Below are 57,671 nucleotides of genomic sequence, written 5' to 3'. Positions count from 1 at the left end.
CGTCCGGGACGAAGATCCGCCGGTCGAAGTCCGGGTCGGACGGTTTCGGGTTGTTCGTCCCGTCGACCTGGCCCATCAGGTTGCGGGTGGTCATCGGCCGGCCGGTGGCCCCCGGCGAGCGGTTGAAGCCGTTCATCTGCCAGCGCACCCGGGCCGCGCCGCCCGCCGCCTTCTGGATCGCGCGCAGCGCGTGGAAGGCGACCAGGGAGTCGTCGGAGCCGATCTGCACCCACAGGTCGCCGTTCGAACGCCGGGCGTCCAACCGGTCCGCCGAGAAGGCGGGCAGCGGGTCCAGTTCGACCGGCCGCCGGGCCACCAGCCCCGTACGGTCGAAGAAGGTGCGGCCGAACCCGAAGGTGACGGTCAACGACGACGGTCCCGCGTCCAGGGCGACCCCGGTGTCGGCCCCCGGGGCCGGGCGGCCCGCCATCAGCTCCGCCGCCAGCGCCGACCAGCGGCGCATCAGGGCCGCGGCTTCCCGCCGGCCCGCTCCCGGGGCCAGGTCGAAGGCGATCAGATGGCCGCGCGCCTGGAGAGGGGTGGTGATGCCCGCCTGGTGCCGGCCGTGGAAGGCGACGGTGGTCGAGCCGACCGCCGTCAGCGCCGTGGGGGCGTCACCGGAGGCGGCGGCATGGGCCACGGCCCCGCCCGCCGCGCCCAGCGCGAGCCCCGCCGCTCCCGCGGTGGACATCAGACGGCGGCGGGAGACACCGCCCCCGCCGGGAGGCCGGGGAGCCGCGTCCGCGGGCCGGGAAGCGGCGCCCGGGGGCGGGGTGCTTTCGTCCACCGGGTGCGGAGGCTGGGGAGAGGGGTCCACGGTAGGTCAGCCGATCTTCACGTTCTTGTCGATGGTGGTCTGGTCGATGTCCGATGTCCGTACGGTCACCTTGATCTGCCAGTCGCCGGGCATCGGGATCTGCACCCGGCTCGCGCTCCAGTGTCCCGCCGCCACCCGGTCGGGGGTGATCGGCAGGGGGCCGATCTCCTGGGCCCGGAGCGTGAAGGAGACCTTCACCTCGGGGGCGTCCAGCGGTTTGCCGTCCGTTCCGTCGACCCGGACGTGCATCTCATTGGCCCCGGGAGCGGCCGGGTCCAGGCTGAGCCGGATCGTCCCCTTCCCGTTCGAGCCGCCCGTGTCGAAGGGGACGCTGATCTCCGTGGGCCCCGTCGGCGCGGCATCGGCTGTCGCCGAGGAGGCGGGGGCCCGGCCCGCCTCTTCCTCCGTACGACCCGGTTCGGTCGCGGTCAGCACGGTGGTGACGGCCAGCACGACGACGGCGACTCCCGCCTCGGCCAGTACGGAACGGCGCAGTCCGGAGCGTACGGGGTCGGCGTCCCGTACCTTTTTCGCCCGGGCGGTGGCCACGGCGGCCCGCTGCCGGGCGAGCTGCGTGGCCCGTACGGAGTCCTCCCGGGGCTCGGTCGCGACCGCACCGGACCCCACGGGATCGGCGGGTTCTGCGGGGGCCGCGGGTCGGGACGGTCCGGGCGGAGGGCTGTCGGCCGGGACCGGCGCCCCGGCTCCGGAACGTTCCGCCTCCTCGTTCCGCGCGGCCTCCGCGCCCTCCGTGTCTTCCGCGCCCTCCGTGCCCGCTGTGTTCTCGGCGGCGCCCGAAGTCTCCTCGGCGAGAGCCGCGAGGCCGTCTCCGTCCGCGCCGTCCGCACTCCCCGTGTGCCCGGAGCTCTCGGTGGTCGGTGCCACCGCCAGCCGGGCCGTCCACCCGCGGGAGATCCGGGCGACGCCGATCATCACGGCGACCAGCGCGACCTTGGCCAGGAGCAGCTGTCCGTACGCCGTCCCGGTCAGCGCCGGCCATGAGCCGACCTGCCGCCAGGACTGGTAGAGCCCGGTCGCCGCGAGGGCGACGACACAGGCGAAGGCCATCCCCGAGAACCGCCGTACCGCCGCCGGTTCGATGGAAGGGGCCCGGTAGAGGGCCGTGAGCAGCGCGGTGAGCCCGCCGAGCCAGCCCGCCACGGCCAGCAGATGCAGCACGTCGAGGGGCATCGCGAGCCCTGTCTGGATCCCGGTCGACGCGTGCTCCGACAGCGCCCAGGTAGCGGCGATTCCGGCCGAGACGACGGCGCCGCCGACCGCCAGCCCGAAGGTGAGGTCCTTCTGCCGGTCCTCCCCCGCCTCTTCCGCCTCTTCCGCCCGGTCCGTTCCGCGGAGGCGGTCCCGTTGCGCGTACGCCCCGAACAGCACCGCGATGAACAGCGCCGCCGCGCCCAGCAGCAGCAGCCGGGAGACGAGGGCGGCCCCCGTCCTGGTCTCCAGGACCGCCTGGAGACCGCCGAGGTCGAAGGCGTCCGCGAGCTTCCCGGACCCGGTGTACGGGGTGCGGAGCAGCAGCGTCGCGAGGGTGGACGCGGCCAGCGTGACCCAGCCGTACGCGACGAGCCGCTGCACGGGCCGGACCGAGCCCCCGCGGCGCCAGCACACCAGGATGAACGCGGCGCCGCCGGTCATCAGGACGAAGCCCGTGTACGCCCCGTATCGCGCGACGTCGTAGAGGAAGCCGACGAGCCCGCCGCCCGCGTCCTGGTCCGGCAGGGCGACCTCGGTCCGGGAAGGCGCGCCGATGGAGAAGGTGAAGGCGCCGGAGACGGGGTGGCTGTCGGCCGATACGGCCTGCCAGGCCACGGTGTAGGTGCCGTTCGGCAGTCCGGGCAGCAGATCGACGGCGTAGGAGACCCGGCCGTCGGCGGAGAGATCACGGACGGCGGACCTGTCCGCCCGCTTGCCGCTGGGTTCGAGGACCCGGATGGAGTCCTTCCCCATGGCGATCTGCTCGGAGAAGGTGAGCGTCACCTCCTTGGGAGCGGTGGGGACCACCGCCCCGTCCTTCGGATTGCTCCCGGTCAGGGCGGCATGGGCGGCCGCCGGGCCCGCGCCGGCGAGCAGGGAACCGAGGACCGTGCCCAGGAGGACGGCCGCAGCCAGCAGCAGCCGTACGAGGGGATGGGCCGGCCGGACCGGGTACCGGCCGAGGCGCGGGGCGGTGGCTGTCATGGCGTGGTCGATGCCCTCCTGCTCAGTGGTGCTTCGACGGGCTGTCCGCCGGCCGGCCGTCCGGCTGTTTCGCCGGGTTGTACGTGGGCTCCTTGACCGGCAGCTCGACCTTGATCGGGCCGGAGCGCTCGAAGTGCAGTTCGACCAGGACCTTCTCGCCCTCCTTCGGCCGCTCCTTGAGCCGGGCGAACATGATGTGGCTGCCCCCGCGCTCAAGCGCGAGCGAGCCGTCGGCGGGAATGTCGAACGCCGTGACCTTCCGCATCGTCCGCCCCTTCGACTCATGGATCGAGACGTCGTCGGAGATGGCGCTGGTGACGGACGTGAGCTTGTCGTCCGCGCCGCCGTCGTTGTGCACGGTCAGAAACCCGGCGGCCATGTCGCTGACGGGTTGTGGCATGAATTCGCCACTCACTTTCAGCTCGGGGTCGCTCGGCTTACCGTTGGAGGAGCAGCCCGTCAGCACAAGCCCTGTGCTGACGGCCATGACACCGATGAGCCCTGCTGTTCTCCGGCCCGGAGCCCTGCTCCGGTCCGCCCACGTCCTTCCTGCCGGGGTACCGCCCGGTCCAGGAGGCATCCGACGGCTCTGCACCGTGTCACGGCCCCGGGCTGCCCCGGGGGCAGGAGCCGCCACCCGGGCCCGCGGTATCCGGCGGCTCACGGCTTCTCGCCGCGGACGAGCCTGGGAAGGTCCTTGGCGTAGTCGTCCGCGGAGGTGCTCTCGCCGTAGAGCACATAGCCCTGGTCGGTCGTGGGCGAGAAAGCCATGACCTGGGCACCGTGCATGGAGACGACCGTGTCGTCCTTCTCCTTCTTCGCGGGGTCGATGCCGATCCCCACCTGACGCGCGGCCGCCTGGATCTTCTTGAAGTCGCCGCTGAGACCGACGAAGGACGGGTCGCCCGCGCTGGGCAGCCACTTGGCCAGTTCGGCCGGGGTGTCCCGCTCGGGGTCGGTGGTGATGAAGACGACCTGGAGCTTGTCCTGGTCGGCCTTGGGGAGCTTCTTCTCGGCGATGGCGATATTGCTCATCGTCAGCGGACAGACGTCCGGGCAGTTGGTGTAGCCGAAGAAGATCAGTGTCGGCTTGCCCTTGGTCTGCGCCCGCAGGTCGTAGGGCTTGCCCTTGGTGTCCGTGAGGACCAGGTCCGGTTTGGCGAACGGCTGCTCCAGCACCGTTCCGGGCTTGTCGTTCGCCTGGGAGGAGACATCGGCGATGGAGTCCTTCGCCGAACCGGATTCGCCGGAGCAGGCGGACAGGGAGAGCGCGGCGGCCACGGCGAGCGCGGCTGCCACTGCGGTCTTCTTTCGCATGGAGAGAACAATCCTGGAGGTGGTGTGTTGTGCGAGGCGGTGGGTCAGGAGGTGCGGCGGCGGCCGGCCAGGACACCGAAGGCGACTCCCGCGGTACCGACAAGGATGCCGACGATCCCGAGGACGCGTGCGGTGGTGTCCGAGGAGCTGTCCGCCGACGCGTTCTCCGTCTTGTCCTGCTTGTTCTTGTCGCTGCCGTCGTGTTCGCCGTTCTTGGCGTCCGCGTTCGTGGCCTTCGCGCCGTGACCATCCTCCCCGGCGGCCGTCAGCTTCAGCACGGGGGCCGGCGACTCGGGCTCGGGGGAGCCCTCCCGCGCCTCCTCGATCCAGCGCACGACCTCCTTGTTGTCGTACGTCTGGAGAGCCTTGAAGACCATCTGATCGGTTTTCTCGGGGAGCCGGCCGAGAGCGAGCGGGAACTGCTGGAACTGTCCCGGTCCGATCTTCGAGCCGTCGGCGGTCCAGGTCACCTGGGTGACCGCCTCGGTGATCTGCTTGCCGTGCACCTGGAGCGGCTCGGCCAGCTTGGCCTTGGTGACGGCGACCTTCCAGCCGGGCACCGGCTGCGGCATCACGGACGCCAGCGGGTGCTCGGTCGGCAGACTGACCTCCAGCTTCACGGTCGAGGCGTTGTCGCGCTCGTTCGGGACCTTGAAATTGACGGTGGCGTAGCCGCCCTTGGCGGCCTCGCCCTGCGGCTGGACGCTGACATGCGCGAAGGCGGGCCCGGCGAGCAGCAGGGAGGAGACGGCGACACCGGTCACCACGGTGGCGGCACGCGCGGTACGGGACGAAAGGCTCATGGTGAAGACACTCCACAGGAGAGGAGAGACGGTGGCGTGCCACGGCGTACGGGGGTACGCGGGCACCGCGGCCGCACTCCCGTCGAGTGGGCCGCGTCAGGCTGCGAGCGCGAGGCGGGCGGGCGGCCCGCGCCTGATCACCGTGTGCTGGAGTGCCTCGCCCGCCGCCGGCGGGGAGGAGGCGTCCGAGGCCCACCGGGCGGGTGTGCCCGGCGGCGGACCCGGGAGGAGACCGGCGCCCAGGGCCCGTACGAGAGCGAGCGCGGCGCGCAGCGAGCGCAGCCGGGCGGCCTCGGCCACCACTTCCTGCATCTCGTGCGCGGAGTCGGTGGAGAGCCGGATCAGCCGCAGCAGGGCGAGATCGCCGCGGCGCAGCAGCCAGCCGGTCGCGAGTGCGGCCAGCAGATGGGCCAGCAGCATGGGGAGGGAGGGCAGCAGATCCGGCTGGGCCGCCGTCGCCGCGGTGGTGTGCGCGCCATGGCCGGGCGGGGTGATCCCGGCGGTGGTGACGACCCGGTGCGCGTCGGCGGCGCTGAGCGGTGCCGCGCCCGTGCCGCACATCAGCTTCGCGGCCATCCTGATGAGGACGTCGTCGGCCGCCGGCGCGAGCCGCAGCTGATGCTGGCCGAGCCCGAAGAGGGTGTGCAGCCCGAGCTGACCCACCGCCAGGGCGACCGCGATCACCGGCAGGGAGCGCGTGCGGCCCGAGAAGGGCACGGCCAGCGCGAACATTCCGGTGAAACCGACCGCGAGCGTCCACCACGGGACACCGGCACAGGCGACCACGGCATGTCCCGTCGCGGACAGCGCGACACAGACCGCGGTGAACACCGCGGCCCTCAGCAGCCGGGGACCCGCTGCGGTGCGCACACCGGGCGGGGGCGACGGGGACGACATGGCCGGGTCATCATCCCACCCGGCCCCCCGCCCCCGTACGGCAGGTCCGGAAGGTCCCCTTTGGGTCATGATCGCGCGCGGGATCGAGGCACTCGGTGACAGAGGGAGTGAGGCACCCGGTGACCGGGCAGGAGCCAATGAGGGGGTGCCGTCACCTCGGCATACACCGTCCGCCCGGTGGCGCGCTTCCGCCGAATGAGCGCAATCACACCAACTCTGTGCTTACGGACTATGCCTTGGGGCAATACGTAACGGTATGTCGAGCCGCAGCCAGGAGGCTGGAGCATGAGCATCTGGTGGTCACTCCACTTGCGGCGCGAGGCTGCGAGCGTTCCGCTCGCCCGGCGGCTGCTCATCGGCACGATGGAGACGGCGGGGGTGGATCCCGACATCTCCTTCGATCTGTCGGTCGCGCTCAGCGAGGCATGTGCGAACGCGGTGGAGCACGGCGGCAGCGAGCGGCCGGGCGACCCCCGGGGGGCGTATCGCGTCACCGCGTATCTGGACGGCGAGAAGTGCCGTATCGAAGTGGCCGATTCCGGTCCCGGTTTTCCGGCCCGGCAGGGGGTGGGGTGCGCCCATGCCGGCACCGGTGGTGCGGGAGGGCCGATGGTGGCGCCCGCGCCGGTGAGCGCCGAGGGCGGTCGAGGGCTCTGCCTGATCGAGGAGCTGGCCGACCATGTCCACTTCGGCAACCGGCCGGGGCGTGGAGCCGTGGTCAGCTTCGACAAGGTCCTGAAATGGCGGGAGGACGCGCTCCTCAGGGTCTCCTAGACCCCGTTCGGCACGTCCTCCGCCAGGGACCGGCGATCGCGGCCGGCCCGGACCGGGTGTGACGCCGCGCCACGAGCCCTCTCGGGCAGGAGCCGCATCGGGCCGCGCTCCGGTGCACGGCCCCGGGGACGGCCCCTGAGCAGCGCCAACGGCACGGGAACCGGCCCCCGCGTGACAGCGGATCGAGGAGGAGGCCCGCGCCGAGCCGCCTCCCGCCGCCCGGCTGACGGTCGGCGCCGGGCCGCCTCTCGCCCGGGTGACGGTCGGCGGTGGCCGGGGGCTCAGCTCTTGAGCGACGCCATCCAGGCCTCGACCTCGTCGGCCTGCCGGGGCAGGGCGGCCGACAGATTCCGGTTGCCGTCCTCGGTGACGAGGATGTCGTCCTCGATCCGTACGCCGATACCGCGGTACTCCTCCGGCACGGTCAGATCGTCCGCCTGGAAGTAGAGACCGGGCTCGACGGTCAGGCACATACCGGGCTCCAGCGTGCCGTCGACGTACGCCTCGGTACGCGCGGCGGCGCAGTCGTGGACGTCCAGACCGAGCATGTGACCGGTGCCGTGCAGCGTCCAGCGGCGCTGGAGGCCCAGCTCCAGCACCCGCTCCACCGGACCCTCGACCAGACCCCACTCCACGAGCCGCTCGGCCAGCACCCGCTGGGCCTCGTCGTGGAAGTCGCGGTACTTCGCACCCGGCTTCACGGCCGCGATACCGGCCTCCTGCGCGTCGTACACCGCGTCGTAGATCTTGCGCTGAAGCGCGTCGAACCGGCCGCTGATCGGCAGGGTGCGGGTGACATCGGCCGTATAGAGGGCGGTGGTCTCCACCCCGGCGTCCAGGAGCAGCAGCTCGCCGGAGCGGACCGGGCCGTCGTTGCGCACCCAGTGCAGGGTGGTGGCGTGCGGACCGGCGGCGCAGATCGAGCCGTAGCCGACGTCGTTGCCCTCGACACGGGCCCGCAGAAAGAACGTTCCCTCAATGTAGCGCTCGCTGGTCGCCTCGGCCTTGTCGAGGACCTTGACGACATCCTCGAAGCCACGCGCCGTCGCGTCGCAGGCGAGCTGGAGCTGGTCGATCTCGAAGGCGTCCTTCACCGCGCGGGCCTCGGAGAGATAGACGCGCAGCTCCTCGTCCCGCTCGGCGGTGACCTTGTCGGTCAGCGCGGACTCGATCACGGAGTCGTGACCGCGTACGGCACGGACGGGACCGGTCTGCTCGCGCAGCCGGTCCGCCAGCTCCCGTACGTCCTTCGCGGGGATGCCCAGCAGCTGCTCGGCCTCCGCGAGGGAGTGGCGGCGGCCGACCCAGAGCTCGCCCTGGCCGGAGAGCCAGAACTCGCCGTTCTCACGGTTGGAGCGCGGAAGGAGGTAGACCGTGGCGCTGTGGCCGTCGGCGGTGGGCTCCAGGACCAGGACGCCGTCCTCGGTCTGGTCACCCGTGAGATAGACGTACTCCGTGGAGGCGCGGAACGGATACTCCGTGTCGTTGGAACGGGTCTTCAGGCTGCCGGCGGGAATCACCAGCCGCTCGCCCGGGAAGCGCGCGGAAAGGGCGGCACGGCGGGCCGCGGTGTGCGACGCCTGGGCCACGGGCTTCAGATCACGCAGCTCGGTGTCCGCCCAGCCGCCGGCCATGTTCTGGGCAAGCTCATCGGAAACTTCCAGGTAGAGGCCGTTTTTCCGCTGCTTGACCGGCTGCTCTTCTTCTTCCGGGGCACTCGGGGTGAGCTCCTCGGCCACGTCTGCCTCCTCGATACGTCATCGGACCGGACTCCATCGTATGTGCGATGTGAAGGCAGCTTTTCGAGGTGTGAGAAGCGAGACAAAACGGACCTTAAGGGGAACGCGGTCTCAGGACGGACGGTGGCCCCGACGGCCGGGCCCCGGACGGACGCCGCCCCGGGGACCGGCGGGCAAGCAGGCCCGTACGGGGCGGGCAGGCCCAGGGCCGGGCGCGGTCGCCGCGAACCGGCTCAGTCGAAGCGGGCCGCCAGGAGGACGACATCGTCCTCGTACCACTCTCCCCTGCCGTCTCCGCCGCGGCCGCGGGGCCCGTCGGCCCCGCCGGGCAGGACCGTGTTCAGCACATGGTCGGCGATCGCCCCGGGATCCTCCCGGGCGGCCCTCGGCACACTCGCCGCGGCCGCGTGCAGCCGCGCGAACGCCCGGTCCATGGCGTCCCCGGTACGCCGCAGCAGCCCGTCGGTATAGAGGAGCACCGTTTCTCCCGGCTCGGGGCACAGCTCCACGCTCGGCGCCTCCCAGCAGGCGAGCATGCCCAGCGGAGCCGAGAGCGAGGTCTCGACGAACTCCGTGCGCCGTTCACCGATCACGAGCGGCGGGGTGTGCCCGGCCCCGGCGAGCACGATCTTCCCGGCCGCGGGCTCGGCGTACGCGAAGAGCGCGGTGGCGGTACGGGCCGGTTCGGTCAGCCGCAGCAGCAGTTCGAGGTCGGAGAGTACGGCGACGGGGTCCTCGCCCTCCATCACGGCGTACGCCCGCAGGGATGCCCGCAGCCGCCCCATGGCGGCCAGCGCGCTCGGCCCGGAACCGCTGACCGAGCCGACGGCCAGCCCCAGCGCGCCGTCCGGCAGCGGCAGCGCGTCGTACCAGTCCCCGCCGCCGCGCGGACCGGTACGGTGCCGGGCGGCGAGCCGGACTCCGGCGACGCGGGGCAGCCGGCTCGGCAGCAGCTCCTCGGCGACGGTCGTCACGGTCCGCCGGGCCGCCTCCAGCTCCAGCAGCCGGGCCAGATGCTCGGTGGCGTACCGCGTGTAGAGGCTCACGAGATGGCGCCTGCGGTCCGCGGGGGCGGCGGGCTCGTCGTAGAACCACACGGCCGCGCCCAGGGTGCCCGCGGCCTCGGAGGCGAGCGGCTGGGTGTAACTGGCGGCGCAGCCGAGGGCGGCGGCGACTTCGCGGTGGCGGGGGCCGAGCGACTCGTCGCCCAGCAGATCGGGCTGGGCGACGGGCTGCGGCGGACCAGCGGGCCCCTCGGGCCGGCGGCCGGGTCGGCGTTCCTCCAGGATCCGTCCGTACGCGGTCATCGCGCGCGGAACGGTCTCGATCTGGCCCAGTTCGGCGTGGGTGAGCCCGAGTCCCTTGGTGAGGCCGGGAGAGCGGCCGGCCCCGAAGGCGCCGGCGTACTCCGACCAGCCGGTCTCACCTCTCCCGCTGGTCTCACGGCTCCCACCGGTCCCGCCGGACCGATGGGCCTCTCCATACGACTCATCGGACTCACAGGAGTCATAGGACCCATCGGATCCATCGGATCCATCGGACCCATCCGGTCGACGAGATCTCTGAACTCCCCGATATTCCCGGGATTCCTGAGATTGATCGGATTCAAGGCATCCGTGCGACCCCTGAGGCGGATCCGAGGGATCCGACGCCTCCGATCCTTCCGGCGGATCCGACCGCTTCGCCGGAGACCGATGCGATCCGGGGGACCCGTCCTCGTGGGGTTCGCCGTGTCCCCGGGGCTCATCGCTGTGATGGGCCCGGGTCACGCCGGGCGCGGGGCGGCGGGCGCCGTCGGGCAGTGGTTCGAGGACGATCATCCCCCGGCGCGCGCCCACCAGAGCGGCGCCGGCGCACAGCAGTTCATGCAGAGCAGTGTCGAGCGAACCCGTGGCGGCCAGGCGTTCGGTCAGCTCGTGGAGGGTGGTCAGATCGGAGACCCACCCGGCGAGCCGGTCCTGGATCACCGCGCCCGGCGGCGGGTCGACCGGGACGCCGACGAGGGCGTCCGCGGGGATTTCCGAGGGTGTCGGGAGGGAGGTGAGGGCGGTCAGAGCCGCCGCAGTGTGCGTGGGGTTGGGAACCGATGAGTTGATTCCGGCCACTTTCGGCAGGTGTGGGGCGCTCATGGCAGCGAACTTTCCGGCTGGTGCGTTCCGCTCAATAGCATCGCAAACCCCCATGTCATTCTGCGCCGCTATCAATGCATCCACATCTACACGCACATGTGAGGGGATGTCCAGCATTGCACCAGTGGGATTGATGGTGTCTACGTGCCCTTGGGATGTCTTTGGGCTGTTCTTGAACCGGTTTCCGAGCCCTCCACGAACCGTCCGCGAACCACCCCTTCCTCCGCATCCTGAACTTGGCCGGAAAATGCATGTGGCAGCCGTCAATTGAGGTCGACTGAGGGCGTTCGGCAGTGATCCCTCAGTGGATCTCTCCGGGGCAGAGGGCCTCGGAGGGACACCGGAGGGAGCGTCATACCAAACGTGGTGGGTACGTAAACGGTGATGGCCGGGGGCAGTTGGGATCCCCGGAACCCGGCGAGGGACTCGGGCGTCTTAACAGACGTGGGCCGCGCCGGAAGACACGGCAGATCCCGAGGAAGACCCAAGGCAGATCCCCGAGTGGCGGAAATGCCGGACTGACCCCACACGCGGGAGCGGTCCGGTTATAACGGGAGGCAAGCGCCAGGCGCGCATCCCTCGCCACGCGCTTGATGGAGCACAGTCCACGTTCGGCCCCCGGGCGGCGATCCTGCCGCAGGCGAAGCGGGGGACGCCCATGCCACCGGGCATGGGGCGGTGATGTGCCGATCCGTACGTACTGGTACACGTGATACCACGTAGTACGTACACGCACGCAGTACGCACACCAGACGTATTCGTACGCACAGTGAAAAGTTGCACACATGGTGTGATGTGGACCTCGGCGTTCAACGGAAAGGAACGAGCGCTCATGCGCGAGATCCTCGGAAGGCGACGCAGGCTCCGGTTTTGGCGTAAGAAGGGGCCGGTACAGCCTGCACGGCTTGAAGCGGCGCTCACCTGCGCCGCCGCGTGGCGATGGCCCGTACTCCCCGGTGTGGGACTGTCCGGGGCCGGCGGCGGTCGGGGGCGGCGCTGCGCCTGCCCCGACCCGGAGTGCGTCGTACCCGGCGCACACCCCTTCGACCCCGGTCTCCTCGCGGCGACCACGGACGAGCGGATGGTGCGCTGGTGGTGGACCAACCGGCCCGCCGCCCCGATCGTCCTGGCCACCGGCGGGCACGCGCCGTGCGCGGTGAGCCTTCCGGCGCTGGCCGGGGCCCGTGCGCTGGACGCGCTCGACCGGATGGGCGTCCGGCTGGGACCCGTGATCGCGACGCCGACCCGCTGGTCGCTGCTGGTCGCTCCGTACAGCCTGGAAGAACTGGGCGAACTGCTCTTCGTCAAGGACTGCGTACCGAGCTCGCTCCGCTTCCACGGCGAGGGCGGTTATTTGGTGCTGCCTCCGTCGGAGACGGGCACGGGCCAGGTCCGCTGGGAGCGGGCGCCGCTGCCCGGGGCCGCCGCGCCCTGGCTGCCGGATGTGGAGACGGTCGTGGACGCGCTGGTCGAGGCGAGCACGAGCGCGCCGGACGGCGGAAGCCGGCTCGCCTACTGAATTCCCTGTCGGGGCTCGCCCTCCCGGTCGTCACTCGTACGGGTTGGAGCGGGCCCGAGTTGTACGGGAATTGGGCGAGCGGGCCGCTGTGCGCGGGTTTTCCGCGGATACCTTCGGTCTGCCTTGCCAAGACAGAGTGTCCGGAGCATCCGGAATTCCCGCGCAATGGGTAGGTGGCCCATGAATCTCCGCAAGATCGGGATCGTTTCGGTCGTGACGGTCGCCGTCCTGCTGCCGCCCGCCGCGATGGCGGGCCCGGCCGAGAGGCTGCTGTGGCCGCAGCGTTCGGCGCAGGTCTCCGAGGGCGACGGGGACAGTGGGAACGACAGGCCCTCAGGGCGGGGAACGGACGCCGAGGAGACCGGTGGGTTCCCCGGTGCCGGAGGGAGCGGCTCCGGAGAACCGGAGGGCGGGACGGCGCCCTGGGGGCCGGACCCGGCTCACGGAGATCCGTCCGACGCGGCGGCCGACCGGAAGTCAAGGGCACGGCAGACGGCCGAAACATCACCTGATCACGGCGCTTCTGCCGGGTCCACGGCCACCACCCGCTGCGGGCCGGAGCTCGCCTCCCCCGACGGGGTCGAGGCCCAGACCTGTGTACTGACCCATGGCCATGACACCTGGGCGCGTGCGTATTACCGCAACGCCACGGGCGCGGAATTGCGTTCCGTACTCGCTCTCATGGGCCCCGGCCGGCGCACCGTACAGATCAATTGCGTGGTCGAGGCAGGCGATGAGCCGGGTGTCTGCGAGACGCCCAGGCAGCGCGTCCGTGCTGGTGGGACGTACTGGGCGGTGGCGGAGTTCGCCGCCGCGGCCGGGGCGGCGAACGGGCGGTTGCTGCTGAGGTCCGGCAGTAACTCCGCTGATTCCACGGGCGGTTGAGAAGGCGCCGGGACAGTGCCGAAGGGCACCCGGCGTCCGGACACACAAGGGCCCGGTCGCTGGCGACGGGGGATGCACCAGCGACCGGGCTCTTAGAACGGTAACAAGAGATCTGCGGTTCGCAAATTCGATCTCGGGTATTCGGACAGCGACTCAAGCACACTTGGCGCGAGTTGTGACCGGAGTCACCCGGCTTTTGCTCCGTGCCGACCGGCACCGGCCACCCCTCTCAACTTCCCCTGAACCAGGGGAAGTCGGGAGTCGGGCGCGGGAATCCGGGCGTTGCGCCGGGGTCCTCACCCGGGAGCCCGCGGCTCCGGGGTACACCTCCCGGGCCCGTCGGAGTGTCGGCCGGGGCATCCGGCGGCCTACGGTTCCGGGTCCGCGCGCCGTACGGCTCAGGGGCCCGGGGACCTACGGCTCCGGACTCCGGCCGCCTACCGCCACCGCCCGCGCGGGCGTACCCGACCCGGTCCACGGCGGTGTACACGGCCCCGGACGCCGGGGCGGGACGCCTCGGAAGCGGAGGCGGACGGACGGCCACCGGATCGCGGTGGCGTACGGATCGCGGCGTGGGCCGGGGGGTGTGCCGGCCCCGGTTGCGCACCGGGGCCGGAGCGTCGGGTTCCGTGCCTGCGGTGCCCGTGCCTGCGGTACGGGCGCGGTGCTCGTGCCTGTCGTGCCGCGCGGGGCCTGAGCGGTGATTCCGTTTCCTCGGGGCGTGCGGGTCCGGAGCGTCGGGTTCCGCGCCCCCGCAGGCTTACGGCTCCGGGGGCGCGGTGGCACGCGTTCGCGGCCCGGCGGCGCGGCGGCGGGCCGCGCCGGCTCGGGCTCGCGGCCGTCAGCTCAAGGTGACCTGACGGTTGGTGAGGCCGCCGCGGGCCCTGCGCTCCTCGCCGGTGAGCGGGGTGTCGACCGCGAGCGCCTCCGCCAGCCGCTCGGCGAACCCGGCCGCGGGCTTCTCGCACTCCTCGGCGCCCATCCCGCTCGGCAGATCCCAGACCGGGACCACCAGCCCGTGCGCGCGGAACGACCCGACGAGCCGGGTCCCCTCGCTGAGCGAGCCCGCTCCCGCCGCGTGCAGCCGGGCGAGCGCGTCCAGCAGCTTCTCCTCGGGGTGCGGCATGACCCAGCGCAGGTGGTTCTTCTCCGGGGTCTCGCACCAGTACGCGGCGTCGGTGCCGGAGAGCTTGACGGTCGGGATCGCCGCGGCGTTCGCCCGCTCCAGGGAAGCGGCCACCTCGGGGGTCGAGTTCTCCGCCGACTCGGGGATCCAGAACTCGAATCCGGCGTGCACCTCCGGCTCGAAGGGCGCGGCGGGGTCCAGCAGGTCCTGGAGACGCGGCCCCTCGCTTGACGAGGAACGCCCGGCGCCGACCGGATTGCCCGGCTCCGCCGCCAGCGCGCGGGTCAGCGTGTCCGCCAGATCGCGGCTGAGGTCGCCCGACGAAGTGTCGTTCTGGAGACCGAGCAGCACCGAGCCGTCGTCGCGGCGGAGCGCGGGCCAGGCCATCGGCAGGACGGTCGCGAGCGTCACGGACGGTACGCCCTCGGGCAGCCCGTCCCTGAGCGTGAGCCGTACGGTCGCGGCGGGGACCAGTTCGCGCAGGGCGACCCAGTCGCATTCGCCGGCCAGACCCTCGAACGGCCGCTGGACCAGCTCGGTGACGGCGTGTGTGGCGGTGCGGCCGTGGCACGCCTTGTAGCGGCGGCCCGATCCACAGGGGCAGGGCTCGCGGGCGCCCACCACGGGTACGGGCTCATCGGCACCCGCGGTGCGGCCCCGGCCCGTGGGCTGCGGCCTGGATGCCTTGGTCTGGGGGCGCTTCTTGGCCATGGTGCGGCTTCTCCCGATAGCGGCGTTGCGTACGTAGGTGGCGGCACCCGGGTGCCCCGGGGCCGGCTGCGGCTGTGCTGCCCGCCGGCGAGTGCGTGCCGCGGACTCCGTACCGCCGGCTCCGCCGACTGCGTACCGCACTGCCGACTGCTGTGTACTGCGGAATGTCTCTGCTGTGATGGTTGGGATGGGTGTGGTGGGCGGGATGTGCTTGGGCGCGAGCCTAGTCGCCCCCGGTGTCCACGGGGGCGCAGGATCGGCATCGGCGCCGTACCCGGCTGTACATGGCCGTACGCGGCCGTACCGGTCGGCTGCGCGGCGGCATGCGGAAAGGGCGTACGACCCCGGGCGCCGCCCGAACGGTCGTACACCTGCGCCGTCTATCTGCCGCTGCCGTGGACGGCCCGCGCCCAGGTCCAGAACGGGGTCGGGCCGTGCCGGCCGGTGCCCGTGGTTCCGGCCGGTGCGTCTGTTCCGGTGCCTGATGAGTGTCTCTGCCGGTGTCCGCCGCTCAGTCCTCGTACGACTCCGCGAAGTCGAAGCCGCCGCCGGGGCCGGTGACGCGCGTAGCGAAATCGTCTCGCCGATGACCCTCCGTGACGACCACCCATACGGTGATCTCGCCCGCCACACCATCACGGACGCCCCAGTCCTGCGCCAGGGCCGTGATGATGTTGAGCCCCCGCCCGCCGCGTGCGGTGACCGACGGCGTGGACGGCACGGGCCGCGTGGGACCGCCCCCGTCCGTCACTTCGACGGTCAGCCGGCCGGACGGATCCACCCGCCAGGCGGCACGGACGTCTCCGTCGCCCACCTCGGCGTGTCCCAGCGGCCTGCCGTGGCGGCAGGCATTGCTGAGCAGCTCGGACAGAATCAGAATCGCGTCGTCGACGACCGGTTCGGGCACGCCGCTGCGGTGCAGCTGCTCTCGCATCCGGTGTCTTGCCTCGCCCACGCCCGCAGGGCCATGGGGTACGGCCATGCTCGAAGACGTGGGCACCTCCTGTGCCACCACCAACGCCACCCCCGAGACCTCCTTTGCCCCACGCCACGGTGTGAATGCCCCGGGGGAACGGGCCGGAAACCGGGCCGGAACAGGTCGATGACGCACTCCTGACTCTTGAGTACGTACCGAATGCGCCGGTGCACTCCCTGTAGTGGGTGCTCCGGGCACGGGCAGGGCACTTCGGGGTATCCAACTGTTCGATATGTAGGCAAATAAGGATTAAATAAGGCTGTACCGGGCCGTATGTGAACGTGATGTGCGCAGAGCGGTGTGGCGCGTGTTACAGCCGCCCGAGCTGGGTGAGGACCTGTGCGGGGCGGTTGGTGATGATCGCTTCCACCCCGAGCCGGACGCACAGCTCCACGTCCTCCGGCTCGTCGACCGTCCACACGTGGACGGCGTGCCCCGCCCGGTGCAGACGCTCGATGTACCCGGGGTGGTTGCGCACGATCCGGATGCCGGGACCGGCGATCCGTGACCCGGCCGGCAGCCGTCCGTCGCGCAGCCGCGGGCTGACGAACTGCATCAGATACACCGTCGGGATCTTCGGCGCCGCCGCGGCGACCCGGTGCAGCGAACGGGCCGAGAAGCTCATGATGCGTACGGGCGACTCCTCCGCCGACGCGGGCGCGGCCAGCCCGAAGCGGCCGAGGAGCTGGAGCAGCCGCTCCTCCACCTGGCCCGCCCAGCGGGTGGGATGCTTGGTCTCGACGGCCAGCTCGATACGGCGTCCGGAGTCCGCGACCAGTTCGAGCAGCCGCTCCAGGGTCAGCACGGAGGTCAGGGACGGGTCGCCCCAGTCGGGGCTCTCGGCGGAGTCCTCGCGGCCCTTCCACGTACCGAAGTCGAGCGCCGCCAGGTCCGCCAGCTCCAGGGCGGAGACGGCGCCCCGGCCGTTGGACGTGCGATTGACGCGCCGGTCGTGCACGCAGACGAGATGCCCGTCGGCAGTGAGGCGAACATCACATTCGAGGGCGTCCGCGCCGTCGTCGATCGCCTTCATATAGGCGGCGAGTGTGTGCTCGGGCGCGTCCTCCGACGCGCCTCGATGGGCTACGACCTGGGTGTTGGGCTGCCGTGCTGGGGTCACCGCGTCATGGTGTCACCGAGATGGCGGGGGCGGGCGCAGGGGGCGGGACGCGGTGTTCATCCGGAATGTGGTCCACCGCGGAGAGCCACGCCCGTTTTGCACCATGTAAAGGAATTCCCGGAATACGCACAGGTCCTGCTTACAGTGGCCTGACGGGCGGTGGGAAATGCTGACCGAGGACAGTCGAAGCGTGGATTCCTGACCGATGCGAACGATGTGGAACCCAGAGGAGAGAGAGCTGTGAGCACTGAGAACGAGGGCCACGAGGGCACTGCGCAGCCGGCAGCCCCACCGGTACCTCCTGTGCCGGCAGTCACTCCCGAGGGACCGCCGGCGCCGCCGCCCGTTGCGGACGGCGTGCGGGGCCCGGCCGGTGAGGCCGGTGCCACCGCGTCCGGCGGCGCGGCCCCCAGCCCGGGGAGCGCTCCCGGATACGCCGGGCCGCCCCCCGGTCCCGCGGCCGCACACGGAGGCGCCCCCGCGGGTGCCCATCCGTCCGAGCCGGCCACCGCGCCGCTGCCGGGCCCCGTCCCGGCGGCCCCCGCGGGGGCCGCCGGCTGGCCGACCGCGCCGGGCGCCGGCCACGCCCATGGCGCTGCCCATGGCGGCGACGGCACGGCGTGGGGCACTCCGGTCCAGGTCGGTGCCCAGCCTCCGCGCAAGCGGGCCGGCGGGCTGCTCGCGGCGGTCCTGGTGGCGGCGCTCGTGGCGGGCGGGGTCGGCGGCGGCCTCGGCTACTGGGCCGCCGAGCGCAACGACAGCAACATCGGCTCGACCACCGTCCCCGCGGCGGAGATCCCCAAGGACCTCCAGCGCGATCCGGGCACGGTCGCCTCGGTCGCGGCGAAGGCGCTGCCGAGCGTGGTCACCATCGAGGCGAAGTCGAGCGGCGCGGGCGGCGACATCGGCGGCAGCGGCGAGGCCGAGGGCGGCACCGGGACCGGATTCGTCTACGACCAGCAGGGCCACATCCTCACCAACAATCACGTGGTGGCCTCCGCGGCCGAGGGCGGCACGCTCTCCGTGACGTTCTCCAACGGCAAGAAGTACGACGCCGAGGTCGTCGGGCGCGCCCAGGGCTACGACGTCGCCGTGCTGAAGCTGAAGAACGCGCCCGAGGGGCTGAGCCCGCTGGCACTCGGCGACTCCGACAAGGTCGCCGTCGGCGACTCGACCATCGCGATCGGGGCCCCCTTCGGCCTCTCCAACACGGTCACCACGGGCATCATCAGCGCCAAGAACCGCCCGGTCGCCTCCGGTGACGGCTCCAGCAACAAGAACTCGTACATGAGCGCCCTCCAGACGGACGCCTCCATCAACCCGGGCAACTCCGGCGGCCCCCTCCTCGACTCCCGCGGCGCCGTCATCGGCATCAACTCCGCGATCCAGTCCTCCGGCGGCTTCGGCCAGTCCCAGGCCGGCTCCATCGGCCTCGGCTTCGCCATCCCCATCAACCAGGCCAAGAACGTCGCCGAGCAGCTGATCAAGACCGGTAAGCCCGTCTATCCGGTCATCGGCGCCACCGTCGACATGTCGGGCAAGGACGACGGCGCCAAGATCGCCACCGAGGGCGCCGGGGGCACCCCCGCGGTGACCCCGAACGGTCCCGCCGCGAAGGCGGGCCTCAAAGCGGGCGACGTCATCACCCAGTTCAACGACAAGCCGATCGACAGCGGCCCCACCCTGATCGGCGAGATCTGGAACCACAAGCCGGGCGACCAGGTGACCCTGACGTACGACCGCGCCGGCAAGGAGAACAAGGCCACCGTCACCCTCGGCCAGCGCACCGGCGACAGCTGACCGCACCCACCTCCTGGCCCACCCCACCCCGCCCGCCCCTGCCCGCCCCGCAAAACGCTGCTGCGATCCCCTCCACCGGGCCGGTACTCTGTAGGCCGCTCCGTGCCAGGTGAGGCGGGGCGCGGGTGGGTTGCCCGAGCGGCCTAAGGGAACGGTCTTGAAAACCGTCGTGGCGCGAGCCACCGTGGGTTCAAATCCCACACCCACCGCAGGTGAACGGCCCCTGACCAGGCACATCGGTCGGGGGCCGCTTGTGTGTCCCGATGCGGCTCTCGTTCTCCGTTCGGCTCCGTGCGGCGGTGGCCGGGGCGTGGGCCCTGGTGGTCGCGGTGCTCGGTGAGTGCCTCCCAGTTCCACGGGCCGGTGCGTGACAGCGCACAGGCGTGTGGCTCGGCCTGATGCGGCGCCCGCTCTTCCGTTCTTTCGCCGGGTCAGCGGCGGCGGCCCGAGGTGAGTCTGGCGGCCGAGGTGATCGTGGCGCGGGCCTCGCGCTCGGTCAGGCCGGCATGGACGGCAGCTTCGGTGAGGGCGTCCACCAGGGATTCGCCGATGCCGTTCTCGTACGCGCGGCAGGCGGCCCAGAAGAGGCGGGTGTTCCGCTGGCCCTCGTGGGCGGCGAGGACGAAGTGGACCAGACCCTGGCCATGGGGCGGGCGGGGCCGGGCGTGCGCGGGGCGGTGGGGGCGCGCGGGCGGTGTGACAAGGCGCAGGAGTGCGCGGGGGCAGCGAGCGGGGGACAGATGCGCCGTACCGGGGGCGAGGCGGTAGGCGCCGTGGGCCGCGACCGAACCGGGCCCGACGAGGTAGCCGCCGAATCCGCGCACGTCGATGCCGGGAGCGAGCCGACCCGCGGAATTCGGTACGACGACATCCGGGGGACCGGTCAGCCACAGATGGCGGCCGCCGCTCGGGGTGAGGACCGTGACCGTCTCCGGGATCGTGAACAGATGCCGCAGTGCCAGGTCCCGCAGCGCGGAGAGGGAATCGGCCACGGAGCCCGCCGTGCCCGTGACGCCCGAGGGCCCGCTGGTGTCGAGGTCGATGCCGATCAGATGGTGCGGTGGCCTGCCGCAGGCGATGCCGTACCCCGTGGCCCAGGGCGCGGCGGCGAAGAGTGCGCGGACGCCGGCCGGGTCGGTGGTGGCGTCGTGGACGCCGTGGCCCGGGAGGCCGCATTCCCCCCGGCACAGGACCGGTTCCGCCTCGCCCCGGTGCGGTGAGCGCAGGGCCGGGAGCTTCGTGGGCGACAGGGGGATGACGGGGAGCCCGCGCTCCGCGGCGGCCAGCGCATGGGCGAGGGCCAGGGTGGCGGTCTGCCGGTCGGTGATGGCCATGGCTTTATTTTCGTACAAGCGTTCGAAGAAAGGAAGGGGGAGGGATTGGCTGAAAACGTGCCGTAACGCTTCGCCTCGTACGGGGGCAGGGTTCTGTCCGTGCTGAGGGGGTGTTTGCGGCTCTGAGCTGCGGTTCTGCGGGCGTGAAGGGGGTTTATCGCCTTGTCCTCACGCTTGAGGGGGAATCGCTCCGGCTTGGGTGGTTCGCCGGGGATCTGCTGGGCAACTCTGAGGTCGCGACGTCGTGACCACGAACCGGGGCGGTCGGCCAGCCGCCCGGGAACCAGCCGTACTTCTGCACTTCCCGTTCATGGAGGAAAAGACATGGCAAGCATCCGTACCGCCCGCGTCCTCGCCGCTGTCGCCGCCCTGCCTCTCACGGCCGCCCTCTTCTCGGGCGTCGCCGCGGCTGACAACGGCGCCTTCGCGGACGACGGATCGAACGCGACGGTCGCCTCGATCATCGGCAGTGGCGTCGGTGGTGACAACTGGGGTAATTCGACCACCAGTCAGCAGGTCGCCAGCGGCGCCGGGGCGTCCAACCAGAGCAATATCGCCAGCGTGAACGGCTCCGCCTTCACCGCCATCGATCAGGACAACACGGTCGTGAACTTCACGAACCTGTGGTGACACCAGGCCCGAGGGGGGCGTCGATCGAGGGGTGAACGACTGCCTGCGCGGCGGTGCTTTGGCGCCGTCGCGCAGGCAGTCGGTGCGTTGGGGGTGGTTGGCGCGTTGGGGGCGGTGCGGGGGCGCGGGCGGCCCGCATCGCCGGCGGCCGGGCGGAGTGGCGGGGTCGGTGACCTTGACAGGCACCCTTTTTCTGACGGACAGTCAGAAACCCGATCCTGAGATCCCGTACGCCCGGGAGGCCGCCGCCGTGCACCTCGCCCCGACGGAGCGGCAGCAGCAGCTGCGCGCCGAACTACGCTCGTACTTCCGGGCCGTGATGCCGGACGGCCCCCCGGCCGCCGCCGACACCGGCGCCCAGCGCTCGCTGCTCCGCCGTATCGGCGCCGACGGCATGCTCGGCCTCGGCTGGCCGGTCGAGTACGGAGGCCAGGGCCGCGGGCCCGACGAGCAGTTCGTCTTCTTCGACGAGGCGTACCGCGCGGGCGCGCCCGTCTCCATGGTGACCCTGAACACCGTCGGCCCGACCCTGATGAAGTACGGAACCCAGGAACAGAAGTCGTTCTTCCTGCCGCGCATCCTCGGCGGCGAGACCGTGTTCGCGATCGGCTACAGCGAGCCCGGGGCCGGGACCGACCTCGCCGCGCTGCGCACCCGCGCCGTACGCGACGGCGGGCACTGGGCTGTCGACGGCCAGAAGGTCTTCACCAGCAACGCCCAGAACGCCGACTGGATCTGGCTCGCCTGCCGCACCGACCCCGAGGCGCCGAAGCACAAGGGCATCTCGATCATCCTCGTGCCGACGGACGCTCCCGGTTTCTCCTGGACGCCGATCGAGACGGTGGGCGGGCTGACCACGACCTCGACGTACTACGACGGCGTACGGGTGCCCACAACGAACCTCGTCGGTGAGGAGAACGGCGGCTGGGGGCTGATCACCAACCAGCTCAACCACGAACGGGTGGCGCTGGCCGCGATCGGCATGCAGGCCGAGGACTTCTTCGCGGCGGCGCTCGAACGGGCCCGTACACCCGATCCGGTGACGGGCAGGCGTCGCATTGACGAACCGTGGATCCAGTTCCGGGCCGCCGAGGCACAAGCACGGCTGGCCGCGGCACGCCTTCTCAACTGGCGTTTGGTGGGTGACGTGGGGGCGGGCCGACTGGCTCCGGGCGATGCCAGCGGCGTGAAATTCATGGGAACCGAATCCGCGGTCGCGGTGTATCGAATGTGTCAGGAGATTGCGGGGGACGCGGGATTGATCCGGGCCGGATCCCCCGGCTCGCTGCCGGCGGGCGGATCGGCGACCGGTCGGGCGGACGGTCCGGCGGGCGGCACGGGCGAGGGGGAGCTGGAGCGGATGAACAGAGCAGCGCAGATCAACACCTTCGGGGGAGGGGTGAGCGAGGTGCAGCGGGAAATCGTCGCGACGATGCGGCTCGGTATGAAGAGGGGGCGGCGGTGATGAAATCGCACGGAGAGGTCGCCGGGGGCGGCCCAGAGGGTCTGTACGAACGGCTGAAGGCATACGAAGGGCGGCTGGCCACCGTCGCGGGCGTCGGCAAGGACATGGTCAACGAGCCGATGATCAGGCACTGGTGCGAGGCCGTGGGGGACACGAACCCGGCGTACCGGGGACCGGACGCCATCGCTCCGCCGACGATGCTGCAGGCATGGACGATGGGTGGCCTGTCCGGGCACACGGACCGGTCGGCCGCCCAGGACGAGCTGTTCGCCCTGCTCGACGGCGCGGGATACACCTCGGTGGTCGCGACCGACTGCGAGCAGGAGTATCTGCGGCCGCTCCGTCCGGGAGACCGGATCACCTTCGACGCGGTGATCGAGTCGGTGTCCGACCGCAAGACGACGAAGCTGGGGACGGGCCACTTCGTGACGACGCGGATGGACATCGGGGCGAACGGAGAGCCCGCCGGGACACACCGGTTCCGGATCCTGAAGTACGCCCCGGCGGGGACATCGTCCGCGGCGACGTCGTCCACGGGCAGGCCGACTGCGGAGAAGCCGTCCGCGGCGAGGTCATCAGGAGGGAAGCCGTCCAAAGGCCGTTCGGGCGCGGACGGGCGAGCCGTGGGCCGGTCGCGGGCGGGTGCGGCGCAGGAGGAGAGCCCGGCTGCCCCGGGACCGGGCGCCAGACGGCCGAGACCGGTGATGAACAGGGACAATGCCGGATTCTGGGACGGTGTTGCCGAGCACCGGCTGCTGATCCAGCGGTGCCGGGGCTGCGCCTCCCTCCGCTTCCCCTGGCTGCCGGGGTGCCAGGCGTGCGGCGCGTCCGAGTGGGACACCGTCGAGGCGAGCGGCGCGGGGACCGTCTACTCCTACGTGGTGATGCACCATCCTCCGTTCCCCGCCTTCGACCCGCCGTACGCGGTGGGGCTGATCGAGTTGGCGGAGGGCGTGCGGATCGTCGCCGGAGTGACGGGTGTGCCGTACGACAAGGTGCGGATCGGTATGCCGGTGGAACTGGAGTTCCTCCGCGTGGACGAGGACCTGGAGGTCCCGGCCTTCCGGGCCACGGGGGTGACGGGCGCGGGCGGCACGATGACGAGAGCGGGCGCGGGTGCGGACACCGCCACGACGGATACGGATACCGGCGCGGGGGTGCGCGCCGCTGCGGGCGCGGTACCGGGCGGGGGTGCGGGCTGATGGACTTCACCCCGACGGAGGAGCAGGCCGCCGCCCGGGACCTGGCGGCCCGGGTCTTCGGTGACCTCGCCACCCCGGACCGGCTGTCCTCGCTCGGCACCGGCAGCGACGCCGAGCTGTGGAAGACCCTGTGCGCCACGGGCCTCATGGCGGCGATCGAGGACGTCGGGCTGCTGGGCCTGGTCCTGATGCTGGAGGAGCAGGGGCGTACGACCGCGCAGACCCCCTTCGCGGTGAGCGCGGTGCACGGACTGCTGACGGTGACCGCGTACGGCACGGACGAGCAGCGGGCGCGCCTGCTCCCGGGGCTGCGGGACGGGACGGTGGTCGCGACGGGCGCGCTCGGCGGAGTCGTCGGCGGACACGGGGCTGTTCGGGCGGCCGTGCCCGGCAGGCCGGACGGAGGGGGCGCGGCAGCGGGCGGGGCGCAGCCCGTTCAGGGGAGACTGACCGGCACCGTGAGCTGGGTGCCCTGGCTGCGCGATGCCACCCATGTACTGGTCGCCGACGCCGACCGGGCCCTGTGGTGGGTTCGGGTCGCCGACGCGGAGACCGGGCCGGTGGAGACCACGGGGCCCTGGTCGGCCGGTCGCCTCGTCCTGGACGGCACACCCGCCGAGCGATTGGGGGCGCCGGACGGCGTCCCGTTCCGCGCCTCGGCAGACGCCTCCGCCGGAGCGGTCCCGGTCCCGGTCGCCGGCCGGCCGGGCGACTCTGCCGGAGCGGGTGGCCACGGCCCGGTCTCGGCCGATGCCTCCTCCGGTGGTTCGTCCGAGAACCCTTCCGGGGTGGGCACCGTGCGGCCCGGTGCGTACGAGGAGGTCCTTGCCGTGAGCCGTGTCGCCTTCGCGGGGCTTCAGGCCGGGGTCTGCGCGGGCTCGCTCGCCCGTGCCGTCGAGCACACCTCGACCCGTGAGCAGTTCGGACGTCCGCTCTCCACCAACCAGGGCGTTCTGCTCCGCGCGGCCGACGCGTACATGGACACCGAGGCGATACGGGTCACCGCGTACGAAGCGGCCTGGCGGTACGACGAGGGTCTGCCGTTCGCCGCCCATGCGCTGACCGCAGCGTGGTGGGCGTCGGAGGCGGGGACCCGGGTCGTCCACGCGGGCCAGCATCTGCACGGCGGCCTCGGCGCGGATCTGGACCACCCCGTCCACCGGCACTTTCTGTGGGGGCGGCAGCTGGACATGTATCTGGGGTGCGGCAGCGAAGTGCTGGCGGAGCTGGGAGCACTGCTCGCGAAGGAGGGGACGTCATGAACAGCGGTCAGCCGGACCGACCGGGTTGGTCCGGTCACCCCGACCGGTCGGGTGGGCCTGTGGCGGCCGGTGATCCGGGCGGGTCCGCCGACCCGGGCACGTTTGTTGATCCCGGAGAGTCCGGGCCGGCAGGCGAGTCGGGGCGGCCCGGGCGGCCTGGTCGGCCCGGGCGGGCAGGCGAGTCCGGCCAGTCCGGTCGGTCGGACGGTACGGGTGGGCCCGGTGGCGAGGGTGGGCGCGAGGTGCGGGCCGGTGATGAGCTGCCGCCGCTGGAGATCCCGATCACCCGCACGCTGATCGTCGCGGGGGCGGTGGCGTCCCGTGACTACCAGGATGTGCATCACGACGCGGAATCGGCCCGGCAGAAGGGCTCCCCCGACGTCTTCATGAACATCCTGACGACGAACGGCCTCGTCGGGCGGTACATCACGGACTGCCTGGGGGAGCGTTCCGTGCTCCGCAAGGTCGCGATACGGCTGGGCGCGCCCAACTACCCGGGAGACACGATGGTGTTGCGCGGCACGGTGACCTCCGTGGAGGACGACACCGCGGAGGTCCGGGTCGTCGGGTCCAACGGTCTCGGTAACCATGTCACCGGGACGGTGTCGGTGACCGTTCCCCGGGCCACCGCCGGCGGGAAGGCCGCCCCATGAGTATCCGTGGCAAGGACTCGCTCGGCGGGCGGGCGGCGGTGGCCGGTATCGGGGCGACGGAGTTCTCCAAGGACTCGGGGCGCAGTGAGTTGAAGCTGGCGGTGGAGGCCGTGCGAGCCGCGTTGGACGACGCGGGCCTGTCCCCCGCCGACGTCGACGGGCTCGTCACCTTCACGATGGACACCAGCCCGGAGGTCACCGTCGCCCAGGCGGCCGGTATCGGCGAGCTGTCCTTCTTCTCCCGCATTCACTACGGAGGTGGTGCGGCCTGTGCCACCGTGCAGCAGGCCGCTCTCGCGGTCGCGACGGGTGTGGCCGACGTCGTCGTCTGTTACCGGGCGTTCAACGAGCGGTCCGGGCGGCGCTTCGGTTCCGGAGTCCAGCACCGGGAGCCGTCGGCGGAAGGCACGGCGCTCGGGTGGAATCTGCCGTCCGGCCTGCTCACGCCCGCGTCCTGGGTGGCGATGGCGGCCCAGCGCTATCTGCATGCCCACGGCCTGACACCCGAGGCGTTCGGCCCCGTCGCCGTCACGGACCGCCGGTACGCGGCCCGTAACCCCGCCGCGTACTTCTACGAGAAGCCGATCACCCTCGCCGATCACGCCGCCTCGCGCTGGATCGTCGAACCGTTGCGGCTGCTGGACTGCTGCCAGGAGACCGACGGCGGTCAGGCGATCGTCGTCACCAGCGTGGAGCGCGCCCGTGATCTGCCACAGCCTCCCGCGGTGATCGTCGCCGCCGCGCAGGGGGCGGGGCGGGCGCAGGAGCAGATGACGAGCTTCTACCGTGACGATCTCACCGGGCTGCCCGAGATGGGGGTGGTCGCCCGGCAGCTCTGGCGGACTTCGGGGCTCGGGCCCGGGGAGATCGACGTCGGGATCATCTATGACCACTTCACGCCGTTCGTGCTGATGCAGCTGGAGGAGTTCGGCTTCTGTGGACCCGGTGAGGCGTCGGACTTCGTGGCGGAGGACGTGTTGCCGCTGAACACCCATGGCGGGCAGTTGGGAGAGGCGTATCTCCACGGGATGAACGGCATAGCGGAGGCGGTCCGTCAGATACGGGGGACCTCGGTGAACCAGATACCGGGCGCGTCCCGGACGCTGGTCACCGCGGGCACGGGTGTCCCCACATCGGGCCTGATCCTGGGTACGGACGGCTGATACGGAGGTCCGACACGGCCCCGGCACGGATACCCCGGCACCCCGCCATGGACACCCGGCAAGGCGGTTGTTCCGGGAGCGCGTCCCGGAGCTCTGCCCAGGCGACCCGCGCCACCAAGCCGGCGCCCGCCCGGAACGTGTCTGTGGCGGCCTGAGCGATGCCGGGAACGGGTGGCGGGGTTCAGCCGGACGGAAGTTTCTGCTCCGCGGCGGAGCGAAGCCTGGCGGGCCTGCTCAGCCCGCTCGTCGAGGGTGCCTGGCCGTCCTTGCCGTCCTCGCCGCCTTGGGTGGCCTCGCCTTCCATTCGTCCGCCGTCATCCGCCAGATGACGTCGATCCCCACTTCGCCGGGAGCGACGGGTCCTTCGGCTAGGGGTATGCGTTCGACCTCGGTGAATCCCAGGCGGCGGACGACGGCTCCGCTGGCGGAGTTGGCGGCATCGTGATGGATCTCGATACGGTCGATGCCCGCCAGCTGGAAGCCCTGACGGACGAGCGCCGCAGCGGCCATCGTGGCCAGACCCCGTCCGGTCCCATGCGGGTGGAGCCAGTAGCCGATGTCGAGACCGCCCGGTCCGATGCGGCGCATCAGGGCGCAGCTGCCGATCACCGCGGCGTCCGACGTGATCGCATAGGCGAAGGACTGCCCGTTCTCCCACTCCTCCCGGTTCCGGGCGAGGAAATCGGTGGTGTGCTGCCTGCCGGGAGCAGATGCCCGGGGCATCCACGGCACCAGATGGTCCAGGGACTCGTGGATTGTCCTGTCCAAGGCGTCGAGATCACTCATACGCCAACGGCGCAACTCCACCTGGTGAACTGAGAATCTCGGCAGGCTCTTCCATACTCCGGATGCTGTCGCAGCCCGGCCGGGACCGACAACGCGTTATCGGCTGCCCCCTCGGCCCCTGCCCCTGCCCCGGCCCCGGCCCCTGCCCCGGCCCCGGCCCCTGCCCCTGCCCCTGCCCCTGCCCCTGCCTCGGCCCCTGCCCCGGCCTCTGCCCCCTGCCGGTCGCCGACCGCCCGCTGGTCGGCCACCCGCCACCGACCGCCCGCTACCGGCCACCCGCTGCCCGACCAGGGCACGGTCGGGACTCCTCAGCCGACAGCCACGGCATCGCCCGCGAGCGTCCGGGGAGACCGGCGCCGTCGCCCCCGGCAACCGTTGGACGAACACTGCCGGTGGAAAGCGGACGGAGCCCCCGCAGCGGCATCGTTTCGTCCACCCGTGTCCACCCGGAGGTGTACGACCCCTACGACCCGCCTTGTTCGCCCGTTCCCCCATCCGTACCACCGCCGGGACCGTGTGTGCACGGCGGGGAAGGGGTTCGCCCGGGTTCGGGGCCGGAGGTTCCGCCCTTTCGGCGCCCGTCCCGCCCCTGGAAATCGGATCTTCCGGCCCCGAGCGCCATGTCATCGCCCCTGAGGGTCTCCTCCACCTTCAGGAGGTGAGGCTGACACCACCCGTACAACCTGAGGCGGACATGCCTTCAGGACCTGTGGCCGATCCGCAGGAGTAGGACCCGCTCCTAGCGTGGACCTATGACCACGCCAGTCTGCACAAGCGCCTCGAAGGCCGCCGTGCCGGTGCCTCCGTCGTACGGAGCCGACGCACGGTACGCGACCTACGCCCGCTATTCGTCGTTCTCGTCGTATGTACGGGCGCGGGGGCCCGTGCTGCTGCGAACCGCACGTTCCCTCACCGCCAACCCGAGCGACGCCGAGGATCTGCTCCAGACCGCGCTCACGAAGACGTATGTGGCATGGGAGCGGATCGAGGACCACCGGGCGCTCGACGGCTATGTCCGCCGGGCGCTGCTCAATACCCGCACCTCGCAGTGGCGCAAGCGCAAGGTGGACGAGTTCGCCTGTGAGGAACTGCCCGAGCCGGAGACGGTACCCGCGCCCGATCCCGCGGAGCAGCAGGTCCTGCACGACGCGATGTGGCGGGCCGTGATGAAGCTGCCGGACCGACAGCGGGCGATGGTGGTGCTGCGGTACTACGAGGACCTCAGCGAGGCGCAGACGGCGGAGGTGCTCGGGGTGTCCGTGGGGACGGTCAAGAGCGCGGTGTCGCGGGCGCTGGGCAAGCTGCGTGAGGATCCCGAACTCGCGCCCGTACGTTGACCTGCACCCGCGCCCTCCGCACCCCGAGCCAACAGGCCCCGAACCAAAAGGCCAACAGGCCCCAGGTACCCAGACCAACAGGTCCCCGGCCCCCGACTTCCGTATCCCCGGGTCGCCGGACCCTCCTGAAGTCCCATACGTCCAGGTCCGCCAGGTTCCCCCAAGCCTCAAGTCCTCCAGGGCCTCAAGTCCTCCAGGGCCTCAAGTCTCTCAGGCCCCGAGTCCCGGACACGGCGCTCCCGCCGCCGTTTCGTACGGACGGCTCGGCCGAAACGTCCCGCGAGGGGTAGTGACATACCGCTTGGTACGCGCGCAGAATCAGCACACCCCTACTCTCACGTAGCGCCAGCGCCCAACGGGAGGACGCCGTGCTGAGCACCATGCAGGATGTACCGCTGACCGTGACCCGCATCCTGCAACACGGGATGAGGATCCACGCCACGTCGCAGATCACCACCTGGACGGGAGAACCCGAGCCGCAGCGCCGAAGTTTCCGGGAGGCGGGCGAGCGGGCGGGTCAGCTGGCCCACGCCCTGCGCGACGAGCTGGGCATCGACAACGGCGATCGCGTGGGAACCCTCATGTGGAACAACGCCGAGCATCTCGAAGCGTATTTCGCGATCCCGTCCATGGGCGCCGTGTTGCACACCCTCAACCTCCGCCTGCCGCCCGAGCAGCTGGTCTGGATCGTCAACCACGCCGCCGACCGCGCCGTGATCGTCAACGGCTCTGTGCTCCCCCTCCTCGTACCGCTCCTCCCCCACCTTCCGACGGTCGAGCACATCGTCGTATCGGGCCCGGGGGACCGTTCCGTGCTCGCGGGCGCGGCCACCGAGGCACGGGTGCACGAGTACGAGGAGCTGATCGCGGGCCGCCCGGTCTCCTACGACTGGCCGGAGCTGGACGAACGTTCGGCCGCCGCGATGTGCTACACCTCCGGGACCACCGGCGACCCCCGGGGCGTGGTGTACTCCCACCGCTCGATCTACCTCCACTCGATGCAGGTCAACATGACCGAGTCGATGGGCCTGACGGACAAGGACACGACGCTGGTCGTCGTCCCCCAGTTCCATGTCAACGCCTGGGGTCTGCCGCACGCGACCTTCATGACCGGTATCAACCTCCTCATGCCGGACCGTTTCCTCCAGCCCGCCCCCCTCGCCGAGATGATCGAGCGCGAGAAGCCGTCCCACGCGGCGGCCGTCCCCACCATCTGGCAGGGCCTGCTGGCCGAGGTCACCGCGAACCCCCGCGATCTGACGTCGATGAGGCATGTCACCATCGGCGGCTCCGCCTGTCCGCCCTCGCTGATGGAGGCGTACGGCAAGCTGGGCGTACGGGTCTGCCACGCCTGGGGCATGACGGAGACCTCCCCGCTCGGCACGATGGCGCACCCGCCGGCCGGGCTGTCGGCCGAGGAGGAGTGGCCGTACCGCGTCACCCAGGGCCGTTTCCCGGCGGGCGTCGAAGGGCGGCTCGTCGGCCCGGCGGGCGAGTTCCTGCCGTGGGACGGCGAGTCGGCCGGTGAGCTGGAGGTCCGCGGGCCCTGGATCGCGTCGGCGTACTACGGCGGCGCGGGCGGCGAGGCGATCAGGCCTGCCGACAAGTTCAGCGAGGACGGCTGGCTGAAGACCGGCGATGTCGGCGTCATCAGCGCCGACGGCTTCCTCACCCTCACCGACCGCGCGAAGGACGTCATCAAGTCCGGCGGCGAGTGGATCTCCAGCGTCGAGCTGGAGAACGCGCTGATGGCCCACCCCGAGGTCACCGAGGCGGCCGTTGTCGCCGTGCCCGACGAACGCTGGGGCGAGCGCCCGCTGGCGACGGTCGTCCTCAAGGAGGGCGCCACGGCGGACTACGGGACGCTGAAGGAGTTCCTCGCCGGGAAGGTCGCGAAGTGGCAGCTCCCGGAGCGGTGGGCGGTGATCCCCGCGGTGCCGAAGACGAGTGTCGGCAAGTTCGACAAGAAGGTGATCCGCAGGCAGTACGCGGACGGTGAACTGGACGTCAGCGAGTTGTAGGTCCGCCGGTACGGGGGTGGGCCCGCCCCGCTCCCGTACCTCCGCGGATGCCCGCGCGTGTACGGAGGGATCCGGGGCACTCCAGCCGTACCCGCCCCCGTACCCCCACCGCATCTGTACGGGCCGCCCGGCCACCCCGCCGCACCCGCACCGCCACTCGGCCGCCACCGCATCGGTACAGGCCGCCCGGGTCCGTACCGCTGCCGCTCCCGGCCCGTAGCTCATAGCTCGTCGGTCCGCCCCGACCCGCCCCGCGACCGGACGCGCCGACGGCTCAGTTCGTGCCGATCTTCGCGAGCAGGTCCACGATCCTCGCCTGGACCTCGCCGCTCGTGGAACGTTCGGCGAGGAAGAGCACCGTTTCTCCGGAGGACAGCCGGGGCAGCTCGGCGCGGTTGAGACCGGCCGAGGTGTAGACGACCAGCGGAGTACGGTTCAACTGGCCGTTCGCACGGAGCCAGTCGATGATCCCGGCCCGGCGCCGGCGGACCTGCATCAGGTCCATCACCACCAGGTTCGGCCGCATCTGGGCCGCGAGCGTGACCGCTTCCGTGTCCGTGCCGGCGCGTGCGACCTGCATGCCCCGGCGTTCGAGGGCGGCCGTGAGCGCGAGCGCGATCTCCTCGTGCTCCTCGATGAGCAGGACGCGCGAAGGGTGCTGATCGCTGTCGCGCGGGGCCAGCGCCTTGAGCAGGATCGCGGGATCGGCGCCGTACGCGGCCTCCCGCGTCGCCTGCCCGAGCCCGGCGGTCACCAGCACCGGCACCTCGGCGGCGACCGCGGCCTGGCGCAGGGACTGCAGTGCCGTACGGGTGATCGGCCCGGTCAGCGGGTCCACGAACAGCGCGGCGGGGAACGCCGCGATCTGCGCGTCGACCTCCTCGCGCGAGTGCACGACGACGGGACGGTAACCACGCTCGCTCAGCGCCTGCTGGGTGGACACATCGGGCGCGGGCCAGACCAGCAGCCTGCGGGGATTGTCCAGCGGCTCCGGGGGCAGCTCGTCGTCGACGGGCTGCGGCAGCGGCCGGTTGGCCACCTCGACCGCGCCTCCCGGCCCGTCCAGCGGCTCCGGGCCCTCCGCGCCCTCGTCGGGCGCGCCTATGGCGTACGCGCGCCCCTCGGCCTCGCGCTCGACCGGCAGTCGCAGGCCGGACTGCGTCTGATGCGGGTTCTGGTGCGGATGCTGGACCCCGGGCGTCTGATGCGGGACCTGGCCCGCGACCTGGGGGTGCGGGGCCTGCTGCGGATGCGGGGTGTTCTGGGCGGTCCGGCCCGGCTGGGGATGCGGGCGGGCCGACGGTTCGGGCCCCGCGGGCCGCTCGGACCTCTCCGTGAGCTCGGGCCTCTCCGCCCGGTCGGCGTCGGGCGGCGTGGCCAGCTTGCGGCGGCGGCCGGAACCGTGGGCGGGCTGGTTCTGCTTCTCGGCGATCTGCTGCGAGAACGGCACACCCTGCCCCAGCGTCCGTACGCTGAACTCCTTCCCCTGCGACGCGTCGGCCGGCAGCGGCGCGGGTTCGGGCGCCTCGGCGGGCAGCGGCTGAGCGAGGGACGGGGGCCCGTTCGACGGCTGCGGTACGGGGCCTTCCGGCACGGGCGACGGAAGGGGCACCGAGCCCGTCCCGTACTGCTGCGCCCCCGGTACGGGGCCCTGTGCCGCCGGATCCATGTGCCGGATCGCCGCCGGGTCCATATGCCGGGCCGTCGCCGGATCCATGTGCCGGGCCGTCGCCGGGCCGGGACCCTGGGCCGTCGGCGCGGGCACGCCTGTGACACCGAGGGCCATACCGGGGACACCCGGGATCATGCCGTCGACGCCCGTGCCCTCGTCCCGCGTGGCCATGTGCTGCCCGGTCGAGTCATCCGCGACGACCAGACCGGTCGCCGGCATGCTGCGCGCGCGTCGGCGGCCCGTCGGCGCGGGGTGCGGCTGCGGCGGGGTGAAGTAGGGGTCGGTGCCGGGGATGTTCCGTACGGCGTCGTGCTGACCCGGAAGGGAAGCGTCCGCTTCTCCGGCGGTCGGGGGGACGCGGTCGGCCTCGGCGGGCGGCAGCGCGAACGCGGTACGGGCCACCTGTGCTGCCCCACCGGCCGCGGAGGCGTCGGCGGACGCCGTGCCGACGGCCATGTCGGGCACCGCGCCGGGCGCGGTCGCGGGGGTTTCGGCGGGCGCGGGGGCCAGCGCGCGCCGGGCCCGCCGTCCGGCCGAGCCCGTCGCCGGAGCCGGTACGGTCCCGGGTACCGGAACGGACGAGGGCGCCGACGGCAGCTCCGGCACTCCACCGTGCCGGGCGCGCCGCCCCGTACCTCCCGCGTCGACGGACACTCCCTGGGGCGGCACGGTCTCGCCGAGCGCCGCCCGTCCGGTCGCAGCCGCGCCCTCGGCGGCCGTCACCACGGAACCCTCGCTGGGCCGGGGCGCGCCCGCGGGCACCGCGACACCCTCCTCGGCGGGGCTGGGCCGCCCGCGCCGCCGACCGGTGCCGTGCGCTCCGCCCAGCGTGCCGTCGTCCTGGGGGGTGCCGCCCTGGGGGATGCCGTGAGGCCCACCGCCCGGGACACCGCCGCCCGAGGTGCCCCCGGCGTCCTGCGCGGGGATCAGCTCATGGGCCGCACGGTCACCACGGCCGCCGTGAGGGGCCTGCGTGGCCTGGACCCCTTGCGTCGCTCGGCCTCCCCGCGCACCCGGGATTCCCTGCACGCCGCTCTGGGCTCCCTGCGCCGTCTGGCCCGGCTGTGCTCCCCGGAGGGCCGGACCGCCAGGCCCCGGCTGCGTGCCGGCACCCGCCGGACCGGGCCGCCCCGCCTGGGCCGCCTGGCCCGGCCGGGCCGCGGGACCGCCCTGGACGGCCCTGCGCCGACCCGTCCCACCAGCCCCCGCTGCCGCCGCCGCGCGCGCTCCCGCTGCCGTACCCGCCGCGCCCGGCACACCTGTCGTACCCGTCGCGCCCGGCCCGCTCACGCCCGCGGCCGAGTCCGCCGGATGCTCCGCGACCAGCGGACTCTCCAGGAACGCGTCCGTGGAGGACCTGCGCGCGCGCCGCCGCCCGCCACCGGAGGTCTCCCCGGAGGTCTCCGGCGACACCCGCTCCGGCAGAGCGACCGCGCCGCCCGTGTTCTCACCGGGCGGGGGCACCGAGCCCGCGCCCTCCCCGAGCGGCACCTCCAGCACATACGCGCTGCCGCTCATCCCCGGCACCTCGTGCGTCTGGAGTACTCCGCCGTGTGCCCGGACGATCCCGCGCACGATCGGCTCGTGCACCGGGTCCCCCCCGGCGAACGGCCCCCGTACCTCGATCCGTACGACCTCACCGCGCTGCGCCGCCGCGACCACGATCGTCGAGTCCACATACGCGCCGCCCGGCGCCGGGCGGGCCTTGCCGGTCGAGTCGACCCCGGCCACGTCCGCGATCAGATGCGCGAGCGCCGTCGCCAGCCGCCCCGCGTCCACCTCGGCCTCGATCGGGGGAGCGTGCACCGCGAACTGCGCCCGCCCCGGCCCGATCAGCTCGACCGCGCCCTCGACCCCGGCCCCGACGATCGCGTCGAGGAGCGCCTTCGACTTGTAGAGCTGCTCCGTGTCCGTGCCGAGGCGCTGGAAGCCGAGGACGTTGTCGATCAGCGTGGTCATCCGGGCGTAGCCGGCGGCCAGATGGTGCAGGATCTGGTTGGCCTCGGGCCACAGCTGCCCGGCCGGGTCGGCGGCGAGCGTGCCCAGTTCCGTACGCAGCTCCTCCAGCGGCCCGCGCAGCGACTCGCCGAGCACGGCCGTCAGCTGCTGGTGCCGTCCCGCCAGCTCCAGATAGCGCTCGTCACGGCTCTCGATCTCGGCGGTGTACCGGTCCGCCCGGTCGGCGAACTCGGCGGCGAACCGCTCGGCCGTCTCGTCCAGCTCGGCCCGGTGCCTCTCGGCGACCTTCTCGAACGGACGCCGGTCGGTGAAGGTCATCACCGCGCCGACCAGCTGGTCCCCGTCCCGTACCGGCGCCGTCGTCAGATCGACCGGCACCCGCGAGCCGTCCTTCGCCCACAGCACCTGCCCGCGCACCCGGTGCTTGCGCCCGGACCTGAGCGTGTCCGCGAGCGGCGACTCGGGGTACGGGAACGGCTTGCCGTCCTCGCGCGAGTGCAGGATCAGCGGGTGCAGCTCCTGGCCGCCGAGGTCGCTGGCGCGGAACCCGAGGATCTGCGCCGCGGCCGGGTTGACCAGCACGACCCGCCCCTCGGTGTCCGTACCGACGACACCCTCGGCCGCGGCCCGCAGGATCATCTCCGTCTGCCGCCGCGAACGCGCCAGCTCGGCCTCGGTGTCCACGGTTCCGGAAAGATCCCGTACGACGAGCATCAGCAGCTCGTCACCGGTGTAGGCGTTCGACGAGTCGTACGCCTCCCGGCCGTCCTCCAGGCTGGCGCTCGTCACCTCCACCGGGAACTCGCTGCCGTCCGTGCGCCGCGCCACCATCCGCGCCGGCTTGGTACGGCTGCGTTCCTCGGCCGCCTCCTGGCGGCGCATGGATCCCGGGATCAGCCGGGAGTCGAACGCGGGCAGCAGATCGAGCAGTCCGCGTCCGACCAGAGCGGTGCCGGGTGTCTCGAACAGTTCGAGCGCGATGGTGTTGGCGTTGACGACCGTGCCGTTGCAGTTGACGAGCACGAGGCCGTCGGGCAAGGCGTCGAGTATGGCTGCGAGGCGAGCAGCGCCTCGGGATGGCCTGCTGCTCACGACGACGCTTCCTCCCTGACCAACCACGAATGCTGAAGCCGCTCCCCATCTTGCCCCTAGGGCCTCAGCCTGTCATTGAAGGGAGTCTAAGGGCAGCGGCTGCGCCGGGGCGTTGGATGGGGGCAGCTCTCATCGAACGTCTGGGGGGTTGTGTGCGCGTGCTGTGTGCCACGGCGCTATGACCTGGCACTCGGCAGTACGGGATGGAGAGAGTTCCAACGAGAGATTTCACAACCGTTGGTCCGGGTGAAGGTGGCGTTCACACGCCGTCCCTGCCATGTCCCCGTGACGCGCGCCTTGGCGGGCCCTCCGGCCTGCTGGGTGCACATCTGGTCCTTGTCGACCGGTTTGAACGGGTTCTTCCCCTGCCTCGCCAGCTGGTCCAGCCGCTCGCACGCGCCCTCGGCGGCCGGGTGGGTCCCCCGCGGCGGGGCGCACTCCAGCTCGTACCGCCCGTCCGTGCGGGCGTTCCCCGTCTCCGACACGACCACGGTGAGCCGGTCCGGCGCCGGCGACAGCAGGGGCAGCGGTACGGGCAGCCCCGACGCCCCCGCGGAGGTCGCGGTGGCTCCGAGCGCGGCGGCGGACACGGCGGTGACGGTCGCGGTGAGGACGATACGGCGCAGCATGAACGCTCCTGGTGTTCGTACGGAGTGGCCCCGGGTTCCGGTGGGCCGGCCGGCCTCGGTACCTCGGCGGCTCCGGGGCTCCGGCCCGAGCCGGGACCCGGGGTCCGGGTCCGGGGCCCGGGCCGGTCGCTCCCGGATCCCCACCGCTTCTAACGCTCCCCGCGCCCGTCCGTTGCGCACCGGACCCGACCGACGCTCCGACGGATGCCCGGGGCGGCCCGTCCTCCGGTATCCGCTTTGCCCTCCGGCCTGCGTGCCTAGTACCGTGGGCAGCGATTGGTGACACCCCGCGTGACTGTGTCATCATCTGCACACCACTCGCGCCCGCGCGAGCGTGCTGGAGGCGTCGCCTAGTCCGGTCTATGGCGCCGCACTGCTAATGCGGTTTGGGTCTTAAAGCCCATCGAGGGTTCAAATCCCTCCGCCTCCGCCATCCACATCACAGGAGCCCCGGCCACGCGGCCGGGGCTCTTGCGTTGCCCCGACCGACCGCTCCCACTCCCGCCGGCCCCCCACCGTCCACCCTGACGCGACCTGCGGCTTCCCGACCCGCCCACGACCCCCTCCAGAGGACGTTTTCGCAGTTCGGAAGGGGTGCGCCTAATGGATTTCACCTGGCGGCGCGGGTCATGTAATGTTGTTCCCGCAACGCCGACCGGGGGGTAAGCCCCTGGGAAGCCGAGCACTCGTAGCTTAACGGATAGAGCATCTGACTACGGATCAGAAGGTTGCAGGTTCGAATCCTGCCGAGTGCACAGCACGTCAGAGGCCCTGTGGATCACTCCACAGGGCCTCTGGTTTTTGCTTTGACGGCAGTGTTTGACGGCAACCGCCCCGGCGGGGGATTCAGGTGGCTATCAGGGCACCGGCCGTGCCATCGTCATCGTCCTGCCCGTTGCCGTCACCCCGTAGAGCGTCGCCTACGCGGTCGAAGGCCGAGCGCTGCGAGTCGAGACGGACGAAGGTGTAGATGTCCATGGTCACCCGGATCGAGCTGTGGCCGAGGACTTCCATGATCATGCGGGCGTCCGCCCCCTGCTCGTGGAGCAGCGACGCGCAGGTGTGGCGCAGGTCGTGAAAGCGGACCTTGCGGATGCCGGCGCGGGCGCACAGCGTCTCGAAGGAGCGGTTCAGGTTGCGCGGCTCGATGGGCGTCCCGTTCTTCGTGGTGAAGACCAGGCCGTGTGCTGCTCCCTGCCAGCGATCACCAGCCGCCTTCCTGTCCGCGATTTGCTGGGCACGCTGAGCGCGGAGCGCGGTTACGCACTCGCTGGGCAGGGCCACCCGCCGGGCGGAGCGCTGCGTCTTCGGAGCGACGATCAGCAGCTCTCCCCCGACGCGCTGGAGCGCCTGGCGGACGGTGAGGACGCCCTCATAGAGGTCCAGGTCCGACCAGCGCAGCCCCAGCAGCTCACCGCGCCGCAGGCCGATGCGGACCGCCAGCTCGTAAGCGGCCCACAGCCGGTTGTCCCGAGCAGCCGCCAGGAGCCGACGCCCCTCCGCCGAGGACAGTGGTTCGATCTCGCGCTGGGTTCCCATGCTCAGCTCCACGTTCCGGGCCACGTTGCGCGGTAGTTCGTCTTCACGTACGGCGTGCTGGAGTGCTGCGCGCAGGAGCACCAAGAGGAAACGCACGGTCCGGTCCGAAGGCAGCTTCTTGCAGCACTGCCCGAGGGCGCAGCACCGCCGCTTGCTTTCGGGCCGGGCCTTGTCCTTGCCTTGTGCGCAGCACTGGCAGGTGGCCGCCGTCCTGACGAGGAAGGCACGGATGTCGCGCGCCGTCAGACGGGTGATCTTCTTCTTGCCGAACTCGGCGGTGATGTAGTTCCGCACCAGCGATTCGTAGTTCACGTACGTGGTCTTCCGGACCTTGGGACGGGCGACGTTGACCAGCCAGTAAGCCAGAAATTCGGACAGAGTCATCTTGCTGGTGGCCACGGGGAGACCGCTTTGTGAGTCCGCCTTGAGCTTGGTCAGCTTCTCGTGAGCGTCGTCCCAGGTCTTGCCGTAGACGCTCCGCCGCTTGAAAGTGCCGTCAGTGGCGAGTACGTAGGCCGTCCCTTCCCAGCGGCCGTCACGTCGCAAGTAGATGGTGCCTTGGCCGTTCGCGTTCTTCTTCGCCATCACGCGGCTTCCTGTTCGGTGCGGAGGGATATGTAGTCGCGCAAGGCCGACTCGCTGACACGACGGCAGCGGCCGATCTTGAAAGAGAGGAGTTCGCGGGAGCGGATCAGGTCGTAGACCTTCCAGCGGCTGATCCCAAGACGACTGGCCACCTGGTCGACGTTGAGCACGGTCACAGCCACACCTCCCCTTCGGTCTTGGCGCGTTCGGCGTGGGCGATGTCGTGGCGGGTCTGGTTGGCGAGGAGTTCTTCGCCGGGGCGGTAGCCGGAGGCGAGGTAGGTCCAGTACGACTCGGTGACGAGGTCGGTGTGTTCGTCGAGGGCGGGTTGGCCGGCCCGTGCGCGGGCCCGTTCGGCTTGGGCGATGCGCCAGGCGCGCCGTACGTCGCGAAGGGCCCCGAGGGTGGTGGAGTAGGCACGGGACTTGCTGGAGAAGTGGCCGCGGAAGCCGAGCATGTGGGCCCACTTCCAGAGCTTGAGATGGGCGAACTCGGGCAGGTGGCCCAGCGCCCAGGCGGTGCGGATCATCTGCCGTACGTGCTGCTGGACGCGGAGGTCTGCCAGCCGTTCGGCCTGTCCGGTGCCGTCGCAGTCGGCGCACAGGTCCCGGAAGGTGTCGGGCCCGCGTACGTAGCCGCGTCCGCGGCACGGGCGGCATATCAGGGTGCGGTCGACGGTGCCGCAGCCCTCTGCGCTCTTGGTGGCGTACTTGGCGACGTAGGCGGCGACTTTCCGGTCGGTGAGTTCACCGTGGCCGAGAGCGGTGATCTCGCGTACGTCGATGCGTTCGCCCCAGGTGATCTCGCGTTCGCCGACCGCGTCCGACTCGACCCTCAGAGCGGTCAGCCGGGCAGCAGCGTGCACGGCGTGGCTGAGGGCGTCGACGGTGGCCCAGGCCGGTGGGCGGGTGGTGTGGCCGTCCGGTCCGTCGAAGCGGATCACGGCGTGGAAGTGGACCAGGCCCCGCTTTTGATACTCGGCGACCTTGGCGAAGGAGACGCGTACGGCGCTGTTCAGCGACTTCTGTGTCATGCCGAGATGGGCGGCAAGTGCGCGGCGCAGGTAGATGGTGAAGCGGGCCCACAGCGCTCCGGCGTGCGCGTTCCACAGGACCGCCCCGGTGTAGTCGTAGGTGGCCGGGTTCAAGGGGGTGCCGAGTGCGGGGGCATCCTCGGTGTGCCGTTCGCCGCAGGCACAGGGGCGGGGTGTGCCGTCCGGGGTGGTGGGGCGGTTGTGGACCGGGCCGAAGGAGGGCGCGGTGAGGGTCGCGAAGACGCGGGGATGGTCGCGTACGGCTTCGGCGACGTTCTTGCCGCCGGACAGTCCGGCCTTGATCAGGTGGTAGGTGTCGCTGGCGTAGACGCGGGAGCAGGCGGGGCAGCGGGTCGAGCGGCGGTTGCCGCACGCGGTCAGCAGTCGTCCGCTCGGTTCGTCCTCGGAGCGGTAGGAACGGACGACCGTGCCGGTGGCCTTGTCGGTGGTGACGGTCCAGCCGCGCAGGTTGACGGGACTGGTGCAGCCGCGCAGGTGGCGGACTTGGTCGGTGACGCGGTCGAAGTCGTCGAGGTTGGCCAGGGCGAGCAGGTCCCGTACGGCGGGGCTGATCACATGACTGAGGTCCACGGGGCGAGCCATGGGAGGCGGAGAGTCCCTTCTGTGGAGGTCCGGGCCGTGCGGGCAGCAGCCGAGTGCGTGCGGTTGCTGCCCGCGGGCATGGCGAACCGGGCCCGGATGGGAGCGAGAGGTGGTGGATGCCGGAGAGGCCGGCGGGAGGAACGGGCCTACAAGGCGGAGTGGAGGGCGGTTGCCATGGGCAGGCCGACGCCGAGCCGTACCTTGAGCTGGGCCGCTGAGATGGCCGTGCCGTGCTCGGCTTCATGGGCCCGAGCGAGGGAGCGCGCTTCGGCGAGCAGGGGCTCAGGCGGCTTCACGGCCGGAACGATGGAGGACACCGGGAGGGGCTTCGCCGGGAGCGGCGCGGCGGTGTTCTGCACGTCCGGGCCGCCGTCGCCACCCGCCACCGGCTGAAGTACGGGCGCCGGAGTGGGCAGCGGGCCGGAGACCGGCGACGCGTCCGGCTGGAGTGCAGGTTCCGCCGCCACGGCGGCCACAGCGCTGAAGTGGCGCAGGAGTTGCGGCCCGACCGTGCCCCAGCCCAGGAGGAGCAGCGGGGCGACCGCGTCCACGGCCGCACGGCCGTAGTGTCCGGCGGCGATCGGTTCGGCCACGTTGAGGGCCAGTGTGAGCAGCCCGGACAGGTGCATGAGCCGGGTCGCGGCCTTCATCTCCCCGGCGGGGACGCCTCGCAGCGAAAGGTAGCGCAGGGCCACGAGGAGGCCGACCACGGACAGGTCCACCATGGGCGCGATCAGCGGGGCGATCGGCTCGGGAACGCCGAGGCGCAGAGCGAGGCTCCACACGTTGCCGAAGGAGAAGACGAAGGCCAGCAGCGCGATGACGATCATCACGGCGGTGACGGTTCGCTGGGTGATCCGGTCTTCTTGCATGGGTAGTTCACCTCCTTTCGAGGCGAGTTGCGGGCAGTTGCCGGGCTCAGTCGGCTTCCGGGCCGTCGATGTCCTTGTGGAGCGGCACAGGAGCCTCTTCGAGTCGCGCGGCCAGGAGGTCGGCCGGATCCCGTGTCAGATGGGCGGTTGACGAGGCGATGACCGCCGCGTCCACATCGGGGACGTACGGGGTGCGGATGCGGGTGAAGCCCGGCTGCGACTGGTGACTCATCGCAGCGACGCCGACATAGGCGGGATCCTGAAGATTGACCGGGTTGGCGTCGGGCCATTCCCGTATCTCCTCGCCCAGGGCGGCGACCGCGGCTTCGGCCGTCTTCTGGGCGAAGCTCAGGCCGACAGGGCACACGTCGCGGATGAAGGTGGGAATCGCGTCCCCGGTGGACTTCTGCGTGGCCAGAACCGTGAGGATGCCGACGGAACGGCCTTTCTTCACCAGGTCCTCAACGAGCCGGGCGTTCTCCGCCGCCAGCGCTGCGAGCTTCTTCGTCTTCGGATCGGAGCCCTTGTGATCACGGAAGTACGTATGCGCCTCATCGATGATCAGCACGACCAGCGGCCAGTCCTCAGACGGACCGACGTCCCACATGCCCTTCACGCCGAGCACCGCGCGGACGCGGGCCGAGCGCATCCGGCGCAGCTCGACCAGTCGCCGGAACATGGCATTGGCCCCCTCCAGGTCGTCGCCGACGAACGCGAACATTCGTCGCGCCCAGTCGGCGTAGTCGCCTTCGTGGGCCGCGGAGACCTTGCCGTCGGCGCACGCGAACTGAACGGCGGGTGAGGGAGCCCAGTCGGACAGCAGCCGGTTGAGGAGCGACGTCTTGCCGAAGCCGGGCAGTCCGGCAACGGTGACTCCGGGCACCTGGGCGAGGGACACCGACACGGGCCGTGCGTACTCGTCCAGTCCGAGGTCCCACCGGGCCGTCTCCTCGGGCACCGCCATCGTGGGGCGGTGTTCCGTCTTGAACTTGAGCGGGTCGAGCCGTACACCGCGGATGACGACCTGACCGGGTCGCTCCTGCGTGACCGCCACCCGTGTGCACCGCCAGGCGTTCGCCAGATGGGGAGCCGCCCTCTGGAACTCCTCCAGGCCCACGCCGGGCAGGCAGCCCACCCGCGCTATCACCCCGTAGAGGTCGTGCTTGACCTTGAGCGCGGGGATGAGGACCCGCGGTTTGAGGGGTTTGTTCCCTGTATCCGATAGGAACGCCAGTACCGGAGGGGTCTTGTCCGTGGCGGACAGCTTGAGCATGGGCGCGAGCCGCTTCCAGCCCCACCGGACACGTACCGCTTGCCGGATGCTCTCCCTGGTCATCGAGTCGGCCAGCGCGTAGCGGATCGTCCACCACACCGACCACACCGTCATCAGGGCGAGGCCCGCCCCCGCCACGAGATGGGTCAGGCCGTACACCTCCTGGATGGTCACTCGTTTCTCCTTCGGTACGTGGATGAAGGCCGCAGGGCCATTGCGAGGGCCGCCCGGTTCTCAAGGGCGGCGATGTGCGGGCGACCGGGCGGGAACAGGGGTCGCGCAGTCCGGCAGAAACGGCAGAACCGGGGCCCGGCTCGGCGCGAGGCATCGGATGGATGCATTCAGCGCCGAACCGGACAGCTCTGCCGCTCAGGCCGCCTTCTTGCCGGGGTCGACCGCAGCCGGGTTGATCAGCTCCAGGGCGGCAGCCCGGTAGGCGATGCCGTCCGAGAGGGAGCCGTTGAAGATCCGCGCCCACGGGGTCGCGAACAGTTCGACCGTTGTCACCGGGAAACCGGGCTTGAGGCCGTCGGGCAGGCCGTTCTCCGGGACGGTGATCTTCAGGGCCTCTGCGCGGTCCTCTTCCATGAAGAAGACCGTCACCGTGAACAGCCGCACACCGGTCTCGCGGTCGGTCGCGAACTGGGTCTTCTCCTGGTCCGCGTACTTCGGGACGGGCAGCGTGCCGACCATGAACGTGGTGGTGGGCAGCAGGCCAACGCGGATACGCGCCATGGGTGTTACGTCCTTCCAGCCGTGCCCCACCCGGATGGTGAGGCGGTCCCCCATTAAACATAGCTGACCTAGCAGAGTCAAGTGAATGAGGTGTGCTAGATGGGAGCTGACATAAGAGAGCTATGTCAGTGGGGTGTGCTAGGGGTGCTAGAAATCGCTACCCTGGGAGCCATGAGCCCCGCCGCCAAGCAGCCCGACCGACGGCCGCCGTACCAGCACGCAGCCGACGAACTCCGGCGCGAGATCAAGGCAGGCCGCTACAAACCGGGCGAGCAACTACCGTCGTACCGGGAGCTCCAGGAACGCTTCGGCGTCGCGAACATGACCGCCCGCAGCGCCCTCAACGTCCTTCGGGACGAAGGGCTCATCTACACCATCCACGGACGCGGCAGCTTCGTCACCGACCACGACACGTCCGCCCCCAGCGGCGACTACACCCCGCCCGCCTGGTACCTCGCAGACAACCGCCCCGACAGCGAGACCACGGAGCAGGGTGTGCCCGACGACGGCGAAACCGCCGGGACCACCCTGGTCGAACTCCTCGCCACCTTGCGGGACGAGATCCGGACCCTCAGCGCCGAGCATCAGCAGCTCCGCCGGGAGGTCGAGGAGCTGAAGGCCCAGCAGCGGCAGACCTGAGCGCCGCCAGCTCCTTGCGCATCGACTCCGTTTCCCGCCGCAGACGCTCGACCATCAACGCCATCTCCCGTACGAGTGATGCGACGTGGTCGGCGTCCTGTGCGGAGATGATGATCGGCTCCTTCTCCGTGTGTCGCGTTTCGTGCTCAGTCACGATTCCCCGTTCTTCTGGTCGTGCCACCGGCCGAGCAGGCTTGGCCGGAACGCAGTCCATCCCTGTGAGGCTGTCTTCACCGCAGGCAGGCTGTACATCCGAATGCCGGGCGGACACTTCTGCCCTTGGCGGTGGCGACACCTTGGCAGCCACATGGGTAAGCCCCGCAAGTCCCTGATCCCAGCAGGTCCCGCCGGTCCCAGGCGGCGGGCGACGATCTTTCCTGCTGGCCCACCAGGCGGGACGTGAAGGCCCCGAAGGGTCAGTGCCGCAGCGACTCCGCCGCCTCGCCGAAGCAGCCCCCGGACAACGAGATCGAGCCCACGGGCACGCGCTCCCCGGTTGCGTCAGCGGAGCTGTTCAGAGTTTCTTTACTGGATCAAGGCGGCCCGCCACGGCGGGCCGCGGGGGGGGGGGGGGGGGGGGGGGGCGCCCCCCCCCCGCCGCCCCGGCCCCCCCCCCCCCCCCCCCCCGCCCCCCCCCCCCCCCCCCCCCGGCCCGCCCCCCGCCCCCCCGCCCCCCCCCCCCCCCCCCCGCCGCTCCATGTCTACGCCACCGCTACGGCGGCCCCGGCCGCTCAGCGCGCAATGCCGTACGAGCGGACGGCAGCTCAAGGAAGACCCCGACCGGCAGCAGCCGCGCCGACAGTCCGGCCAGCGGTGCCGCCCAGCCAGCGGGTCCGCGTTCCACGTGCCCGGCCGACCGCCGTTGTCGCGTGTTCCCCGGCATTGCCCGAGGCCCCGTGGCCGGGGCGGACGGCCTGCGCTGCTTTACCCACCTGTTCGGCTCGGGGCCCGCGTCGGGCAAGACCAGGGGGCCACTCGGACCAATTGCGGGCAGGGGCAAGCCTGCCCGAGTTGCCGGGCAGCGTACGGCCCCCTGGCCATGCCCGACCCCAATCCGGACAGGACACCGGCCAAAGCCGCTCCAGCCGACCGCGATGTCGAGCGCGCCGGCCACGCCCACTTCTCCAAGCGGCACCGCAACTTCGCTTTGCACTCTCCGAGCCCTCCTTGTTCTGAACCACGCTTCTCTACAGGGCTGTTGAGGCCACGGCGCGAACGCAGGCACGACAACAGCCCCGGTACCATCGGCACCAGGGTCCTGAACAGGGACTCTCCGATCGGTCCGCCCCACGTGCTTCCAGGCTCAGGGGCGGGCCGGTCTCAGTTGTTGACGGGACCGGACTTCGACGGTGTCCGGTCCCTTGCCGGGCGGATGAATCAGGGACGCTTCAGCAGGGCCTCAAGCCGTGCCGCGACAGGCGTTGGCCGGTTCGTCGAGCCAGGCGGTTTGCGCTTCCGCGGTGACGGTGAGCCCGAACCGTTCGTAGCCGGGGCGGCCCGAGGCGTCCCACCAGCGCCACGCGGCTTCGACCTCGTCCCACAGCCGTCGTGCACCGGCCTGGCGGACCGTGGCCTCTTTCTCGCCGTCGCGGAACATGACCACGGCCCAGGACCTGTCGGTGAGGCTGTAGAACCAGACGGGCCGCGCACCTTCCCGTTTCTCGGCCACGGAGCGCACGCAGTCGCGGACCCTCAGCCCGACGGCGAAGTGAGACGCGTCGAACCGCCCCGCGCCGAGGTCTTCCTCCGTGATGTCGGTGGACGAGGTGACGGCATCGTCGAACCCGTGCCGCGACACGTACTCGTCGTGCTCGGGCCAGGTCAGATGATGTGCACGCAGCTTCATGAACTCCACGGGCCCCAGAAACCGTCCCGAGGCACTGCGCCCGTGGTCAGCGACCTTCAGTCGTACGTTGGCGTCCAAGTGGCTGTAGTGAGTGCCCCACGGTGCCAGGATCAGCCCACCCGCGCAGGACTGCTCGACCCAGGTGTACGGGATCGATCGCATGCCGCAGGTGGCGATGATCCGGTCGTACGGAGCCCCCGCCGCGTGCCCGAGCAGTCCGTCAGCCGTGATCACCTGCACGGGTAGCCCGAAGCGCCGCAGGAAACCCCGAGCCCGAGCGGCGATGGAAGCGTCCACCTCCACGGTGACCACGTTGAACCGGCCCAGACGATGGGCGAGGAAGGCCGCGTTCCACCCCGTTCCCGTGCCGATCTCCAAGACCCGAGAGGCACCCGTCACCTGGAGATCCCGAAGCATGGAGACCACGACGCTCGGCATCGAAGACGAACTGGTCGGTTCGACGACGGGTGCGTGCTCGTCGCTCTGCTGGTCCCATTGGGTCACGATCGGTACGTCGGCGTTCACGTAGCCGTGCCACACATCCGGCTCATCCAGTCGTGACACCCGGACGCTGGCACCTGTGTCCATGTCGTACGGCCAGATCACATCGGGGAGGAAGGCCGAGCGCGGCACCACGGCGAACGTGGGCACCCACTCCGACGTCAGGTGCTTCGCCGTGAACAGGGCACGTGCCAGGGCGGACCTTCCCCCGTCATAGCGGGTCATGGTCACTGCTCGACCGCACGTGGGCCGCCGTCCGGTGAGGGCGGTACGGGAGGGCCGGGCCACGGCTGGCCGGGCAGCTTGTCCCCCTTGCCGTCCCCGCCGCTTCCACCATTCCTGCCGCCGCCGTTGAACAACACGTTCATGCTGCTGTCTCCTCTGCTCGTCTCGATCCGCTGTCCGTCCGGAGGCCCGTCGCGCGTATCACGGGTACGAGCCCATCCCCAGGCCGGCACCGACGACGAAGCCGCATGAGCTGCTGATCGCGATGATCAGCAACGGACCGGCGAACCGGCATACGGAGTGCCATAAGCACCTCACTGCGCTACCTCCCAGATGTGAACGAAAGCCGCCCCGCACAGCGAGGACACCGGCAAGGGGGGAACCGCATCCGTGCAGTCCGGAGCGCCGCCGGATCACCTTCACGAACGACTTGCGACGGACCCCACGTCTGCCCCGAGTCACGTGAGACCCGAAGGGTCATCAAGCGGGGCGGCGCTTGCCCTGCGCCGTTGGTTTCCGGTCCTTGACGCCCCGAGGCCGCGGTTCCGGGCAGATGGTCCTGCCTGTGGCGGGTGCCCATCGCTTCCCCTCGATGCGGTGGCTCGGCGGACACATCGAGGTAACCGCGAGAAACCGGGATCCGGTATGGGGTCAAGGCTTCCGGGGTGGTCAAAGTGATCAAAGATCATCTGAGTTGGAAACTCTTGGAGGTGGTGGAGCGTCAAGTCTGTTCAGTGGCTGTGACCTTGCTCGTAACGTGGATGCTGCCGAGGTCCGTGCCCGCCGCGGTCGCGGCTAGGTCAAAGTGGTCAAAGATCGTTCAGCGATCCGGGGGTGCATCATGGCGCGCACGCGAAACGACAGACTCGCCGCGCTTCTGGAGGAAGCAGGCTGGTCACGAGCGCAGGCGGCCAGTGCGTACAACCGGGTGGCGCTGGAGAACGACCTCCGTGAACACGCGACCATCGGCCGCTCCCACGTCAGCATGTGGGTCGGCGGCACCCAGCCCTCCGGGCCCTCGCCCGTAATCTTGAGCCAGGCACTGTCCCGTCGTCTCAAGCGTGTCGTCACACTCCAAGAGATCGGATTGGCAGGTCCCACCTCGTTGGCGGAGGGGGCGCTGGAATGGCGCGTCGATCCGCTGATCGCGCTGACTGACTTGGGGAGGTCCGACTTGGACGCGGACAGACGCGCGCTTCTCACCCAGGCCGTGTACTCGACCGCGGCCCTCGCCCTCCCCGACGAGGAGTGGTGGAAGACGATGACGCGTCCGTCCACGGAGCCCACGACAGGGCGGCAGCGTGTCGGGCGGAGCGACGTGGCGACGGTCCAGGAGTTGACCGTGGCGTTCTCGCGCATGGACCAGAGCCGGGGCGGTGGCCACGGCCGCAAGGCTCTGGTGCAGTACCTGCACGCGGACGTCCGGGACTTCCTCCACGGTCGCTTCCCGGACGACCAGGTCAGGCGGGAGATGTTCGCCGCGGCGGCCGAGCTGTCGTACCTGTCCGGCTGGATGGCATTCGACAACGGCGAACAGGCCGTCGCGCAGAAGTACTTCGTCCTGGCCGTGAAGCTCGCGGCCCGAGCCGGAGACGCCCCGCTCTCCGGGCACATTCTCCGTGCCATGGCACACCAGGCGATCGATCTCGGCTTCGCGCGCGAGGGCCTGATGCTCGCCGAGGCTTCGATCCAGGGGGAGCGGTACGCGGCGGCGACGCCCAGGGAACGGGCGCTTCTCGGGGTGATCCACGCCCGCGGCCTGGCCGCGAACGGCAGGAAGCAGGCGGCGACCAAGGCGTTGCTACGGGCCGAGGACGACCTCGCGTCGGCCAGCGAAGGGATCCGGGAGCCGAACCGTACATTCTTCTTCGGCGAGGCATCCCTCGCGCACGAGACCGCCTGCACCCTGCGGGATCTCGGCGACCGGTCCCAGGCGATCCGCGAGTTCCGCCACTCGGTCCGCACCCGCGGTGCCGCGTTCCGGCGCACTCATGCGGTGACACTCGGGTACCTGGGTGCGACGCAGATCGCGGGAGGGGGAGTCGAGGAGGCGTGCGCGACCTGGAGCAGCGTTCTGGACGCGATGGAGGAGGGCATCTACTCCGGCCGTGCCCGCCAAGCGGTTGTCGACATGCGACAGTTGCTGTCGCCCTACCGGCGACGGGGCATCCCTGCCGTCACGGCCCTGGACACCCGGGCCGCCGCGTATCTCACCCAAGTAGATTGACCGCGTCACGCCGAGAGACGAGGGGAAGCGCATGACGCACTCGCTGGAGATCACGCCCATCGGCTTCGTGGTCGGCGGCCGGGCCGAGCCGACGGACGACCACTGGGGCGGCCACGCGATCATCCGCCTCAACCCCGAGTACCCGGTCGAGGTCGTCCAGGGCCTGGAGGAGTTCTCGCACCTGCTGGTCGTCTGGCACTTCCACAAGGCGTCACCCGACGACGTCGCCCTCCACGCCCGCAGCCCGCGCAACAATCCCAGGTGGCCGAGCACGGGCACCTTCGTTCACCGCAACCACCGCCGGCCCAACCAGCTCGCCCAGTCCTTCCCGAGGCTGGTGAAGGTCGAAGGGCTGGACCTCCACGTCGCGGACCTGGACGCCATCGATGGGACCCCGGTCTACGACGTGGCCCCGTACTTCCAGGAGATGGGACCGCGCGGCGAGGTAAAGCAGCCCGCCTGGCCGGGAGAGATGCTCGGGGACTACTGGGACTAGTAGGTCGGATTCACTAGGCTCTGTCGTCCTCGGGTTCGTTCCTTAGGATTTCTATGGTGCCTAGTGGCCATGCGATGCCTGCCTTCCTTCTTCTTCGGCGTGTTCGCGCTTTCCCTCTCTTCAGATAATTTCGGGTGAGTACGAGCATTGTGACGGTAAGCATGAGAGCTAGGAAACCCTTCCACGTTCCCATCTCGCCCTGCTCTGCCAGCCCTCTCAAAGGTTCAGCGAGAGATCCGAGGAATCCCTTTTCCGGAACTTTCTGTGCAATATCTAGAGTTTGATCTACGGCAGGTAGTCCTAGAGTGACTGCAGCAAGCGCTGCAGTCGCAGCCAGCGTATTTGCGCGTCGGGTAGAACGTTGAGAGTCTCCGGTTGAAACCAGCTGCTGAAGTTGGTTGAGGCTTTCTAGAGCATGTCCGTAGAGGCGGTCTGCCTGCAACCCCTGTAGCAGGTATTCAGCTGCATCCCGAGCCGTACCATGGGTGAGTGGGGAGTTTCTGTACTCTCGGAGACCGAAAATTGCATCCTCTTGGAGCGCTTTAATGCTCTTTAGGGTCCCGCGGTTGCTGTTTACTCGTTGGTCAATCATACGAATTTGCCAGTACTGCAGCAGTGCGCATTCGGCGATCAGTACGTGGCTTAGATGGTTGGCATAGTCCTCGACTCCTGGAAATCCAGGCCAGCGAATACTTACGGTATGACTGGCATCCATGTAGACAGAGTGATCGACGGTTAGGGAGGTATCTTGGGGGGCGAGGTCCTCAACGGCACTTCCTCGTTGAGGATGGCGACCTGAGTATCTTGTGACAAATTTTGTCAGATCGTCATGGTGAGTCGCTCGGAAATCTTCCTCTGAATCGCAGCATGTGATCTCCTCCAGGAAGATGGATGGGTGGCAGAACCATGCCCCCGGGAGATCTCTTATTGCGATCTTTGAGATTGCATCTATGTACATCTGGCAGATGTCGGATACTGAAATCGGATCAGAGTAGCAGAATCTGCGCCAGTTGGTCCCGGCGCGCTCGTCGTCTACTGCTGTTCCTGGAGGATTTCTTCGGAATTTTCGTTCCCCCATCGCGGCACGTAGCAGAGATTCTGGCAATTCGGCTGCCGAGATGATATTTGCGCCACCGAATTGCATTTCTTCGAGCTTCTGTGTGGTCACTCTGTCGGGAAAGCGAATTGCGATTGTGATTTGAGTTACGCCGGATTGATGCAATAGTAGTGTGGCGTTTGCGTACATTCCTTCATTGAAGTCTCCCGCCTGCCTTTCCTCGCCTCCGTTCTTAGTTTTCAGCCAGACGGCGATTGGTCGTAGATGCAGGCGAAGGTAGGGTTCTTCGAGTCGGTAAATGCTTGTGTAGGTTTCGCATTCTATTTCGTGCTGGATTGCGTTGACTGCTTGCTCGCTGGCGACGGATGAAGCGATGGAATCGTAGGTTTCTTGTAGTTGCGTAATGACGGAACTGAGGTCCACCGCTGGATTTCTTCTATTGCGCCTGCTTTCAATTCCTCCGCGAAGGCTAGGTGCTAGTCGAAGAAATTTCACAGGATTTTTGATCGCCCAGGATATGATCCTTTCTTCTTGTATTGCTTGGGCAAGTTGTTGTAGTGATTGGATCTTTATCATGAGTCGAGTTAGATCTGAATATCTTGGTGAAAGGCGAACCTCTGGGCCGATTGGAGAACCAACCGTTTCTGCGATTTCTGCGCCAAGGATCCTATTGGCGGCAGAGTGGACGTTGATTCGGCTTGCGCCACCCATGGTGAAAGTGAAATAGCCGATGCTGTGCTCGATTAGTGCGGGATGTTGCGCTCTTTCAGGCATGCTTCAGTCAAGCACGTCGTGCCATATTTTGCTGAGGTTTGTGAGGCTTTCATTCGCTCTCTTGCGCTGCGCGGGGTATCAGGGTCGTTCGAGTCGACTGATTGACGGCAACGTTGACGGCAACGATGGCACACAGCGACTGATCATCGCTCATCTCTACGGCTGGAGCGCGGAGATCGCCAGTCCCCTGCCGGTGCGGTGCCCGATCCTACGGATCAGAAGGTTGCAGGTTCGAATCCTGCCGAGTGCACACAGGTGAGAGGCCCCGGACGAAAGTCCGGGGCCTCTTGCGTTGCGCCGTACAGCAGCGAAGTACAGCAACCGGGTCGACGGTCAGCCGTTCGTGCCGCCCATGGCATCGGACAGCTTGCCGAGCGCGTTCCGTACGGCTTCCTCGCTCGCTTCGGCGTAGACCTCCATCGTCATGGCGATCTGCGAATGGCGGAGGATGCGCTGTGCCACTTCGGGTGCACCTTGAGGGCGACCAGGAGCGAGCTGCACGTGTGCCGGGTGTTCCGCAGCGGGATCACGCGGAGGCCCGCGCGGCGGGCCCGCAGGGCGAACATCCGGGTCAGGCTCCCCGGCTCGATCGGCGTTCCGTACTTGGTCCTGAAGACCAGGCCCCGCGTGTCCTGCCAAAGCTGCCCTGCTGCATTCCGGTCGCCGGTCTGCTGAGCGCGGCGCATCCGGAGGGCCTTGAGGCAGAGTGCGGGCAGCGGCAGGAAGTCGTCCGACTCCTCGGTCTTGGTCTCCCGGTGAAGGATCTGCCGTCCGGCTCGCTGGATCTAGTGGTCCACGTACAGCTCGCCCGTGTCGAAGTCGATGGACTTCCACGTCAGCCCCAGCACCTCACCGCGTCGGAGCCCGAGGCAGAGCACGAGCACCCAGGCAGCGAACAGATGATCGTCGCGGGCCGCGCAGTCTGCGAGGAACCGGCCGGCCTCTGCCGCAGACCACGGCTTGACCCGGCGACGGCGAGGCTTCGGCACCTTCACCAGGGAGGCGACGTTCTTGCCGATCTCCTCCTCGGCGACCGCGTGGGTGAGTGACGCCCGCAGCGCGTCACGGGAGGCTTGGATCACCCGGCGGGAGGGATACGACTCGCAGCACTCGCCGACCGCGCAGCAACGGCGGCGGGCAGCGGCCCGCTTGGCGTCCTTGCCCTGAGCACAGCACTGGCAGAGGGTCGCCAGCTTGGTCAGCCACTCGCGCACGTCCCGGACAGTCAGCTTGTCGACTCGCTTCGCGCCGAGGTGCGGAGTGATGTACAGCCGCACGTACCCCTCGTACGAAACGTAGGAGAGCGGGGCGAGGTTGGGCTTCACGATCGAGTCGAGCCAGTAGGAGAGGAACACGGCGAGCGTCCGGTGCGCGGTGGCGACCGGGCCCTTCTTCGCCTCAGAGTGAAGCTTGATCCACTTGTCGTGGACGTTCTCACGGGTCTTGCCGTAGACATACTTGCGGGCCCTCTTGCCGTCAGGCTTGGTCACCCAGACGTAGGCCGCGTATCCGTTCTTGTACGGGTAGATGGAGCCTTCACCGTTGCCGCGCTTGCCGCTCATGCCGCCCACCCCTCAGCGTCAGCGGCAACGCGCTGGACGTACTCGTCCACCCAGGCCGCAGCCCGGTCGCGGTGGGCCGGATCAGACCCCGGCGAGGGGGCACCGGACGGATCTCCCGGCGGGTGGTCGCCCGGACAGCCAGGACCCGGAGCCGGGACGGAGGCACAGTCAGGCCGCATGCCTCCATCACCGAGCCGTACGAGCCGTGCAGCCGGGCGGTCGATATGAGCAGGCCGACCGTGGACCAGTAGAGGGCGGGATGCCGGGCGCGGGCGTACGCGGCTCCGCCACCGAGAACGGCAACAAGCCCGCCCACCACCAGCAACGTCATCGGGTCGGTCATCAGCCGGTGGCCCCGTGCGCGGCCGGGAAGGCGGCCGGAGTCACGGCGGCGGCCCGGAAGGCGATGCCGTGCCGCTGCTGCCCGTTGAAGACGGACTCCCACGGACGGGCCACCAGCCCAGGAAGCGAGACGGGCGAGCCGAGGATCAGCCCCTCGGTGACCCCGCTCTCCGGCACGGTGACCTTGACCAGCGACGATTCCCCGTCCTCGATGTACACGACGCCGACCGTCATCAGGGCCTCACCGGTGACGGCGTCCTTGGCGATCTCACCGGTCTGCCGGTCGCGGACCTTGGGCTCAGGAGCCTCGGTCAGCAGGATCGTCGCGGCCGAGGTCTCCACACGGATGGTGCGCAAGACAAACTCCCCATCTACTCGTCTAGACAAGATGCGTTGAGCCGTCCCGAACGGGAGGCACGGAGATCACCTTGCCGCACAACTTGCCCACTCGTCTATATGAGTAAGGGAGTTGAGGTGTACGAGTGGAGGAGACAGGGCCTTGCGCACCGCAGCCCGTCGGGCGATCAGGTCGCCGGGAGCTGGTAGTTGAGGACGTAGGCGTCCGCCGCCATCACGGTGTCGCAGACCTCCACGGCCCGGCCCTCGGTGTCGTACGCGGTCCGGATCAGGTGGATCACGGGCACGCCGGATGCGAGCCGGAGGGTCTTCACCTCGGTGGGCGAGGGCATCCGGGCCCTGATCTCCTCCTCGAAGTGGTCGAGGCGGTGGCCGAGTTCTTCGAGGCGGCCGTAGATGCCGCCCGGCCCTGGGTTCGGTTCGGCGATCTGCGTGCCGCGGGCGATGTCGAGGGGGAGGTAGGAGGAGGCGAACTCGACCGGCCGGCCGTCGAGGAGGTACCGGCGGTGGCGGGCGAGCACCCGGCGTACGGAGCCGAGCCGGGCCGAGATGTCCGGGGTCGCCTTCTCCTCCTTGACCTCCAGGCTGTCCACCTGGGGGTGACTGCCGGCCGCGTCGGCCTCCACGATGAACGCGGATTTCCCCTGGTCGCGGTGGCGCCGGGCGAACCGGTCGGAGGCGAGGCGCCGCACGGGCGGCCGGGGACGCACGAACACGCCCCTGCCGTGCTCGGCATGGACCAGGCCCTCGCCCTGGAGGATCGAGAAGGAGTTCCGCACGGTCATCCGGGAGACGCCGTAATGCTCGACCAGCTCGGCTTCGGAGGGCAGTTTCTCCCCCTCCTTGAACCGGCCGCGGTCGATCGCTTCGCGCAGCTGGTCGGCGATCTGCCGGAACACCGCGCGGTCGCTCGTGGGGTCGAGGGCCCCGAGCGCGCCGGAGGGGAGTGAGGGCATGTGCACTCCTTTAGGTATCTAGACGAGTGGACGGGTTTTGTTGCTACGGTGGAAAGCCTAGTCAGCCGAGAGGGCCCGAGGAACGTGAGCACTGACCGCCCGCACTCCGTGAGCGTCGCCGGGGTGATCGTGGACGACCGGGGCCGGGCCCTGCTGATCCAGCGGCGCGACAACGGCCACTGGGAACCCCCGGGCGGAGTCCTCGAACGCGAGGAGACCATCCCCGAGGCACTGCAACGCGAAGTCCTCGAAGAGACCGGCGTCAAGATCGCGCTTCCCGCGACCCTCACCGGCGTCTACAAGAACATGAAGGGCCTCATCGTCTCGCTGGTCTTCCGATGCGAGGCCGCCGACGGCACCCCCGCCACCGGGAGCGAGACCCGCGCACTGCGGTGGGCCACCCGTGAAGAGGTCACCGAACTCGCCGACGAGGCGTACGCGATCCGCGTCCTGGACGCGATGGACACGGCGTCCCCGCCCGCCGTACGTGCCCACGACGGCGTGAAACTCGTCTAGCCCGAACCTGCTGCACATGCGGCCTACCAGCATGGAGGAACTTGTATGCACGAGTATACGAGCAAGGGTCGAGTCTGGGGACTCACTTGCCCAGGCCTGCCCGAAGAGGTCTCCCGCGCCCGCCGCTGGACCCGCGACATCCTCCGCGACTCACCGCTGGCAGAAGACGCCGAGCTGATCGTGAGCGAGCTGAGCGCGAACGCGGTCCTCCACACCGCCAGCGGCCGCAGAGCTCCCGGGGATCCCGGCGGACACGGCAGCTTCCACCTGGCCGTTGCCGTCCTGGCCCGCAGTGTCGCCCTCTCGGTCACCGACGCCGGCACCACCGACAGCGCTCCCACGATCGGCCGCCCCTCCGACGAGTCCGCACACGGCCGGGGACTGGGCATCGTCAACGCGCTCGCCCATCGCGTCGAGATCCGTCACGGGGAGCACGGCCGCACGGTCACCGCCGAACTCTTCACGGGCCCGACCGTCGGAGGCCACCCGTGGTGACGCACCTTGTGGGCTTACTCCCCGCCACCGACCGGACCACCTACGAATGCTGGGCAGCGGCCCGCCCCCGCTATGAACCCGGAGGTGGCCCGCTGGAGTCGATCCCGCTCGGCTCGCTCACGGCGACCACTCCCCGCCTCGCACTGCGCTGGCTCCGCGAACGCACAGCCGCCGTCGCCGACCAGCTCGACACCCCGCACGCACGCCCCGGCCGCCACTGGCTCAACGACGCACGCGAACACGAACGCGCCCTCGGCTCCCTCGCGGCAGGCCACGCCTACCGACTCACACTCCACGACGACCACACCATCTACGTCATCACCGCCACCCCCACCCGCCCGAAGGGCAACCGATGGTGAAACCGACCCCCGGATACTGGTGCGAATGCTGGACCGGCGGGACGGACGGGACGGCCCCGACACGGTTCGCCGCCTTCGACGCCCACTCCGCCGGACAGGCCGTCCGCTGGATCGCCATCGCACTCAACACGATCACCTCGGCACTCGACGACAACTCCGCAGCCCACGCATGGCAATGGCTCTACGAAGGCCGCCACGCCATGGCCGAAGCACTATGCCAGGGCAAGCCCTGCAACGTCTCCTTCACCACCCAGAGAACCCGCATCACCTGGACCGCCCGCCCAGTCCACTTCCTGCCCCTCGCACACCGCCAAGCGGCCCGACTCCCCGCATGCACAGACCAGTTCAGCCCATCAGCGGGGCAGTGAGTTACAACTTTCTCTACGGGTTCAAGGCGCCGCGCAAGCGCGTCGCGCGCGGCCCAGCCCCTCGGGCCGGGCCCGCCGCTCCTGTCTCCGCCCCGCTCCAGCCCCGGCCCGGCCGGCCCGCGCGATCAGCTGCGGGCCGTGGAGGCGGGAAACCCTCTGTGGCTGGGGGTCGGCTCCGCGGCTTTAGGCAGCCACCATGGGGCGAGCCTCCAAGACCGGGGGCCCACTTCGGGCCTTGCGGGCAGGTCCACAGACCGCCCGAGTCGCGCACAGCTTACGGGCCCCCGGCCTCTCGCCCCATGGCAGCTCCCGCCCAAAGCCGCTCCGCCGGCCTCAGCCTATACGGCAGAGACAGCGCAAACTACGGGCGGAACTTTTCGGTTCCGATTACAGGAATAACCCCTTCACCATCAAGGGACTTAAGACTTCCCAGCAGCTTTCCCTGAGCCCAACTATTCCACGACTTCGCGATCAAATTGTAGGACGCGCGGCGCCCGCTGCTAGTGCCGAGCAATACCCGGTCGCGAAAGAATCGATTCCTGAGGACAAGGCGCGGGTCCTTTTGGTCCATATTGGCACCCGAGATCAGACCGCTAGCCCAGTCGTCGATCTTTCCAGCATATTCAGTCCTAGCGGCTTGAGCGAGTACCACAAGATGGGTCGGCTGATTGATTCCCGAAGCCCTGTAAGCAGCAGCAGAAATGGGAGCCATGGTTGTCAGCTCCGGCCATGCTGCGACAGCTTTAAGAATGTCGGAAGTGGCAGCCTTTGTGTCATAGAATCCGTCAAAAAGCGTTACAGGATCCCACATCTTGTACATCTGTCCGATAATTCGTGCGGCGGCGGCCACGATTACCCTGTGAGGGATCTTAAGAAGCTGGGCAGCCTGCCTTCGGTGCCCTGAATCGAGAACGTCAAACGTCTCAGCATCACACGAAGGAATTACGAGCATTTCCACCGAAGCGCCAGAGAGCTTGACACCCATCAGCCGATGCTGACCGTCGAGCAGCATTCCATTTTTATCGAACGCAATTCCTTGGTGCGTCGTCCTCCATGCGCCGTCGGACATAGCTTTCGCGTAGCGCTCATAAACGGTATCGGAGAGGACTCGATTACTTGCCGGGTTACAATGAGTCAGCCAAAGGTCGGCCATTTCTGGAGTGATGATCATATACTGGGGGCCAATTGGCATGGCCGGGAGGTCAAGCATGTTGCGCCTTGCGATCCCTTCGCGTGGGGCCGGACCACGGATGATACAGGCTTGATAGCGCGAAGAAGGCATGTTTCGCCTGACAAAGCGCAGTAAACGTAAAGCCGACACCTAACCCAAACGCCTGAATGGTCACCAATGGCCAAAAGTAGTAACCTACTTCGCCTTTCATGGCAACAGCCGTACGCCCGATAGCGTCCACTAAAATTCGATATGAGCACCAATGAACCGAATGTGCCAGAGCTAGGGACCGGAAGTGACGGGATAGGTCGAGCGGGAAGCTCGGAACGGTCGGGCCCCAGCCTTTTCAAAGGACGAGTTCGCTTGCCTGGGCAATATCGGATGCCAGCGAGGTCGGCCCCGACATCCGTCTCAGTTTCCGTCTCATTCAGCGCCGTTCACGTCCGTTCAGATGGGACCGAACGGCGTAGGCACTCCCACAACCGGACCCACTTGAACCCGGGTGGACAGTCCCGGACGCGCTCTTGGGCCTGTCGAACGCCGGTGCACGCAACCAGCGTGCCGCCGTCTTCGTCGAGGAACAGCATGAAGACCCACGATCCGTCGGCAGTCCTGATCTGGCCCAGTCGAACCGATCGGCCGTGCAGGTCGAGGCGTTGCACGGCCTGCGCCAAGCCGGAAGTCTCGATGCCCCTCCGCAGGGTGTGGCGGAGTCGGCGCCCGTAGATCTTCGCGAGCGAATCGGCTGACGCCGTTCCGTCCCAGACGATGTGAGAGGCGCCGGCGCGGAGAGCGGACAGGGCGGCCGACGATGTCCCGTCGCCACCGCTCAGCAGCCGTTCGAGCTGTTCCCGCTCCATGGCCTCACCCCTGGTCGGGATCCTGCTGTACAGCAGCGAAGTACAGCAACCCCAGCGCCCAGCAGTGTCCGAGGTCACCCCTCATGGCCCTCCCCACAGTCGGTACGACCTCGAATGACCGATCCGGCTAGAGCTACGGATCAGAAGGTTGCAGGTTCGAATCCTGCCGAGGGGCCTTGACCCCGAATCCTGAACACACGAGAAACTGGATCCTGAGGATCTGAGAACGGACATCTCGTGGTCATGAAGAACTACCCGCCGGAGTT

The 57,671-nt window shown here is 70.0% G+C and carries 47 protein-coding genes, 3 tRNA genes and 2 pseudogenes (1 of these 52 running past the window's edge); 22 read left to right on the top strand and 30 right to left on the bottom strand.

All coding sequences use genetic code 11. The features are described from left to right. The 6 genes from efeB to ACFYT4_RS06435 form a co-directional block, all read right to left on the bottom strand. Positions 1-787, bottom strand: the 5' portion of a protein-coding gene (gene efeB, locus ACFYT4_RS06460) for an iron uptake transporter deferrochelatase/peroxidase subunit (protein WP_389265880.1). Its footprint begins 500 nt before the window's first position; the window shows 787 of its 1,287 coding nt (coding positions 1-787); it begins with the start codon at positions 785-787; its stop codon lies off the left edge, out of view. A gap of 36 nt (positions 788-823) precedes the next feature. Then, positions 824-3,013 (bottom strand): copper resistance protein CopC, encoded by a 2,190-nt coding sequence (locus ACFYT4_RS06455; RefSeq protein WP_389265878.1) that lies wholly within the window; start codon positions 3,011-3,013, stop codon positions 824-826. A 22-nt stretch (positions 3,014-3,035) separates the two neighbouring features. After that, entirely contained in the window at positions 3,036-3,500 is a 465-nt protein-coding gene (locus ACFYT4_RS06450) for a copper chaperone PCu(A)C (protein WP_389265876.1), read from the bottom strand. 173 nt (positions 3,501-3,673) lie between these two features. Next, a complete protein-coding gene (locus ACFYT4_RS06445) occupies positions 3,674-4,330 on the bottom strand; it encodes an SCO family protein (protein ID WP_389265874.1) in 657 nt (218 codons plus the stop codon). Between the two features lie 44 nt (positions 4,331-4,374). Next, the gene (locus ACFYT4_RS06440) at positions 4,375-5,133 is read right to left on the bottom strand and encodes a YcnI family protein (protein ID WP_389265872.1); all 759 of its coding nucleotides are present in this window, start codon (positions 5,131-5,133) and stop codon (positions 4,375-4,377) included. Between the two features lie 96 nt (positions 5,134-5,229). Continuing rightward, positions 5,230-6,030, bottom strand: coding sequence for a hypothetical protein (locus ACFYT4_RS06435; RefSeq protein ID WP_389265870.1), 801 nt, complete (start codon positions 6,028-6,030; stop codon positions 5,230-5,232). 285 nt (positions 6,031-6,315) lie between these two features. On the opposite strand from ACFYT4_RS06435, the gene ACFYT4_RS06430 reads away from it, so the two are divergent. Next, entirely contained in the window at positions 6,316-6,804 is a 489-nt protein-coding gene (locus ACFYT4_RS06430; RefSeq protein WP_389265868.1) for an ATP-binding protein, read from the top strand. Between the two features lie 281 nt (positions 6,805-7,085). Here ACFYT4_RS06430 and ACFYT4_RS06425 read toward each other — a convergent pair whose 3' ends face one another. Together ACFYT4_RS06425 and ACFYT4_RS06420 are read right to left on the bottom strand one after the other, a co-directional pair. Further along, positions 7,086-8,543, bottom strand: coding sequence for an aminopeptidase P family protein (locus ACFYT4_RS06425; RefSeq protein WP_389265866.1), 1,458 nt, complete (start codon positions 8,541-8,543; stop codon positions 7,086-7,088). Between the two features lie 233 nt (positions 8,544-8,776). After that, positions 8,777-10,789 (bottom strand): PP2C family protein-serine/threonine phosphatase, encoded by a 2,013-nt coding sequence (locus ACFYT4_RS06420; RefSeq protein WP_389265864.1) that lies wholly within the window; start codon positions 10,787-10,789, stop codon positions 8,777-8,779. A 715-nt stretch (positions 10,790-11,504) separates the two neighbouring features. Here ACFYT4_RS06420 and ACFYT4_RS06415 point away from each other — a divergent pair. Further along, complete coding sequence (locus ACFYT4_RS06415) at positions 11,505-12,191, top strand: bifunctional DNA primase/polymerase (RefSeq protein ID WP_389265862.1); 687 nt, start codon at positions 11,505-11,507, stop codon at positions 12,189-12,191. A gap of 180 nt (positions 12,192-12,371) precedes the next feature. Next, positions 12,372-13,076, top strand: coding sequence for a hypothetical protein (locus ACFYT4_RS06410; RefSeq protein ID WP_389265860.1), 705 nt, complete (start codon positions 12,372-12,374; stop codon positions 13,074-13,076). A gap of 841 nt (positions 13,077-13,917) precedes the next feature. On the opposite strand, the gene ACFYT4_RS06405 is transcribed toward ACFYT4_RS06410, so the two are convergent. The 3 genes from ACFYT4_RS06405 to ACFYT4_RS06395 form a co-directional block, all read right to left on the bottom strand. Further along, entirely contained in the window at positions 13,918-14,913 is a 996-nt protein-coding gene (locus tag ACFYT4_RS06405) for a DUF5926 family protein (RefSeq protein WP_389265859.1), read from the bottom strand. Between the two features lie 511 nt (positions 14,914-15,424). Further along, complete coding sequence (locus ACFYT4_RS06400) at positions 15,425-16,024, bottom strand: ATP-binding protein (RefSeq protein WP_389265857.1); 600 nt, start codon at positions 16,022-16,024, stop codon at positions 15,425-15,427. Between the two features lie 175 nt (positions 16,025-16,199). After that, complete coding sequence (locus tag ACFYT4_RS06395; protein ID WP_389265855.1) at positions 16,200-17,009, bottom strand: glycerophosphodiester phosphodiesterase; 810 nt, start codon at positions 17,007-17,009, stop codon at positions 16,200-16,202. A gap of 240 nt (positions 17,010-17,249) precedes the next feature. On the opposite strand from ACFYT4_RS06395, the gene ACFYT4_RS06390 reads away from it, so the two are divergent. After that, positions 17,250-18,809 (top strand): S1C family serine protease, encoded by a 1,560-nt coding sequence (locus ACFYT4_RS06390; protein ID WP_389265853.1) that lies wholly within the window; start codon positions 17,250-17,252, stop codon positions 18,807-18,809. A gap of 124 nt (positions 18,810-18,933) precedes the next feature. Continuing rightward, positions 18,934-19,018 (top strand) — tRNA-Ser (locus ACFYT4_RS06385). Positions 19,019-19,240: 222 nt separating this feature from the next. Here ACFYT4_RS06385 and ACFYT4_RS06380 read toward each other — a convergent pair. Continuing rightward, positions 19,241-20,143 (bottom strand): bifunctional DNA primase/polymerase, encoded by a 903-nt coding sequence (locus ACFYT4_RS06380; protein ID WP_389265851.1) that lies wholly within the window; start codon positions 20,141-20,143, stop codon positions 19,241-19,243. Between the two features lie 324 nt (positions 20,144-20,467). On the opposite strand from ACFYT4_RS06380, the gene ACFYT4_RS06375 reads away from it, so the two are divergent. From ACFYT4_RS06375 to ACFYT4_RS06350, 6 genes are all read left to right on the top strand, one after another. Continuing rightward, the gene (locus tag ACFYT4_RS06375) at positions 20,468-20,773 is read left to right on the top strand and encodes a hypothetical protein (protein WP_389265849.1); all 306 of its coding nucleotides are present in this window, start codon (positions 20,468-20,470) and stop codon (positions 20,771-20,773) included. Positions 20,774-21,023: 250 nt separating this feature from the next. Then, positions 21,024-22,238, top strand: coding sequence for an acyl-CoA dehydrogenase family protein (locus ACFYT4_RS06370; RefSeq protein WP_389266256.1), 1,215 nt, complete (start codon positions 21,024-21,026; stop codon positions 22,236-22,238). Further along, positions 22,238-23,440 carry a bifunctional MaoC family dehydratase N-terminal/OB-fold nucleic acid binding domain-containing protein gene (locus tag ACFYT4_RS06365; protein WP_389265847.1) on the top strand — a complete coding sequence of 401 codons (1,203 nt, stop codon included), beginning with the start codon at positions 22,238-22,240 and terminating at the stop codon, positions 23,438-23,440. Before ACFYT4_RS06370 ends, ACFYT4_RS06365 begins: the two co-directional genes overlap by 1 nt. Beyond that, a complete protein-coding gene (locus ACFYT4_RS06360) occupies positions 23,440-24,702 on the top strand; it encodes an acyl-CoA dehydrogenase family protein (protein WP_389265845.1) in 1,263 nt (420 codons plus the stop codon). Before ACFYT4_RS06365 ends, ACFYT4_RS06360 begins: the two co-directional genes overlap by 1 nt. A 242-nt stretch (positions 24,703-24,944) precedes the next feature. After that, positions 24,945-25,355, top strand: a complete 411-nt coding sequence (locus tag ACFYT4_RS06355) for a MaoC family dehydratase (RefSeq protein WP_389265843.1) — start codon at positions 24,945-24,947, stop codon at positions 25,353-25,355. Next, positions 25,352-26,518, top strand: coding sequence for a lipid-transfer protein (locus tag ACFYT4_RS06350; protein ID WP_389265841.1), 1,167 nt, complete (start codon positions 25,352-25,354; stop codon positions 26,516-26,518). Before ACFYT4_RS06355 ends, ACFYT4_RS06350 begins: the two co-directional genes overlap by 4 nt. A gap of 234 nt (positions 26,519-26,752) precedes the next feature. On the opposite strand, the gene ACFYT4_RS06345 is transcribed toward ACFYT4_RS06350, so the two are convergent. Next, on the bottom strand, positions 26,753-27,304 hold the full coding sequence (locus ACFYT4_RS06345; protein WP_389265839.1) for a GNAT family N-acetyltransferase: 552 nt from the start codon (positions 27,302-27,304) through the stop codon (positions 26,753-26,755). Positions 27,305-28,056: 752 nt separating this feature from the next. Between ACFYT4_RS06345 and ACFYT4_RS06340 the strand changes: the two genes are divergently transcribed. Beyond that, positions 28,057-28,641, top strand: a complete 585-nt coding sequence (locus tag ACFYT4_RS06340) for a SigE family RNA polymerase sigma factor (protein ID WP_389265837.1) — start codon at positions 28,057-28,059, stop codon at positions 28,639-28,641. A 368-nt stretch (positions 28,642-29,009) separates the two neighbouring features. Continuing rightward, positions 29,010-30,662, top strand: coding sequence for a long-chain fatty acid--CoA ligase (locus ACFYT4_RS06335; protein WP_389265835.1), 1,653 nt, complete (start codon positions 29,010-29,012; stop codon positions 30,660-30,662). A 274-nt stretch (positions 30,663-30,936) separates the two neighbouring features. Here the strand turns inward: ACFYT4_RS06335 and ACFYT4_RS06330 are convergent, their stop codons facing one another. Then, the gene (locus ACFYT4_RS06330) at positions 30,937-35,385 is read right to left on the bottom strand and encodes a PAS domain-containing protein (protein WP_389265833.1); all 4,449 of its coding nucleotides are present in this window, start codon (positions 35,383-35,385) and stop codon (positions 30,937-30,939) included. A gap of 176 nt (positions 35,386-35,561) precedes the next feature. Further along, the gene (locus ACFYT4_RS06325; RefSeq protein ID WP_389265831.1) at positions 35,562-36,014 is read right to left on the bottom strand and encodes an SSI family serine proteinase inhibitor; all 453 of its coding nucleotides are present in this window, start codon (positions 36,012-36,014) and stop codon (positions 35,562-35,564) included. A gap of 339 nt (positions 36,015-36,353) precedes the next feature. Between ACFYT4_RS06325 and ACFYT4_RS06320 the strand changes: the two genes are divergently transcribed. Next, positions 36,354-36,447: transfer RNA gene (locus ACFYT4_RS06320), tRNA-Ser, on the top strand. A 249-nt stretch (positions 36,448-36,696) separates the two neighbouring features. Beyond that, positions 36,697-36,769, top strand: a tRNA-Arg gene (locus ACFYT4_RS06315). Positions 36,770-36,860: 91 nt separating this feature from the next. Here the strand turns inward: ACFYT4_RS06315 and ACFYT4_RS06310 are convergent. The 6 genes from ACFYT4_RS06310 to ACFYT4_RS06285 all read right to left on the bottom strand — a co-directional run bounded on the left by ACFYT4_RS06310 (position 36,861) and on the right by ACFYT4_RS06285 (position 42,654). Further along, the gene (locus tag ACFYT4_RS06310) at positions 36,861-38,138 is read right to left on the bottom strand and encodes a tyrosine-type recombinase/integrase (RefSeq protein ID WP_389265829.1); all 1,278 of its coding nucleotides are present in this window, start codon (positions 38,136-38,138) and stop codon (positions 36,861-36,863) included. After that, positions 38,138-38,314 (bottom strand): helix-turn-helix domain-containing protein, encoded by a 177-nt coding sequence (locus tag ACFYT4_RS06305; RefSeq protein WP_389265827.1) that lies wholly within the window; start codon positions 38,312-38,314, stop codon positions 38,138-38,140. The genes ACFYT4_RS06310 and ACFYT4_RS06305 overlap by 1 nt, the downstream gene beginning before the upstream one ends. Beyond that, positions 38,311-39,774, bottom strand: a complete 1,464-nt coding sequence (locus tag ACFYT4_RS06300; protein ID WP_389265825.1) for a replication initiator — start codon at positions 39,772-39,774, stop codon at positions 38,311-38,313. The genes ACFYT4_RS06305 and ACFYT4_RS06300 overlap by 4 nt, the downstream gene beginning before the upstream one ends. A 146-nt stretch (positions 39,775-39,920) precedes the next feature. Continuing rightward, positions 39,921-40,646, bottom strand: a complete 726-nt coding sequence (locus ACFYT4_RS06295) for a DUF2637 domain-containing protein (RefSeq protein WP_389265823.1) — start codon at positions 40,644-40,646, stop codon at positions 39,921-39,923. A gap of 46 nt (positions 40,647-40,692) precedes the next feature. Continuing rightward, entirely contained in the window at positions 40,693-42,093 is a 1,401-nt protein-coding gene (locus tag ACFYT4_RS06290) for a cell division protein FtsK (RefSeq protein WP_389265821.1), read from the bottom strand. Positions 42,094-42,288: 195 nt separating this feature from the next. Further along, positions 42,289-42,654, bottom strand: coding sequence for a hypothetical protein (locus ACFYT4_RS06285; RefSeq protein ID WP_389265819.1), 366 nt, complete (start codon positions 42,652-42,654; stop codon positions 42,289-42,291). A gap of 171 nt (positions 42,655-42,825) precedes the next feature. Between ACFYT4_RS06285 and ACFYT4_RS06280 the strand changes: the two genes are divergently transcribed. Further along, positions 42,826-43,293, top strand: a complete 468-nt coding sequence (locus ACFYT4_RS06280) for a GntR family transcriptional regulator (protein WP_389265817.1) — start codon at positions 42,826-42,828, stop codon at positions 43,291-43,293. Positions 43,294-44,692: 1,399 nt separating this feature from the next. Here ACFYT4_RS06280 and ACFYT4_RS06275 read toward each other — a convergent pair. Next, the gene (locus ACFYT4_RS06275; RefSeq protein WP_389265815.1) at positions 44,693-45,865 is read right to left on the bottom strand and encodes a methyltransferase domain-containing protein; all 1,173 of its coding nucleotides are present in this window, start codon (positions 45,863-45,865) and stop codon (positions 44,693-44,695) included. A 2-nt stretch (positions 45,866-45,867) separates the two neighbouring features. After that, positions 45,868-46,008: a hypothetical protein gene (locus tag ACFYT4_RS06270; protein WP_389265813.1), complete on the bottom strand. Its 141-nt coding sequence runs from the start codon at positions 46,006-46,008 to the stop codon at positions 45,868-45,870. Between the two features lie 698 nt (positions 46,009-46,706). Here ACFYT4_RS06270 and ACFYT4_RS06265 point away from each other — a divergent pair. Together ACFYT4_RS06265 and ACFYT4_RS06260 are read left to right on the top strand one after the other, a co-directional pair. Next, a complete protein-coding gene (locus tag ACFYT4_RS06265) occupies positions 46,707-48,092 on the top strand; it encodes a Tat pathway signal protein (protein WP_389265811.1) in 1,386 nt (461 codons plus the stop codon). Positions 48,093-48,123: 31 nt separating this feature from the next. Then, on the top strand, positions 48,124-48,588 hold the full coding sequence (locus tag ACFYT4_RS06260; protein ID WP_389265809.1) for an SAM-dependent methyltransferase: 465 nt from the start codon (positions 48,124-48,126) through the stop codon (positions 48,586-48,588). Positions 48,589-48,601: 13 nt separating this feature from the next. Here ACFYT4_RS06260 and ACFYT4_RS06255 read toward each other — a convergent pair whose 3' ends face one another. From ACFYT4_RS06255 to ACFYT4_RS06235, 5 genes and pseudogenes are all read right to left on the bottom strand, one after another. Next, positions 48,602-50,221 (bottom strand): hypothetical protein, encoded by a 1,620-nt coding sequence (locus tag ACFYT4_RS06255; RefSeq protein ID WP_389265807.1) that lies wholly within the window; start codon positions 50,219-50,221, stop codon positions 48,602-48,604. A gap of 531 nt (positions 50,222-50,752) precedes the next feature. Then, positions 50,753-51,990, bottom strand: a pseudogene (gene xerC, locus ACFYT4_RS06250) (tyrosine recombinase XerC). A gap of 46 nt (positions 51,991-52,036) precedes the next feature. Continuing rightward, positions 52,037-52,324: pseudogene (locus ACFYT4_RS06245) on the bottom strand (conjugal transfer protein TraS); the annotation flags it as partial. Next, positions 52,324-52,680, bottom strand: coding sequence for a hypothetical protein (locus ACFYT4_RS06240; protein ID WP_389265805.1), 357 nt, complete (start codon positions 52,678-52,680; stop codon positions 52,324-52,326). The gene ACFYT4_RS06240 and the pseudogene ACFYT4_RS06245, both read right to left, overlap by 1 nt. Positions 52,681-52,847: 167 nt before the next feature. Beyond that, on the bottom strand, positions 52,848-53,636 hold the full coding sequence (locus ACFYT4_RS06235) for a GntR family transcriptional regulator (RefSeq protein ID WP_389265803.1): 789 nt from the start codon (positions 53,634-53,636) through the stop codon (positions 52,848-52,850). A 108-nt stretch (positions 53,637-53,744) separates the two neighbouring features. Between ACFYT4_RS06235 and ACFYT4_RS06230 the strand changes: the two genes are divergently transcribed. From ACFYT4_RS06230 to ACFYT4_RS06215, 4 genes are read left to right on the top strand one after another with little or no spacing between them, the layout of a single operon-like run. Then, a complete protein-coding gene (locus ACFYT4_RS06230) occupies positions 53,745-54,152 on the top strand; it encodes an NUDIX hydrolase (RefSeq protein WP_389266254.1) in 408 nt (135 codons plus the stop codon). 45 nt (positions 54,153-54,197) lie between these two features. Next, positions 54,198-54,647, top strand: a complete 450-nt coding sequence (locus tag ACFYT4_RS06225; RefSeq protein WP_389265801.1) for an ATP-binding protein — start codon at positions 54,198-54,200, stop codon at positions 54,645-54,647. Further along, entirely contained in the window at positions 54,641-55,006 is a 366-nt protein-coding gene (locus tag ACFYT4_RS06220; RefSeq protein WP_389265799.1) for a hypothetical protein, read from the top strand. Before ACFYT4_RS06225 ends, ACFYT4_RS06220 begins: the two co-directional genes overlap by 7 nt. After that, positions 55,000-55,374, top strand: coding sequence for a hypothetical protein (locus tag ACFYT4_RS06215; RefSeq protein ID WP_389265797.1), 375 nt, complete (start codon positions 55,000-55,002; stop codon positions 55,372-55,374). Before ACFYT4_RS06220 ends, ACFYT4_RS06215 begins: the two co-directional genes overlap by 7 nt. Before the next feature lie 361 nt (positions 55,375-55,735). Here the strand turns inward: ACFYT4_RS06215 and ACFYT4_RS06210 are convergent, their stop codons facing one another. After that, positions 55,736-56,584, bottom strand: a complete 849-nt coding sequence (locus tag ACFYT4_RS06210) for a hypothetical protein (RefSeq protein WP_389265795.1) — start codon at positions 56,582-56,584, stop codon at positions 55,736-55,738. Between the two features lie 398 nt (positions 56,585-56,982). Further along, complete coding sequence (locus tag ACFYT4_RS06205) at positions 56,983-57,405, bottom strand: hypothetical protein (RefSeq protein WP_389265793.1); 423 nt, start codon at positions 57,403-57,405, stop codon at positions 56,983-56,985. Positions 57,406-57,671: the final 266 nt, after the last annotated feature.

Source organism: Streptomyces sp. NPDC004609, assembly GCF_042873655.1.
GTDB lineage: Bacteria > Actinomycetota > Actinomycetes > Streptomycetales > Streptomycetaceae > Streptomyces.
This window is presented reverse-complemented; position numbering and strand designations above follow the sequence as displayed.

Coding starts and splice junctions, on each gene's coding strand:
- ACFYT4_RS06365 (WP_389265847.1), top strand. CDS start 22,238: ATGAAATCGCACGGAGAGGTCGCCGGGGGCGGCCCAGAGGGTCTGTAC.
- ACFYT4_RS06435 (WP_389265870.1), bottom strand. CDS start 6,030: ATGTCGTCCCCGTCGCCCCCGCCCGGTGTGCGCACCGCAGCGGGTCCC.
- ACFYT4_RS06310 (WP_389265829.1), bottom strand. CDS start 38,138: ATGGCGAAGAAGAACGCGAACGGCCAAGGCACCATCTACTTGCGACGT.
- ACFYT4_RS06415 (WP_389265862.1), top strand. CDS start 11,505: ATGCGCGAGATCCTCGGAAGGCGACGCAGGCTCCGGTTTTGGCGTAAG.
- ACFYT4_RS06430 (WP_389265868.1), top strand. CDS start 6,316: ATGAGCATCTGGTGGTCACTCCACTTGCGGCGCGAGGCTGCGAGCGTT.
- ACFYT4_RS06420 (WP_389265864.1), bottom strand. CDS start 10,789: ATGCTGGACATCCCCTCACATGTGCGTGTAGATGTGGATGCATTGATA.
- ACFYT4_RS06255 (WP_389265807.1), bottom strand. CDS start 50,221: ATGATAAAGATCCAATCACTACAACAACTTGCCCAAGCAATACAAGAA.
- ACFYT4_RS06345 (WP_389265839.1), bottom strand. CDS start 27,304: ATGAGTGATCTCGACGCCTTGGACAGGACAATCCACGAGTCCCTGGAC.
- ACFYT4_RS06405 (WP_389265859.1), bottom strand. CDS start 14,913: ATGGCCAAGAAGCGCCCCCAGACCAAGGCATCCAGGCCGCAGCCCACG.
- ACFYT4_RS06210 (WP_389265795.1), bottom strand. CDS start 56,584: ATGCTTGACCTCCCGGCCATGCCAATTGGCCCCCAGTATATGATCATC.
- ACFYT4_RS06440 (WP_389265872.1), bottom strand. CDS start 5,133: ATGAGCCTTTCGTCCCGTACCGCGCGTGCCGCCACCGTGGTGACCGGT.
- ACFYT4_RS06380 (WP_389265851.1), bottom strand. CDS start 20,143: ATGGCCATCACCGACCGGCAGACCGCCACCCTGGCCCTCGCCCATGCG.
- ACFYT4_RS06450 (WP_389265876.1), bottom strand. CDS start 3,500: ATGGCCGTCAGCACAGGGCTTGTGCTGACGGGCTGCTCCTCCAACGGT.
- ACFYT4_RS06280 (WP_389265817.1), top strand. CDS start 42,826: ATGAGCCCCGCCGCCAAGCAGCCCGACCGACGGCCGCCGTACCAGCAC.
- ACFYT4_RS06235 (WP_389265803.1), bottom strand. CDS start 53,636: ATGCCCTCACTCCCCTCCGGCGCGCTCGGGGCCCTCGACCCCACGAGC.
- ACFYT4_RS06260 (WP_389265809.1), top strand. CDS start 48,124: ATGACGCACTCGCTGGAGATCACGCCCATCGGCTTCGTGGTCGGCGGC.
- ACFYT4_RS06340 (WP_389265837.1), top strand. CDS start 28,057: ATGACCACGCCAGTCTGCACAAGCGCCTCGAAGGCCGCCGTGCCGGTG.
- ACFYT4_RS06300 (WP_389265825.1), bottom strand. CDS start 39,774: ATGGCTCGCCCCGTGGACCTCAGTCATGTGATCAGCCCCGCCGTACGG.
- ACFYT4_RS06270 (WP_389265813.1), bottom strand. CDS start 46,008: ATGAACGTGTTGTTCAACGGCGGCGGCAGGAATGGTGGAAGCGGCGGG.
- ACFYT4_RS06225 (WP_389265801.1), top strand. CDS start 54,198: ATGCACGAGTATACGAGCAAGGGTCGAGTCTGGGGACTCACTTGCCCA.
- ACFYT4_RS06325 (WP_389265831.1), bottom strand. CDS start 36,014: ATGCTGCGCCGTATCGTCCTCACCGCGACCGTCACCGCCGTGTCCGCC.
- ACFYT4_RS06215 (WP_389265797.1), top strand. CDS start 55,000: ATGGTGAAACCGACCCCCGGATACTGGTGCGAATGCTGGACCGGCGGG.
- ACFYT4_RS06455 (WP_389265878.1), bottom strand. CDS start 3,013: ATGACAGCCACCGCCCCGCGCCTCGGCCGGTACCCGGTCCGGCCGGCC.
- ACFYT4_RS06275 (WP_389265815.1), bottom strand. CDS start 45,865: ATGACCCGCTATGACGGGGGAAGGTCCGCCCTGGCACGTGCCCTGTTC.
- ACFYT4_RS06350 (WP_389265841.1), top strand. CDS start 25,352: ATGAGTATCCGTGGCAAGGACTCGCTCGGCGGGCGGGCGGCGGTGGCC.
- ACFYT4_RS06410 (WP_389265860.1), top strand. CDS start 12,372: ATGAATCTCCGCAAGATCGGGATCGTTTCGGTCGTGACGGTCGCCGTC.
- ACFYT4_RS06445 (WP_389265874.1), bottom strand. CDS start 4,330: ATGCGAAAGAAGACCGCAGTGGCAGCCGCGCTCGCCGTGGCCGCCGCG.
- ACFYT4_RS06265 (WP_389265811.1), top strand. CDS start 46,707: ATGGCGCGCACGCGAAACGACAGACTCGCCGCGCTTCTGGAGGAAGCA.
- ACFYT4_RS06375 (WP_389265849.1), top strand. CDS start 20,468: ATGGCAAGCATCCGTACCGCCCGCGTCCTCGCCGCTGTCGCCGCCCTG.
- ACFYT4_RS06205 (WP_389265793.1), bottom strand. CDS start 57,405: ATGGAGCGGGAACAGCTCGAACGGCTGCTGAGCGGTGGCGACGGGACA.
- ACFYT4_RS06360 (WP_389265845.1), top strand. CDS start 23,440: ATGGACTTCACCCCGACGGAGGAGCAGGCCGCCGCCCGGGACCTGGCG.
- ACFYT4_RS06295 (WP_389265823.1), bottom strand. CDS start 40,646: ATGCAAGAAGACCGGATCACCCAGCGAACCGTCACCGCCGTGATGATC.
- ACFYT4_RS06285 (WP_389265819.1), bottom strand. CDS start 42,654: ATGGCGCGTATCCGCGTTGGCCTGCTGCCCACCACCACGTTCATGGTC.